This window comes from Pseudomonas sp. MG-9 (genome assembly GCF_018729515.1).
GTDB classification, from domain to species: Bacteria; Pseudomonadota; Gammaproteobacteria; order Pseudomonadales; family Pseudomonadaceae; genus Aquipseudomonas; species Aquipseudomonas serboccidentalis.
The window spans coordinates 166461-220649 of sequence record NZ_JAHHZH010000011.1; the positions used below are offsets into that span (position 1 = coordinate 166461).

At 60.4% G+C, this 54189-nt stretch carries 53 protein-coding genes and 1 pseudogene (1 of these 54 cut by a window edge); 24 read left to right on the top strand and 30 right to left on the bottom strand.

Annotation, left to right across the window (positions count from 1 at the left end):
- The 5 genes from KKQ10_RS25625 to KKQ10_RS25645 form a co-directional block, all read right to left on the bottom strand.
- Positions 1 to 630 carry the 5' portion of a polyamine ABC transporter substrate-binding protein gene (locus tag KKQ10_RS25625; RefSeq protein ID WP_215502684.1) on the bottom strand. 468 nt of this gene lie to the left of the window's left edge, so 630 of the gene's 1098 nt are visible here — the first part of the coding sequence; the start codon lies at positions 628 to 630; its stop codon lies beyond the left edge, outside the window.
- A gap of 198 nt (positions 631 to 828) precedes the next feature.
- The gene (locus tag KKQ10_RS25630) at positions 829 to 1704 is read right to left on the bottom strand and encodes an ABC transporter permease subunit (protein WP_127652574.1); all 876 of its coding nucleotides are present in this window, start codon (positions 1702 to 1704) and stop codon (positions 829 to 831) included.
- Positions 1701 to 2582, bottom strand: coding sequence for an ABC transporter permease subunit (locus KKQ10_RS25635; protein ID WP_371260449.1), 882 nt, complete (start codon positions 2580 to 2582; stop codon positions 1701 to 1703). The genes KKQ10_RS25630 and KKQ10_RS25635 overlap by 4 nt, the downstream gene beginning before the upstream one ends.
- A gap of 29 nt (positions 2583 to 2611) precedes the next feature.
- The gene (gene potA, locus KKQ10_RS25640; RefSeq protein WP_215502685.1) at positions 2612 to 3754 is read right to left on the bottom strand and encodes a polyamine ABC transporter ATP-binding protein; all 1143 of its coding nucleotides are present in this window, start codon (positions 3752 to 3754) and stop codon (positions 2612 to 2614) included.
- Between the two features lie 343 nt (positions 3755 to 4097).
- Entirely contained in the window at positions 4098 to 4859 is a 762-nt protein-coding gene (locus KKQ10_RS25645; protein ID WP_215502686.1) for a gamma-glutamyl-gamma-aminobutyrate hydrolase family protein, read from the bottom strand.
- Positions 4860 to 5141: 282 nt separating this feature from the next.
- Here KKQ10_RS25645 and KKQ10_RS25650 point away from each other — a divergent pair, with 282 nt between their 5' ends.
- The 4 genes from KKQ10_RS25650 (at position 5142) to KKQ10_RS25665 (ending at position 10419) form a co-directional block, all read left to right on the top strand.
- Entirely contained in the window at positions 5142 to 6518 is a 1377-nt protein-coding gene (locus KKQ10_RS25650; RefSeq protein ID WP_127652578.1) for a glutamine synthetase family protein, read from the top strand.
- A gap of 177 nt (positions 6519 to 6695) precedes the next feature.
- Entirely contained in the window at positions 6696 to 8186 is a 1491-nt protein-coding gene (locus tag KKQ10_RS25655) for an aldehyde dehydrogenase (protein ID WP_215502687.1), read from the top strand.
- A gap of 52 nt (positions 8187 to 8238) precedes the next feature.
- Positions 8239 to 9522 (top strand): NAD(P)/FAD-dependent oxidoreductase, encoded by a 1284-nt coding sequence (locus KKQ10_RS25660; RefSeq protein WP_215502688.1) that lies wholly within the window; start codon positions 8239 to 8241, stop codon positions 9520 to 9522.
- Positions 9523 to 9870: 348 nt separating this feature from the next.
- Positions 9871 to 10419 carry a cupin domain-containing protein gene (locus KKQ10_RS25665; RefSeq protein WP_042558757.1) on the top strand — a complete coding sequence of 183 codons (549 nt, stop codon included), beginning with the start codon at positions 9871 to 9873 and terminating at the stop codon, positions 10417 to 10419.
- A 116-nt stretch (positions 10420 to 10535) separates the two neighbouring features.
- Here the strand turns inward: KKQ10_RS25665 and KKQ10_RS25670 are convergent, their stop codons facing one another.
- Positions 10536 to 10787: a hypothetical protein gene (locus KKQ10_RS25670; protein WP_215502689.1), complete on the bottom strand. Its 252-nt coding sequence runs from the start codon at positions 10785 to 10787 to the stop codon at positions 10536 to 10538.
- A gap of 212 nt (positions 10788 to 10999) precedes the next feature.
- On the opposite strand from KKQ10_RS25670, the pseudogene KKQ10_RS25675 reads away from it, so the two are divergent.
- A pseudogene (locus tag KKQ10_RS25675) lies at positions 11000 to 11397 on the top strand (cupin domain-containing protein); the annotation flags it as partial.
- Positions 11398 to 12057: 660 nt separating this feature from the next.
- Here KKQ10_RS25675 and KKQ10_RS25680 read toward each other — a convergent pair.
- The 3 genes from KKQ10_RS25680 to KKQ10_RS25690 form a co-directional block, all read right to left on the bottom strand.
- Positions 12058 to 12801: a DUF4225 domain-containing protein gene (locus KKQ10_RS25680; protein WP_215502690.1), complete on the bottom strand. Its 744-nt coding sequence runs from the start codon at positions 12799 to 12801 to the stop codon at positions 12058 to 12060.
- Positions 12794 to 13294 carry an Hcp family type VI secretion system effector gene (locus KKQ10_RS25685; RefSeq protein ID WP_127652584.1) on the bottom strand — a complete coding sequence of 167 codons (501 nt, stop codon included), beginning with the start codon at positions 13292 to 13294 and terminating at the stop codon, positions 12794 to 12796. The genes KKQ10_RS25680 and KKQ10_RS25685 overlap by 8 nt, the downstream gene beginning before the upstream one ends.
- Before the next feature lie 217 nt (positions 13295 to 13511).
- The gene (locus KKQ10_RS25690) at positions 13512 to 13799 is read right to left on the bottom strand and encodes a fructose-bisphosphate aldolase (RefSeq protein ID WP_215502691.1); all 288 of its coding nucleotides are present in this window, start codon (positions 13797 to 13799) and stop codon (positions 13512 to 13514) included.
- A gap of 599 nt (positions 13800 to 14398) precedes the next feature.
- Here KKQ10_RS25690 and KKQ10_RS25695 point away from each other — a divergent pair.
- The 4 genes from KKQ10_RS25695 to KKQ10_RS25710 all read left to right on the top strand — a co-directional run bounded on the left by KKQ10_RS25695 (position 14399) and on the right by KKQ10_RS25710 (position 16989).
- Entirely contained in the window at positions 14399 to 14812 is a 414-nt protein-coding gene (locus KKQ10_RS25695) for a hypothetical protein (RefSeq protein WP_215502692.1), read from the top strand.
- A gap of 201 nt (positions 14813 to 15013) precedes the next feature.
- The gene (locus tag KKQ10_RS25700) at positions 15014 to 15394 is read left to right on the top strand and encodes a hypothetical protein (protein WP_215502693.1); all 381 of its coding nucleotides are present in this window, start codon (positions 15014 to 15016) and stop codon (positions 15392 to 15394) included.
- Between the two features lie 14 nt (positions 15395 to 15408).
- Entirely contained in the window at positions 15409 to 15831 is a 423-nt protein-coding gene (locus tag KKQ10_RS25705; RefSeq protein WP_215502694.1) for an HD domain-containing protein, read from the top strand.
- A 138-nt stretch (positions 15832 to 15969) separates the two neighbouring features.
- Complete coding sequence (locus KKQ10_RS25710) at positions 15970 to 16989, top strand: AbrB family transcriptional regulator (protein WP_215502695.1); 1020 nt, start codon at positions 15970 to 15972, stop codon at positions 16987 to 16989.
- A gap of 498 nt (positions 16990 to 17487) precedes the next feature.
- Here the strand turns inward: KKQ10_RS25710 and KKQ10_RS25715 are convergent, their stop codons facing one another.
- The 3 genes from KKQ10_RS25715 to KKQ10_RS25725 are packed head-to-tail and all read right to left on the bottom strand — an operon-like array spanning position 17488 to position 21173.
- On the bottom strand, positions 17488 to 18513 hold the full coding sequence (locus tag KKQ10_RS25715) for a DUF2955 domain-containing protein (protein WP_215502696.1): 1026 nt from the start codon (positions 18511 to 18513) through the stop codon (positions 17488 to 17490).
- Complete coding sequence (locus tag KKQ10_RS25720) at positions 18503 to 19627, bottom strand: HlyD family secretion protein (RefSeq protein ID WP_215502697.1); 1125 nt, start codon at positions 19625 to 19627, stop codon at positions 18503 to 18505. The genes KKQ10_RS25715 and KKQ10_RS25720 overlap by 11 nt, the downstream gene beginning before the upstream one ends.
- Positions 19620 to 21173 carry an efflux transporter outer membrane subunit gene (locus KKQ10_RS25725; RefSeq protein WP_252191755.1) on the bottom strand — a complete coding sequence of 518 codons (1554 nt, stop codon included), beginning with the start codon at positions 21171 to 21173 and terminating at the stop codon, positions 19620 to 19622. The genes KKQ10_RS25720 and KKQ10_RS25725 overlap by 8 nt, the downstream gene beginning before the upstream one ends.
- 131 nt (positions 21174 to 21304) lie before the next feature.
- Here KKQ10_RS25725 and KKQ10_RS25730 point away from each other — a divergent pair, with 131 nt between their 5' ends.
- Complete coding sequence (locus KKQ10_RS25730; RefSeq protein WP_215502698.1) at positions 21305 to 21823, top strand: transporter suffix domain-containing protein; 519 nt, start codon at positions 21305 to 21307, stop codon at positions 21821 to 21823.
- A gap of 110 nt (positions 21824 to 21933) precedes the next feature.
- Here the strand turns inward: KKQ10_RS25730 and KKQ10_RS25735 are convergent, their stop codons facing one another.
- Both KKQ10_RS25735 and KKQ10_RS28500 read right to left on the bottom strand, forming a co-directional pair.
- Positions 21934 to 22506 (bottom strand): hypothetical protein, encoded by a 573-nt coding sequence (locus tag KKQ10_RS25735; protein ID WP_127652594.1) that lies wholly within the window; start codon positions 22504 to 22506, stop codon positions 21934 to 21936.
- A gap of 38 nt (positions 22507 to 22544) precedes the next feature.
- Positions 22545 to 23009, bottom strand: a complete 465-nt coding sequence (locus KKQ10_RS28500; protein WP_252191756.1) for a hypothetical protein — start codon at positions 23007 to 23009, stop codon at positions 22545 to 22547.
- Between the two features lie 56 nt (positions 23010 to 23065).
- Between KKQ10_RS28500 and KKQ10_RS25745 the strand changes: the two genes are divergently transcribed.
- Both KKQ10_RS25745 and KKQ10_RS25750 read left to right on the top strand, forming a co-directional pair.
- Positions 23066 to 23308, top strand: a complete 243-nt coding sequence (locus KKQ10_RS25745) for a hypothetical protein (protein WP_215502699.1) — start codon at positions 23066 to 23068, stop codon at positions 23306 to 23308.
- 163 nt (positions 23309 to 23471) lie between these two features.
- Entirely contained in the window at positions 23472 to 24257 is a 786-nt protein-coding gene (locus KKQ10_RS25750; protein WP_215502700.1) for a DeoR/GlpR family DNA-binding transcription regulator, read from the top strand.
- A 168-nt stretch (positions 24258 to 24425) separates the two neighbouring features.
- Here the strand turns inward: KKQ10_RS25750 and KKQ10_RS25755 are convergent, their stop codons facing one another.
- The 8 genes from KKQ10_RS25755 to KKQ10_RS25790 form a co-directional block, all read right to left on the bottom strand.
- Positions 24426 to 25709: an NAD(P)/FAD-dependent oxidoreductase gene (locus KKQ10_RS25755; protein ID WP_215502701.1), complete on the bottom strand. Its 1284-nt coding sequence runs from the start codon at positions 25707 to 25709 to the stop codon at positions 24426 to 24428.
- A gap of 150 nt (positions 25710 to 25859) precedes the next feature.
- Positions 25860 to 27224 (bottom strand): glutamine synthetase family protein, encoded by a 1365-nt coding sequence (locus KKQ10_RS25760; RefSeq protein WP_215502702.1) that lies wholly within the window; start codon positions 27222 to 27224, stop codon positions 25860 to 25862.
- A 486-nt stretch (positions 27225 to 27710) separates the two neighbouring features.
- A complete protein-coding gene (chrA, locus tag KKQ10_RS25765) occupies positions 27711 to 29054 on the bottom strand; it encodes a chromate efflux transporter (protein ID WP_215502703.1) in 1344 nt (447 codons plus the stop codon).
- Between the two features lie 239 nt (positions 29055 to 29293).
- The gene (moaE, locus tag KKQ10_RS25770) at positions 29294 to 29755 is read right to left on the bottom strand and encodes a molybdopterin synthase catalytic subunit MoaE (protein WP_127652662.1); all 462 of its coding nucleotides are present in this window, start codon (positions 29753 to 29755) and stop codon (positions 29294 to 29296) included.
- A 2-nt stretch (positions 29756 to 29757) separates the two neighbouring features.
- Positions 29758 to 30009 (bottom strand): MoaD/ThiS family protein, encoded by a 252-nt coding sequence (locus KKQ10_RS25775; RefSeq protein ID WP_127652663.1) that lies wholly within the window; start codon positions 30007 to 30009, stop codon positions 29758 to 29760.
- Complete coding sequence (gene moaC, locus KKQ10_RS25780) at positions 30006 to 30491, bottom strand: cyclic pyranopterin monophosphate synthase MoaC (RefSeq protein WP_127652664.1); 486 nt, start codon at positions 30489 to 30491, stop codon at positions 30006 to 30008. The genes KKQ10_RS25775 and moaC overlap by 4 nt, the downstream gene beginning before the upstream one ends.
- Positions 30488 to 31330: a formate dehydrogenase accessory sulfurtransferase FdhD gene (fdhD, locus tag KKQ10_RS25785; RefSeq protein ID WP_127652665.1), complete on the bottom strand. Its 843-nt coding sequence runs from the start codon at positions 31328 to 31330 to the stop codon at positions 30488 to 30490. The genes moaC and fdhD overlap by 4 nt, the downstream gene beginning before the upstream one ends.
- A gap of 223 nt (positions 31331 to 31553) precedes the next feature.
- Positions 31554 to 32453: a LysR family transcriptional regulator gene (locus KKQ10_RS25790; RefSeq protein ID WP_127652666.1), complete on the bottom strand. Its 900-nt coding sequence runs from the start codon at positions 32451 to 32453 to the stop codon at positions 31554 to 31556.
- Positions 32454 to 32738: 285 nt separating this feature from the next.
- Here KKQ10_RS25790 and moaB point away from each other — a divergent pair, with 285 nt between their 5' ends.
- Together moaB and KKQ10_RS25800 are read left to right on the top strand one after the other, a co-directional pair.
- The gene (gene moaB / locus KKQ10_RS25795) at positions 32739 to 33278 is read left to right on the top strand and encodes a molybdenum cofactor biosynthesis protein B (RefSeq protein WP_025111335.1); all 540 of its coding nucleotides are present in this window, start codon (positions 32739 to 32741) and stop codon (positions 33276 to 33278) included.
- A complete protein-coding gene (locus tag KKQ10_RS25800) occupies positions 33275 to 34480 on the top strand; it encodes a molybdopterin molybdotransferase MoeA (protein ID WP_127652667.1) in 1206 nt (401 codons plus the stop codon). The genes moaB and KKQ10_RS25800 overlap by 4 nt, the downstream gene beginning before the upstream one ends.
- A gap of 319 nt (positions 34481 to 34799) precedes the next feature.
- Here the strand turns inward: KKQ10_RS25800 and KKQ10_RS25805 are convergent, their stop codons facing one another.
- Entirely contained in the window at positions 34800 to 35699 is a 900-nt protein-coding gene (locus KKQ10_RS25805; protein WP_215502704.1) for a bestrophin family protein, read from the bottom strand.
- A gap of 35 nt (positions 35700 to 35734) precedes the next feature.
- Entirely contained in the window at positions 35735 to 36733 is a 999-nt protein-coding gene (moaA, locus tag KKQ10_RS25810) for a GTP 3',8-cyclase MoaA (RefSeq protein ID WP_127651524.1), read from the bottom strand.
- A 357-nt stretch (positions 36734 to 37090) separates the two neighbouring features.
- Between moaA and KKQ10_RS25815 the strand changes: the two genes are divergently transcribed.
- The 4 genes from KKQ10_RS25815 (at position 37091) to KKQ10_RS25830 (ending at position 42114) form a co-directional block, all read left to right on the top strand.
- The gene (locus KKQ10_RS25815; RefSeq protein WP_102359126.1) at positions 37091 to 39415 is read left to right on the top strand and encodes an FdhF/YdeP family oxidoreductase; all 2325 of its coding nucleotides are present in this window, start codon (positions 37091 to 37093) and stop codon (positions 39413 to 39415) included.
- A gap of 107 nt (positions 39416 to 39522) precedes the next feature.
- Positions 39523 to 40938, top strand: coding sequence for a cytochrome ubiquinol oxidase subunit I (locus KKQ10_RS25820; protein ID WP_127651529.1), 1416 nt, complete (start codon positions 39523 to 39525; stop codon positions 40936 to 40938).
- A 17-nt stretch (positions 40939 to 40955) separates the two neighbouring features.
- Complete coding sequence (cydB, locus tag KKQ10_RS25825) at positions 40956 to 41972, top strand: cytochrome d ubiquinol oxidase subunit II (RefSeq protein ID WP_127651523.1); 1017 nt, start codon at positions 40956 to 40958, stop codon at positions 41970 to 41972.
- Entirely contained in the window at positions 41959 to 42114 is a 156-nt protein-coding gene (locus tag KKQ10_RS25830; protein ID WP_127651522.1) for a DUF2474 family protein, read from the top strand. Before cydB ends, KKQ10_RS25830 begins: the two co-directional genes overlap by 14 nt.
- A gap of 187 nt (positions 42115 to 42301) precedes the next feature.
- On the opposite strand, the gene KKQ10_RS25835 is transcribed toward KKQ10_RS25830, so the two are convergent.
- Positions 42302 to 43153, bottom strand: a complete 852-nt coding sequence (locus KKQ10_RS25835) for a CAP domain-containing protein (RefSeq protein WP_127651521.1) — start codon at positions 43151 to 43153, stop codon at positions 42302 to 42304.
- A 199-nt stretch (positions 43154 to 43352) separates the two neighbouring features.
- On the opposite strand from KKQ10_RS25835, the gene KKQ10_RS25840 reads away from it, so the two are divergent.
- On the top strand, positions 43353 to 43973 hold the full coding sequence (locus KKQ10_RS25840) for a cell wall hydrolase (RefSeq protein ID WP_127651520.1): 621 nt from the start codon (positions 43353 to 43355) through the stop codon (positions 43971 to 43973).
- Here KKQ10_RS25840 and KKQ10_RS25845 read toward each other — a convergent pair.
- A complete protein-coding gene (locus tag KKQ10_RS25845; RefSeq protein ID WP_127651519.1) occupies positions 43970 to 44857 on the bottom strand; it encodes a LysR family transcriptional regulator in 888 nt (295 codons plus the stop codon). The two genes, KKQ10_RS25840 and KKQ10_RS25845, sit on opposite strands and share 4 nt — an antisense overlap.
- Before the next feature lie 103 nt (positions 44858 to 44960).
- On the opposite strand from KKQ10_RS25845, the gene KKQ10_RS25850 reads away from it, so the two are divergent.
- Positions 44961 to 46361, top strand: coding sequence for an MFS transporter (locus KKQ10_RS25850; RefSeq protein ID WP_215502705.1), 1401 nt, complete (start codon positions 44961 to 44963; stop codon positions 46359 to 46361).
- Between the two features lie 99 nt (positions 46362 to 46460).
- On the opposite strand, the gene KKQ10_RS25855 is transcribed toward KKQ10_RS25850, so the two are convergent.
- Positions 46461 to 47174 (bottom strand): murein L,D-transpeptidase catalytic domain family protein, encoded by a 714-nt coding sequence (locus KKQ10_RS25855; protein ID WP_215502706.1) that lies wholly within the window; start codon positions 47172 to 47174, stop codon positions 46461 to 46463.
- Positions 47175 to 47324: 150 nt separating this feature from the next.
- On the opposite strand from KKQ10_RS25855, the gene KKQ10_RS25860 reads away from it, so the two are divergent.
- The 3 genes from KKQ10_RS25860 (at position 47325) to KKQ10_RS25870 (ending at position 51627) form a co-directional block, all read left to right on the top strand.
- On the top strand, positions 47325 to 48941 hold the full coding sequence (locus tag KKQ10_RS25860; RefSeq protein WP_215502707.1) for a L,D-transpeptidase family protein: 1617 nt from the start codon (positions 47325 to 47327) through the stop codon (positions 48939 to 48941).
- Positions 48942 to 49038: 97 nt separating this feature from the next.
- Positions 49039 to 49947, top strand: a complete 909-nt coding sequence (gene glsB / locus KKQ10_RS25865; RefSeq protein ID WP_027611723.1) for a glutaminase B — start codon at positions 49039 to 49041, stop codon at positions 49945 to 49947.
- Positions 49948 to 50124: 177 nt separating this feature from the next.
- Positions 50125 to 51627, top strand: a complete 1503-nt coding sequence (locus KKQ10_RS25870) for an aldehyde dehydrogenase family protein (protein WP_215502708.1) — start codon at positions 50125 to 50127, stop codon at positions 51625 to 51627.
- A 143-nt stretch (positions 51628 to 51770) separates the two neighbouring features.
- Here KKQ10_RS25870 and KKQ10_RS25875 read toward each other — a convergent pair whose 3' ends face one another.
- The gene (locus KKQ10_RS25875; RefSeq protein ID WP_215502709.1) at positions 51771 to 52430 is read right to left on the bottom strand and encodes a carbonic anhydrase; all 660 of its coding nucleotides are present in this window, start codon (positions 52428 to 52430) and stop codon (positions 51771 to 51773) included.
- A gap of 62 nt (positions 52431 to 52492) precedes the next feature.
- On the bottom strand, positions 52493 to 52960 hold the full coding sequence (gene cynS, locus KKQ10_RS25880) for a cyanase (RefSeq protein WP_215502710.1): 468 nt from the start codon (positions 52958 to 52960) through the stop codon (positions 52493 to 52495).
- Between the two features lie 120 nt (positions 52961 to 53080).
- Here cynS and cynR point away from each other — a divergent pair, with 120 nt between their 5' ends.
- Positions 53081 to 53956, top strand: coding sequence for a transcriptional regulator CynR (gene cynR, locus KKQ10_RS25885; RefSeq protein ID WP_215502711.1), 876 nt, complete (start codon positions 53081 to 53083; stop codon positions 53954 to 53956).
- A 137-nt stretch (positions 53957 to 54093) separates the two neighbouring features.
- Here cynR and KKQ10_RS25890 read toward each other — a convergent pair.
- Positions 54094 to 54189: integrase core domain-containing protein (locus tag KKQ10_RS25890; protein ID WP_139315762.1), on the bottom strand; the 96-nt coding region annotated here is incomplete at its 5' end.

Genomic DNA, 54189 nt, shown 5'->3' on the forward strand with positions numbered 1-54189 from the left:
CATGAACAGTGCTTCAGCTTCGAGGATGTGCGCCTTGTCCTTGTCGTTCACCGGATAGCCCAGGTAGTGCAGGGCGGCCGGGATCATTTCGGTCGGCGAGTCGAGGAAGCTGATGCCGCAGGCTTTCAGTTTTTCTGCGTTTTCCGGCTTGAACAGCAGGTCCCAGGAATTGGTCGGGGCATTGGCGCCGAGCACTTCCTTGACCTTGGCCGGGTTATAGCCGATGCCGATCGAGCCCCACATGTACGGGAACGCGTGAGCGTTGTCCGGGTCACTGGCGGAGGCGTTTTTCAACAGCACCGGGTTGAGATTTTTCCAGTTCGACAGCTTCGATTTGTCCAGCGGCTGATAGACCCCGGCCTTGATCTGTTTGGCCAGGAAGCTGTTGGACGGCACGACAATGTCATACCCGGATTTGCCCGCCAGCAAACGCGCCTCAAGGGTTTCGTTGCTGTCGAAGACGTCGTAGGTCACCTGGATGCCGGTCTCGTCTTCGAACTTCTTGACGGTGTCCGGCGCGATGTAATCGGACCAGTTGTAAACACGCAGCACCTTGTCGTTGGCCTGGACGCCCGTGGCGATTGCGCCCATTAAGGACAGTGTCAGCAGAGTCCTGCCAAACATTTTCATCGGTGAAACTCCATTTTTTTATTCAAAAACACAACACAAAACCTGATCGACTGGCACAACTCATGTAGGAGCTGTCGAGTGAAACGAGGCTGCGATCTTTTGATCTTGCTTCTAAAGATCAAAATCAAAAGATCGCAGCGTGCCGCAGCTCCTACAGGTGGACATAGCCCCCTTGCCACAGATTTTGTATGTCTACATTCAGGCCGTGGCGGCGCGTTGCGGCTGCTGCCACGATTCATTCGCCGTCTGATCCATTGCTTCCTGAATCGCACGCTTGCGGTTGGCTTCTGCCTTGCGGCCGAAGTACCAGACCAGGAAGGTCACCAGCGACACCGCCAGCAGAATCAGGCTCGCCACGGCGTTGATCTCAGGCTTCACGCCCAGACGTACCGCCGAGAACACTTCCATCGGCAGCGTCGTCGAACCCGGGCCGGAAACGAAACTCGCCAGCACCAGATCGTCCAGCGACAGGGCGAACGACATCATGCCGCCCGCTGCCAGCGACGGCGCGATCATTGGAATGGTGATCAGGAAAAACACCTTGAACGGCTTGGCCCCCAGATCCATCGCGGCTTCTTCGATCGACAGGTCCAGTTCACGCAGGCGGGCGGAGACTACCACCGCCACATAAGCGGCACAAAACGTGGTGTGGGCGATCCAGATGGTGACGATGCCACGTTCCTGCGGCCAGCCGATCAGCTGCGCCATTGCCACGAACAACAGCAACAGCGACAGACCGGTGATCACTTCCGGCATCACCAGCGGCGCGGTGACCAGACCACCGAACAGCGTACGACCCTTGAAGCGTGTGACGCGGGTCAGCACGAAGGCGGCGAGGGTGCCCAGCGCAACGGCGGCAATCGCGGTGTAGCAGGCGATTTCCAGCGAGCGCACCACCGAGCCCATCAGTTGCGTGTTGTCGAGCAGGCCGACGTACCACTTCACCGACCAGCCGCCCCACACCGTCACCAGTTTCGAGGCGTTGAACGAGTAGATCACCAGAATCAGCATCGGCAGATAAATGAACATCAGGCCGAAGATCAACATGAACTTGGAAAAACCGAAGCGTTTCATCCCCGTGCCTCCATCTCTTTGGCCTGGCTGCGGTTGAACAGCAGAATCGGCACAATCAGGATCAACAGCATCACCACCGCCAGCGCAGACGCCACCGGCCAGTCGCGGTTATTGAAGAACTCTTGCCACAGCACGCGACCGATCATCAGCGTCTCCGGGCCACCCAGCAGTTCCGGAATCACGAACTCACCGACCACCGGAATGAACACCAGCATGCAGCCTGCGATGATGCCGTTCTTGGCCAGCGGCACGGTGATTTTCCAGAAGTTGTTGAAGTTGCTCGAGCCCAGGTCCGACGCGGCTTCCAGCAGGCTGCCATCGTGTTTGACAAGGTTGGCGTACAGCGGCAACACCATGAACGGCAGATAGGCATACACGACACCTATATAGACCGCGGTGTTGGTGTTGAGGATCTCGATCGGGTGATCGGTCAGCCCCGTCCACATCAGAAACGCATTGAGCAGACCGTTGTTGCTGAGGATGCCCATCCACGCGTAAACGCGGATCAGGATCGCGGTCCAGGTCGGCATCATGATCAACAGCAGCAGGACGTTTTGCGCTTCCTTGCTCGCTTTGGTAATCGCATACGCCATCGGGAAACCGATCACCAGGCACATCATCGTGCTCAGCGCCGCGACCTTCAGCGAACCGAGGTAGGCCGACAGGTACAACTCGTCTTCGCCGAGCATGGTGTAGTTGCCGATGTTCAGCATCAGCTGGAATTTCTGTTCGGCGTAGGTGTAGATCTCCGAGTACGGCGGGATCGACAGCGCGGCTTCCGAGAAGCTGATCTTCATCACCAGAAAGAACGGCAGCATGAAGAACAGGAACAGCCAGATGAAGGGGATGCCGATGACGAATTTTCGCCCGCTGGGCACCAGGCGCAGGAATTGCTGATTGAGGGTTCTCATGAGCGCAGTACCACGCCGCTGTCGTCTTCCCACCACACGTAGACCTTGTCGTCCCAGGTCGGACGCGCGCCACGGCGTTCGGCGTTGGCCATGAACGACTGGACGATCTTGCCGCCGGGCAATTCGACGTAGAACACCGAGTGGCCGCCGAGGTAGGCGATGTCATGCACCTTGCCTTCGGACCAGTTGTAGCGGGTCTCTGGCTTGATCGTGCTGACGAGCATTTTTTCCGGGCGGATCGCGTAGGTGATCGACTTGTCCTGCACCGAGGTGCTGACGCCGTGGCCGACGTAGATCTTCTGCTGCAAGTCCGGGCTGTGGATGATCGCGTGACCTTCAAGGTCTTCCACCACGGTGCCGTCGAAGGCGTTCACGTTGCCGATGAATTCGCAGACCATGCGGCTGACCGGCGCTTCATAGATGTCGACCGGGCTGCCGATCTGGGCGATCCAGCCCAGGTGCATGATCGCGATGCGCTCGGCCATGGTCATGGCCTCTTCCTGGTCGTGGGTCACCATCACGCAGGTCACACCGACGCGCTCGATGATTTGCACCAGCTCGAGCTGCATTTGCGAACGCAGCTTTTTATCCAGCGCACCCATCGGCTCGTCGAGCAGCAACAGTTTCGGACGTTTCGCCAGGGAGCGGGCGAGGGCCACGCGCTGACGCTGGCCGCCGGACAACTGATGGGGTTTGCGTCTGGCGTATTGGGTCATGTGCACCAGGCGCAGCATCTCTTCGACGCGGGCGTCGATTTCGCTGGTCGGCAAACGATCCTGCTTCAAGCCGAAGGCAATGTTCTGCGCCACCGTCATGTGCGGGAACAGCGCGTAGGACTGGAACATCATGTTGATCGGCCGCTCGTAAGGCGGCATGTCGGTGATGTCCACACCGTCGAGCAGAATCCGCCCTTCAGTCGGGCGCTCGAAACCGGCGAGCATGCGCAGCAGGGTCGATTTGCCCGAGCCGGAGCCGCCCAGCAGCGCGAAGATTTCGCCCTGATGGATCTCCAGGGACACATCGTCCACAGCGGTGGTTTCGTCGAACTTCTTGGTGACACGGTCGACTTTCACCAGAACCTTTTTCGGTTGCTGGTGGCCTTCTAGTGCCTTCCTGTAAGTGCTGGAGGCGTTTGCCATGTGAAACTCCCAACAGGTTTCGTTCGCCTGGCCAATGTGGCCGGGCTTAAGTGGATTGCAAGCCAGGGAAACTGTCCTCGCCACACATGGCCCCTGTAGGCGCTGCCGAAGGCTGCGATCTTTTGATCTTGATCCTGAAAATCAAAAGATCGCAGCCTTCGGCAGCTCCTACTGGGGATCGCATTTGCAGCGGGTTGCCCTGACCTGGTCGGCGCCGCCGTCCTGGCTGCCTGGGTCGTACTTGTTGTTATTACGGTTTGTTGTTTTCACGGATGACGGATGCGCACACGCGCAACCGCCGACCCCGTGGGGGCAGTAAACAGTGATGAAATCCTGGGGTGTGTCAGCGCTTGTTGCGTCGCGCCGCCCGTTGCCGGCAAGCCTCACCGAACCCCTGGAAAATCCTCAGGTAGTTCGGGTTGTCCAGCACTTGCCATTCCGGGTGCCATTGCACGCCGAGGGCAAAGGTCGGGCTGTGCTCGACCGAGATCGCCTCGATCAGGCCATCCGGCGCCACGGCTTCGGCGCGCAGGCCGGGGGCGAGGCGGTCGATGCCCTGACTGTGGATCGAGTTGACCTGGAACTCACCCGGCAACCCCAGCGTTTCGAACACACCGCCACCGAGCACAGTGACCGCATGGGCCGGTGCGTACTGCACGGCCACGTCCGGGCTGTCGGCTTCTCGGTGATCGAGCATGCCCGGCAACTCGTGCACTTTCTGGTGCAGGCTGCCGCCGAAGGCCACGTTCATTTCCTGGAAGCCACGGCAGATGCCGAGTACCGGAACGCCCGCCGCAATGGCTGCACGCAATAGAGGAAGGGTGGTGGCGTCCCGCGCCGGATCGTGATCCGTGCCGGGGGCGCTGGCCGGGCCTTGATAGTGGAAGGGTTCCACGTTCGAGGGCGAACCGGTCAGCAGCAGACCGTCGAGTTGACCGAGCAGGTCTTCGATTTCAGTCAGGTTGCCAAGGGAAGGAATGACCACCGGCAACCCCAGCGCCGCAACGCTGACAGCGCGAACGTACTTGTCGCCGCTGATGTGGTAGGGGTGCAGGCCAATCTGTTTGACGCACGCAGTAACGCCGATCAATGGCTTGAATGCCATTTTTATTCACCTCGAAGTTTGACACTTGAACGAGCTTTTCCGGAGCTTAGCCTCGTTGATTTTAATTAACAACTGCCATGTAAAAAATTCTAAACGCCGTTCATCATATCTTCATGATTCCAGGCCTTGTGGCGCCTGCGTTGGCACGTAAGTGTTAAAAAAAGCCCGAAAAATAAACGCTGAACGGCCAGGTGTTCGCTATTGACTTCACTTTGCCTTTCGGATTGACTGGCTCGGCGAAACAGCGGTGAACATAATAATTAACAGCTAAATAGGTGCATCATGTCGGTCCCTCTGCGTGCCGTTCAACTCAACGAAGCAAACGCATTCCTTAAGAAACATCCTGAGGTTTTGTACGTCGACCTTCTGATTGCGGATATGAACGGTGTGGTGCGCGGCAAGCGCATCGAACGCACCAGTCTTCATAAGGTTTACGAGAAAGGCATCAACCTGCCGGCCTCGCTTTTCGCCCTCGACATCAATGGCTCTACGGTGGAAAGCACCGGCCTGGGTCTGGACATCGGCGACGCCGACCGCATCTGCTACCCGATCCCGGGCACCCTGAGCATCGAGCCGTGGCAGAAGCGCCCAACCGCACAGTTGCTGATGACCATGCACGAGATCGAGGGCGAGCCGTTCTTCGCCGACCCGCGTGAAGTGCTGGCCAACGTGGTGCGCAAGTTCGACGAACTGGGCCTGACCATCTGCGCCGCGTTCGAGCTGGAGTTCTACCTGATCGATCAGGACAACGTGAACGGCCGTCCGCAGTCGCCGCGTTCGCCGGTGTCCGGCAAGCGTCCGGTGTCGACTCAGGTGTACCTGATCGACGACCTCGACGAATACGTCGACTGCCTGCAAGACATCCTCGAAGGCGCGAAAGAGCAGGGCATCCCGGCTGACGCCATCGTCAAGGAAAGCGCCCCGGCGCAGTTCGAAGTCAACCTGCATCACGTCTCCGACCCGATCAAGGCGTGCGACTACGCAGTGCTGCTCAAGCGTCTGGTGAAGAACATCGCCTACGACCATGAGATGGATACCACCTTCATGGCCAAGCCGTACCCGGGCCAGGCGGGCAACGGTCTGCACGTGCACATTTCGATCCTGGACAAAGAAGGCAACAACATCTTCGCCAGCGAGGATCCCGAGCAGAACGCCGCGCTGCGACACGCGATCGGCGGTGTGCTGGAGACCCTGCCTGCGCAAATGGCCTTCCTCTGCCCGAACGTCAACTCGTACCGCCGTTTCGGCGCGCAGTTCTACGTACCGAACTCGCCGAGCTGGGGCATCGATAACCGCACCGTTGCGGTACGTGTGCCGACTGGTTCTGCCGACGCCGTGCGCATCGAGCACCGTGTCGCCGGTGCCGACGCCAACCCGTACCTGCTGATGGCTTCGGTGCTGGCCGGTATTCACCACGGCCTGACCAACCAGATCGAGCCGGGCGCGCCCGTTGAAGGCAACAGCTACGAGCAAAACGAGCAGAGCCTGCCGAACAACCTGCGCGACGCATTGCGCGAGCTCGACGACAGCGAAGTCATGGCCCGCTACATCGACCCGCTGTACATCGACGTGTTCGTCGCGTGCAAGGAAAGCGAGCTGGCCGAGTTCGAAAACTCGATCTCCGACCTTGAGTACAACTGGTATCTGCATACGGTCTAAAAGGCCACCGCACACCCTGTAGGAACTGCCGAAGGCTGCGATCTTTTGACTTTGTTTTTTTGCAAATCAAGGTCAAAAGATCGCAGCCTGCGGCAGCTCCTACAGGGGATCGGGTTACCAGATTTTGATTGACGGGTATTCGCTCGTCACCCAATTCCCCCTTGTCGAGCCCCAACCATGACCATCACCCGCAACGACTGGGAACAACGCTTCCAGTCCCTGAGCATCGAATCCCGCGCCTTTATCAACGGTGAATACCGCCCGGCGATCAGCGGCGCCACCTTTGAATGCCTGAGCCCCGTCGACGGCCGTTTCCTCGCCTCCGTGGCCAGCACCGATGAAGCCGACGCCAACCTCGCCGTCGAAGTCGCACGTGCAACCTTCAACTCCGGCGTGTGGGCCAACAAGGCCCCGGCCGAGCGCAAGCGCATCCTGATTCGCTTCGCCGATCTGATCCTGCAGCACCAGGAAGAACTGGCGCTGCTGGAAACCCTCGACATGGGCAAACCGATCAGCGACTCGATGAGCATCGACATCCCGGCGACCGCCAACGCGATCCGCTGGAGCGCCGAAGCCATCGACAAGATCTACGACGAAGTCGCCGCCACCCCGCACGACCAACTCGGCCTGGTAACCCGCGAGCCGTCCGGTGTGGTCGCGGCGATCGTGCCGTGGAACTTCCCGTTGATCATGGCCAGCTGGAAATTCGCCCCAGCGCTGGCGGCGGGTAACTCGTTCATCCTCAAGCCTTCGGAAAAGTCGCCGCTGACCGCGATCCGCATCGCGCAGCTGGCGCTGGACGCGGGCATTCCAAAAGGCGTGTTCAACGTTCTGCCGGGCTTCGGTCACACCGTCGGCAAGGCGTTGGCGCTGCACATGGACGTCGACGTGCTGGCCTTCACCGGCTCCACGGCGATTGCCAAGCAACTGATGATTTATGCCGGCCAGAGCAACATGAAACGCGTCTGGCTCGAAGCCGGTGGCAAGAGCCCGAACGTGGTGTTTGCCGACGCCCCGGACTTGCGCGCGGCAGCCCAGGCAGCAGCCGGCGCCATTGCCTTCAACCAGGGCGAAGTGTGCACCGCCGGTTCGCGTCTGCTGGTGGAGCGTTCGATCCGCGAGCAATTCATTCCGCTGCTGGTGGAAGCGCTGCAAGCGTGGAAACCGGGGCATGCCCTCGACCCGGCGACCACCGTCGGCGCCGTGGTCGATCAGCGTCAACTGGACAACGTGCTGCGTTACATCAGCATCGGCCGCGAGCAGGGCGCCGAGCTGATTGCCGGCGGCCAGCGCACCCTTGAAGAAACCGGTGGCCTCTATGTGCAACCGGCGATCTTCGACGGCGTGACCAATGCGATGACCATCGCCCGCGAAGAAATCTTCGGCCCGGTGCTGTCGCTGATCACCTTCGACACCGTTGAGGAAGCGCTGCAGATCGCCAACGACAGCATCTTCGGCCTCGCTGCCGGTGTCTGGACCAGCAACCTGAGCAAGGCGCACACCTTCGCCCGTGGCCTGCGGGCCGGCAGCGTGTGGGTCAACCAGTACGACGGCGGCGACATGACCGCCCCGTTCGGTGGCTTCAAGCAGTCGGGTAACGGTCGCGACAAATCGCTGCATGCGTTCGACAAGTACACCGAGCTGAAAGCGACCTGGATCAAGCTCTAACTCTTATACAACGGTGGTCGCCCTGAATCGGCGACCCTCGGAGAACAATAAAATGAAACAGCAACACGTCAACAGCTACTACGCCGCCACCCGCAACGAAGTCATCGACTTCCCGGTGCTTGAAGAATCGGTCGAATGCGATGTCTGCATCATCGGCGCCGGCTACACCGGTCTGTCCTCGGCGCTTTTCCTGAGCGAAGCCGGCTACAAAGTGACGGTGCTCGAAGCGGCGAAAGTCGGCTACGGCGCCAGCGGCCGCAATGGCGGGCAATTGGTCAACTCCTACAGCCGCGACGTCGATGTGATCGAGGAGCGCTATGGCGACAAGACCGCAGAAATCCTCGGCAGCATGATCTTCGAAGGCGCCGACATCATTCGTTCGCGCATCAAGGAATACGACATCAAATGCGACTACCGCCCGGGCGGCATCTTCGCAGCGATGAACAAGAAACAACTCAATGGCCTGGCCGAGCAGAAGCGCAGTTGGGAACGTTACGGCAACAAAAATCTGAAGATGCTCGATGCTGCTGACATCCGTCGTGAAGTCGGCTCCGACGCCTACGTTGGCGGCATGCTGGACATGCAGGGCGGTCACGTTCACCCGCTGAACCTGGCGCTCGGTGAGGCCGCGGCCATCGTGAGCCTGGGCGGCAAGATCTACGAGCAATCGGCGGCCGTGGAAATCAAATACGGCGAGCCCAACGTCGTGCGGACCGCCAAAGGCCAGGTGCGCGCCAAGTACCTGCTGATCGCCGGCAACGCCTACCTGCCGCAAGGTCTGGACAACCGCGTGACCGCGAAAAGCATGCCGTGCGGCTCACAGATCTGCGTCACCGAACCGCTGACCGAGAAGCAGGCGCGCAGCCTGATCACCAACAACTACTGCGTCGAAGACTGCAACTACCTGCTCGACTACTACCGCCTGACGGCCGACAACCGTTTGCTGTACGGCGGCGGCGTGGTCTACGGTGCGCGGGAGCCGGACGACATCGAGCAACTGATCCGCCCGAAGATCCTCAAGACCTTCCCGCAGCTCAAGGACGTGAAAATCGACTACCGCTGGACCGGCAACTTCCTGCTGACCATGTCGCGCATGCCGCAATTTGGCCGCATCGAGAAAAACGCCTACTACATGCAGGGCTACAGCGGCCACGGCGTCACCTGCTCGCACCTGGCCGGCAAACTGATCTCGGAAATGATCCGCGGCGACGCCGAACGCTTCGATGCCTTCGCCTCGCTACCGCACATGCCCATGATCGGCGGCCGCACCTTCTCCGCCCCATTGACCGCCCTCGGCGCCGTCTACTACTCACTGCGCGACCGTTTCGGCATCTAGTTACCTCCCCGGCGGCGGCTCCCAGGACCCCGCCGGTTTTTTACCTGCCTGAAACACCACAGATCAAATTGTAGGAGTGAGCCTGCTCGCGAAGGCGGTCTTTCAGTCAAAAAACATGTTGAATGTGCCACCGAATCGCGAGCAGGCTCACTCCTACAGGTCCGTATTATCAAGGCTAGAAGGACTTTTATCCCACCGCCCATCGAACCTGCTGAGCAACACCACCAAACGTGATTTAATAGCCGCCTTTCACGGTTCCGGGACACGGGAGCAACGTGATCCGCGCCCTCGGCGCGTCACCCGCCACCCACCCCCATCGCCCTTAAGTCGTTCTCACATAAGGCAGTCATGGATACGGGTTCTCGACTCAAACTAGTACGCGAAAGCTACAAACTCTCCCAGCGCGAGCTGGCCCGGCGTAGCGGCGTGACCAATGCCACCATCTCCCTGATCGAACAGAATCGTGTCAGCCCCTCCGTCAGCTCCCTGAAAAAGTTGCTTGAAGGCATCCCGATGTCCCTGGCCGACTTCTTCACCTTCGACCAGCCCCCGCGTGAACACCAATACGTGTTCCGCGCCAACGAACAACCCGACCTCGGCCGCCACGGCCTGCGCCTGCTGCTGATCGGCGCCTCCGTCCCAAGCCGCCAGATGCGCCTGCTGCGCGAGCAATACGCGCCAGGCGCGAGCTCCGGGGAAGAGCCGATTGTTCACTCGGAAGGTGAAGAGTGTGGGTTGGTGACGCGCGGCACCGTGGAGTTGACGGTGGATGGGTCGGTGAGTGTGTTGAATGCGGGGGATGGGTATTACTTTCCTACGACGTTGCCGCATAAGTTCCGGAACATTGGGGCGGATGAGGCTGAGATTATTAGTGCGAATACGCCGGCGAATTTTTGACAAGTTGCTGGCTTGGCCTGTAAATGATCGAGTGGCACTAATAAAAAGAACCGTGTGAGTCCGGTTCTTTTAACTAGTGGTTAAGGTTATATCTTGAATTTGATGCTGTCTGTATTTTAGACAGTCTCTGAAGTTGCTTCGTATTTTTCTCGATTTTTTTCGAGCTCCTCAGGTGATATGAATGTTCCAGTTGATGGTTGATAATGCCATCCGACCTTGACGTCATCAGAGCACTGTACAGACTTCTCATTGTTTGTTTGACTTACCATGGCATCTGCTCCACGTTTAACGCCCACAAAAACAATCTGGTGGAAGTCCTTTTCTGAAAAGTAGCGTGGAAAACGGTAGTATGCGTATTGAGTGGTCATGTCGAATTTTCCTATATTCAAGAAGGTTTTTGGTTTCTTGATTGTGTGGATTTGAGTATGGATTTACACCTGTCAGAGTTGACAGTTTGTTAGGCTGAAAAGCGCTAACATATATCGCAAAATGCTCAGCGGCTTGCCTTTGAGGAGACAGGGTGACGTTTTTCTAACGCCCATCCTCCTCCTGCACCCTTGACGATAAATAAGCCGATAGCCTTGAAGGCATCCCGATGTCCCTGGCCGACTTCTTCACCTTCGACCAGCCCCCGCGCGAACACCAATACGTGTTCCGCGCCAACGAACAGCCCGACCTCGGCCGCCACGGCCTGCGCCTGCTGCTGATCGGCGCCTCTGTCCCAAGCCGCCAGATGCGCTTGCTGCGCGAGCAATACGCGCCAGGCGCGAGCTCCGGTGAAGAGCCGATTGTGCATGCGGAAGGCGAGGAGTGCGGGCTTGTTACGCGGGGGGCTGTTGAGTTGACCGTGGATGGGTCGGTGAGTGTTTTGAATGCCGGGGATGGGTATTAATTTCCTACGACGTTGCCGCATAAGTTTAGGGATATTGGGGCAGATGAGGCTGAGATTGTTAGTGCGATACGCCTGCTAACTTCTGATTGATGCTTTAGGTAAAAAACATACGCTGTAAGTAAATCCGACGCCTTGTTGAAGGTCGTCGTATTTTTTTTGAGTCGAGGAAAGGTTTGTAGGTTTGATGGTTTTCATTTGTAGGAGAACTCTGAATTAATGCGTGATGATGCAAGGTTTATGGCATTATGAATTTTCGGGCATGTTTACATTGGTTTTGATGTTCGTGCGCTTCTTTCTTGGTTGATCAAGACTTTGCTTTTTCGAACTCAATTAATTGGTTTTTAATGGTTTAATACGGGTGGTGTCGTGAAGTTGAGCATTCGATTTCTGTGTCAGGTTGTCCTTCTGTTCTTTTTAACTATCGCATTTAGTTTTATTTTTACGTTGGTTCTAATTAATTTTTTGAGTCAGATTTTACCGCTGGAAGGACTGGTCAGGAAATTTACTGAGGGCTTCATGCTTCTGGTTTATCTGTATGTAAATTTCTTCTACTGCTTTCCCGATCAGGTATCTGAGTTGCGAGGTCGGTATGCCGGGTCTAGACGCTATCCTGCCTGGGTAAGGCATTTCATCGCTGGCAGTTGCGCACTTATATTTGAAGAGGTCGCTTATTACTTTATTAGCGATACTTGGAGCTTGTCAGAAGTACTGTATAGGTTGCTGAGTTTTTCGGTGTTCTTCGCTTTTTACGGATATTTTATGTCCGGGAAAGAATTTAAAGGTGGGCGGTGATTTTTGTTGTTGGTTTGTTGGGTGACTTCGTTGTCGATGTTTCTAATAGTGATGCCGTCAATCAAGGCCTCAAATGCGAGCGATATTTTTCCCATTCTCTTACAGGCCCGCTCATAATTCATAGGGTCTCGAATGAATAGCTCCACTGAGTCGGGTTTTCGAACTGGTTGAAGTATGCTGAATATAGAGAGTCCTATGTCAACACCATAATAGGTAATATTTCCACGGGAAGAGTCACCCGCTAAGAATTGATAGAGTTTGCGGGTTGGACCAACTACTGCTGGGTTTTCAGGGCCGTAGTAAATGTTTGCTAGTCCTTCATAGATATTGTTAGCTCCATGTAATGAATAGGCGGTGCCGGCCACTGCGTTTTTTGGTGTTCTGGAAGCGAAATGTACTGAGGCGATTTGGATTTGCATCATCCCCGCGGCAACACCTACACCGTTTTGAGCATAGAACGATACTTTGTTCAATAAGTCAGAGTGTTCCTCCCTGAGCTCCTGCAGCCCTTGTTTGGCACTCATAAAACCTTCATCCACCGCCCGAATAACCTCATTCGCATAAGACGAAACGATCCCGCTAAATCGAAGTTGGCTGAAGCTGTCATACAACTGAGTCGCGCCGATCTGGCACCCGAATGCGACCAGATCGGAAGCAGCCCGGGTGACGTCGTTGATGTCACACGAATCCTCATTCATCGTTATTTCCCCAACTGCTGAAGCCGCTTGTGCCCGCCTGAATATGGGTCCAACTGATTTCGCGGTAAGTGAATGACACCAGTTCCTGTGGTTGAGCGTCGTTCAAATGGATGGCGTGAGGAACCTGGAGGTTGATGTGGGCGATTTTTGCGCCGCTTATGTGGATTTTGAAGTATTTGTCTTGCGTGCCAGCGGGGGAGGTTCGGTAGAAAAAGATGGTGCAGTCCAGCACTTCGCGTTCGTGAAGTGCGGCGGAGAGGAGGGGGGAGGATTTGTCGATGTTCTTGGTGATCATGATCGGCAAGTGCTTGCCACGGTCGGCCGTAACGCCGCCGTCATTACCGGTAGTCATATTGTGCGAATAGGAAAGGACCATGATTTCATCGAGATGGCCCAACTGGCATTTGTTGCCGATTGAATTGATATCGGAGCAGCCGGCCGAGATAAGCCCTTGACGATTTCCGGTAATGCTCATGTAGCTGTGGTTGGCCATGGAAGCTCTGCTTTATTGACTGGAAAACTCTTGTTTGAAGAGTAACCGTCAACTAAAGCCAGAACGGTGGCGCGCTGGTTCGCTGTTGGTGATGTTCGGACGCGTCTTACAAGGGGCGCGGAAGTCAGGAGGTGATTATTCCCAAGTGCCAACGACGTTATCGCTGGTTGGATGACCGGGCGTTTATGAAGTTGGCACTTTGGCAATGTGTTGGTTATCAGGCTGGTGCGTCGAAACCCCGCTGTTCAATCACCCGAAACACATCACTCACGTCCTGCACCATGATCCTGGCGATGTTGGTCACGGTATTGATGTCATGTTCAGCGTAGTCGGGGAGGCGGGTGCAGGCGATGAGGTCGAGGTATTTGAGGACGGCGTTGAGGCGTTCGGCGAGGCAGGCGTGGAGTTCGCGCAATGGGGCATCGGCGTCGATCAGGAGGACAGGGTGGTCGGTGGCGGGGTGGGACATGTGGGCGTAGTGGTGGAGCGTATTCTTTTCGGTCATTTCGATGTTCCTTTCGTTGGAAAGAATGACCACCGTTTTGCTGCGAAACAAATGGGTGGCGGCTGTGAGCGGGTTCGCAGACCGGAGAAAAGAACCAAAAGTCCGGCAGACCCGAAGATCTCCCGCACACAGTCGCCATAAAACTTAATGCCGGCGGATTCTGCCAGAATTGTCGTTTGACGGTGTTGGTTCGTTCTCTTCAGGGCTGCGAAACCCATCGCTGACTGCGGTCAGCGACAGCCCCACTCTAGTCAGCCATTTCAGCCACCACAACCGACCTGTAGGACGCAAAACCAACCCTGTGGCGAGGGAGCTTGCTCCCGCGCGGCGACGCAGTCGGCGTAATCCGGCGCATGCGCGGAACCTGAAGAAAAGGACTGGCCGGTTTTGGGTCTGCTTCGCAGCCCAGCGGGAGCAAGCTCCCTCGCCACAGGTGGTGTTTTCCTACGAGTTTTTCAGACTCAAAAATCTGCGCGGATCTCATTTGCCTGTTTGAACTTTCCTAAAAAGCGATGTCAATTTGATGGCGTGTCGCGACGCTCATTGAGAACGGATCAAGCAGTGCCAGGCTGTTTCCTGGCAACCCAGGGAAGTGTGAGATGAAACTGATTCTTGCGATGTTGTTGATGTTCAGCGGTTACACGTTTGCCAGTTGTTCCAGCATCAGTGACAGCGATCAACGCAACTATTGCCAGGCCACGCAGGAAGGCAGTACCTGCTCCTCGATCCGGGATAGTGATTTGCGTGCGTCCTGTGAAGCCGAGAAGGGCAGTACCTGTTCGAGCATTCACGACAGCGACCAGCGCGCTTACTGCGAGGCTAAAAAGGGCAGCACTTGTTCCAGCATTCATGATTCGGATTTGCGCGCAATGTGTGAGGCTGAGAAAGGCAGTACCTGCTCCAGCATCCATGACAGCGATCAGCGTGCATTTTGTGAGGCGAAGAAGGGCAGCACGTGTTCGAGCATCCATGATTCGGACCTGCGCAATCAGTGTGAAGCGATGAAGCGCTGATTGATCCGCGTACCTCCATACGTAAAAAGGGACACCCAACGGTGTCCCTTTTTTGTGGGCGACAGAAACGTGATTCCCGGACTGCCCAGTCAAACGTTTCACTTGTCACAACCCGGTTCATCGTCAAAGGTTCCCCCCACTGGCACCAAGTCGTAGACTGCGAAACAAGTTGTAACGCCTCACTCACGGACGGAACCGCGCATGATCGAAATCGGCAGCCGCAACAACGCCCCCACGCCGCAGCATCCCACTCAAGACATCTATATCTTCAGCATCGACCAGGCCCGACCGGCGACGCCGTTCTGCTTCGAGCAATCGATTGGCGGCGGGCATGCCAATCAGGGCGGGGCACGGTGGTTGGCGCTGGATGAGCTGGATGCCTGGCCTGGCGAGTGGCGTGAACATCTGAAGAAAGCCGATTGTGCGTGGGTCGCGCAAGTGATCGATACGCATCCGGGGACGGATCAGGCGACATTGGTGTCCATGATTCTTGAGCAACATTCCCAGCCAGTGGGGCGCTTTAAAACAATCGGCAACTGGCTTAAGCGCAACATCCACGTCGGCGGCCGTTACGGCTTCTAACCCGAGGAATCCCCATGACCCAGACACTCGAACGCGCCATCGCCCTCGCTGCCACGGCCCATGCCGGGCAGGTGGACAAGGGCGGCGCGCCGTACATTCTGCATCCGCTGAAAGTCATGCTGCGCATGAGCACGCTGCAGGAACGCATCGTCGCCGTGCTGCACGATGTGGTCGAGGATTGCGGCATCAGCCTCGATGATTTGCGCAAGGAAGGCTTCAGCGAGGAGGTGCTGACGGCGCTTGAATCGGTGACCAAAGTGCCGGGCGAGTCCTACGAGGATTTCGTCGAGCGCGCGGCGCAGAACCCGATTGGCCGGGTGGTGAAACTGGCGGATCTGGAAGAGAACAGTGACCTGTCGCGGATTGCCTCGCCGAGTTGGGAGGATCTGGAACGGGTCGAGAAGTATCGGCGGGCAATCGGGCGTTTGCGCGCGTAAGAACGAATACACCCCTGTAGGAGCTGCCGAAGGCTGCGATCTTTTGATCTTGATCTGCAAAAAATCAAAAGATCGCAGCCTGCGGCAGCTCCTACAGGGATTGAGGGTGGGTCAGTTGAATAGCCAGGAAGGCGAAATATGAAATCGATTCTGTGTTTGTTGATCGCTGCCGCCGTTGGTGCTGCGTTGCAGGTCAGCGGTGTTCCTCACGGCTTGTTGCTGGGGGCGATTCTCGTCACCGCGCTGGTCACCACGCGCACCGGTTTCGCCCCCGCAACCCCTTATGGCTTGGGCTACATTCAGGTGACGCTGGGCATCGCCACCGGGCTGATGTTCGAAGCGTGGGACAGTGCGACGGCCTCGGCCATGCTGCCAAGCCTCGGCGTCCTGCTGATATGCCTGACCGTACAGATCGCACTCGCCGGATGGTGGCTGACACGCGGCGCCGGCTGGAACCGCACCGATGCGCTGTTGGCGGTGTACCCCGGTGCATTGGCGGCGGTGTTCGATTTGCTGGAATCGCATCAGGCTTCAAGCAAGGTGATCATCGTGCATTTGATGCGGCTGCTGTTGATCACGGTGCTGGTGAGTTTGCTGATTCCTGGAACGGCACCGGTTGCCGTGGCCGAGGCCGATCCGTTGTCCACGGGCATGGCGCTGACCGTGCTGTCGGTGATCGGTTTGAGCGTGTTGGTCGGGCGTTTATTGCTCGCCGTTGGCGTGCCGGCACCGTTCATGCTGACGGCAATCATCATCACTGCCGTGTTCGTGAAATCAGGATGGCTGCACGGCTTTCACATGCCGAACTGGAGTTTGAGCCTGGCGGCGCTGATTCTGGGTGTGCGGATTGGCTCCCGTTTTCAAGGGCTCGGCCTCGCGGAACTGGGACGTCATGGCCGCACGGCATTGGTGTCGGTGGGTTTGATGATTCTGGTCGCGGCGGTTTTCGCGTTGGCGGCGGGACGGTTGCTGGGCAGCGATGCGCTGTCGTTGTGGCTCGCGTACATGCCAGGAGCAATCGAAACCATCGCTATTGTGGCGTTCGCCGGCGGGCTGAACGTGGTGTTTATCCTGACTCACCATCTGGCACGAATGGTGGTGCTGCATTTTGCGCCGGCGTTGTTGGTGCAGGTGCGGCGTATTAGAGAGGAAGTCTGAAAAGCTTTTTGGCGTTTAGCAAAATGCCCATTTTTAAAATGGGCATTGGCTAAATATGCATTGATGGTTACTTCAACCACTTGTACAAACGATAGCCACCATAGCCCGCCACTGCGATTGCAGCCGCTGGCCAAGCTGCTGCGGTGGCGACTGCCACCACTCCTGCAGCCATTCCACCTCCACCTGCAGCAACTGCGCCACCTCCGAGAGTGGCTAAGGCAGAAGTCGTTGCAGCGGCGCCGCTTAAGCCAGCCGCGTTAGCGACCGCGACCGCTCCGCCATAAACCATCGAAGCGTTGGCTATACCTGCTGCTGCACCAGTTGCAATGGCGGAGCCTGCTACTGTTTTGTCACCAATTTCCATTTGATTACCCCTACTGGATATGTGCCATGGCAACTATAAGCCATCACTTTGGCATCATTCCAGATCTTTTTAAGGTTGGATCCAAGGCGAAAAAGTTATTGCGCCAGATTGGATGACAACTCGAAGCCCGGTTATCAGGTCACACCCTGACGGTGTTCCCGGTGCGCGACGAGCAAGTGCATCATCACCCCGCTATAAAGCGTCACCAGAATGAACAACCCCATGCGCACCGCAAATGCGCTGTAGACATCCTTGCCCGCCGCGCTGTCTTCCACCGATTGGCCGAGCAGGATGATCATGGTGATCAGGGTGTTGAGCCAGAACCCCGGCGTGAGTTGCGTCGGGTGCATCCGATAGAGTTTGCGCGCCACCAACAGCCCGAACAGCAGCATCCACAGAAAGAACATCCACAGGTGTACGAACAGGCTCAACGCACACCAGAACAGCACCGCCAGCAGTCCGCCGAGCAAGGTCGAGCCGAGCAGTTCGCGCCCGGCATGGTGGGTGCGGGTGGTGGTGCTTTGCTGGCCGAGGCTGACGGCTTTGAGGATGATCGGCAGGTAGCTGGCGGGGTCTATCAGCACCAGCAGGAAGGTCGGCAGCACGATCAATGTTGCGCGCAACGCTACGCGGGGCACGTCTTCGGCGGGCAGGGCGGGGGCGGGTGGTGGCGCGGGACTGTTGGCCGGTTCCGGGAACAGGATGTGGCTCAGGCCGACGATGACGACGGCCAGTAACAGGCCTTTGACCAGTGCGCCGATCACCGCCATCGCCAGCTCGAATGAGGCGAAGCCGGCGGCAGAGATCATGGTCATGCCGATCACCAGGAACGTCATGATCAGCACGTTGCCGCCGCGCAAACCGTAGGTGAACACCAGAAACAGCCCAACACCGATCAGCAGCACGCCGCACACCGGGTAATACCGCAGCAACGGCACCAGCAACAGTCCGAGACTGGTGGTAAACGCGGCGACCAAAGTCAGTACCAGCGCCATTTTGACTGGCAACGGCCGGGGCATGCTGGCGAGCAGCAACACCGCGAGCACCGGCGACAGAAACGATAGTGGCAAGGCGAAACCGTAACTGGCAGCGGTGCACAGCGCCGTGCCGAACGCCAGGCGCAAGGCTCGTTGCGCCGGCACGCTGCGCTCAGTAGGCATACGACAGCCAGCTCATTAACCAGACAAACACCCGCCCGAGTGGGTTGAGCAGATTGCCCTCGGTGGGGAAGGCCATGACTTCCGCCTGCCCACCGGCGCGGATCGCGCGACTGTCGATCAGACGCTTTTTCGCCTCGTCGCTGAACTCGATGATCACCGGAAAACGTTGCGCCGGGCGCAGCCAGTCGCGGCTGTTCTGAATGCTTGGCAAGGTGCCGGGCGCAGGCGTCTGGCCGACGCTCACGCCATAGCCGACGCTGCGCACGCGACCGTCGAGGACTTCGCCGGGCAGCGCGTCGAGGACGATCGCCACCGGGGTGCCGGGTTGCACGCGGCCGAGGTTGTTCTCGGTGAGGTCGGCGCTGACCCACACGTCCTGGATCGTGATCAGTGTCATCACCGGACTGCCGGCAGCCGCGAACTGGCCGACGTCGGTGCGCAGGTCGGTGATCAGTCCCGCCGAGCGCGCGCCGATGCGGGTGTTGGCCAGATCGAGTTCAGCCTTGGCCAGCGTGGCGGCGGCGCTGAGCAGTTTGGCGTTGGTGTCGGTGTTGCCGCCTTCCTGTTCCTGGGCACGCAGCACTTCGGCCCGGGCGGCGGCGACCTTGCTGACCGCCGCTGTATGGTTGGCCCGGGACACTTCAAGAAGTCGTACGGACACCGTGCCCGGATCTTCTTTGTACAAGCCTTCAAGCCGGCGATTGTCCTGGCGCGCCTTGAGTTCATCGGCTTGGGCTGCACGCAGCGACGCCTGGGCCGAAGCGATGCCTGCGGTGCTGGCGCCAACAGTGCGACGGGTGTTTTCCAGATCGGCCCGGGCGCGGTCGACGGCAATCTGCAGCGGCTGCGGATCGAGTTCAAACAGGATGTCGCCAGCCTTCACGTCCTGGTTGTTACGCACGTTGACCTTGATCACCCGGCCCGCGACTTCCGCCGCCACCGGAATCACGAATGCGCCGACCCGCGCCTGCTGGGTGTAGGGCGTGTAGCGGTCGGCCAGCAGGTACCAGGCCAGGCTCAGCACGAGCAACAGCAGCACCCAACGGATGCCTTTTTTCGCCGGGTCGGGTTGAGCCGGTACGGGGGCGGGCGCTGGAGGCGCGGCGTCAGTCATGGGTGCTTACCTGCGGTGGAAGGGGATACGCCGCTTGGGCGGGCGGTGCGTTCAACAAATCGCCCCAGTCGGTGCGCTGCTGCATCTGTTGTCGGGTGGGGGCGTCGATCAGCGGCGCGCTGTTTTGCCAGCCGCCACCGAGGGCTTTGTACAGGGCGATCAGGTTGCTCACCGCGTCGCTGCGGCTGACCAGATAATTGTCTTGCAGCTCCAGCAGCGCACGCTGGGCGTCGAGCACCCGCTGAAAGTCCGAATAACCTTCACGGTATTGCGTGTTGGCCAGCACCAGCGAGCGCCGCGCCGCCCCTTCGGCCTCGCGCAAAATACGCTCGCGCTGCAGCGCTTTGCTCAGGCCGCTGGCGGCATCGTCGGCTTCGCGGGCGGCCTGACGCACCTTGTCGCGATAGGCTTCGATCAGTTGCTGCAGGCGCGCGTCCTGCACTCGGATGTTGTTGCGGATACGCCCGTAATCGAAGAGGTTCCAGCGCAGGCTCGGGCCGCCGATCAGGTCGAGGCTGCGCGGGGTGGCGCTGAGGGTGTCGGTGGACCAGACGATGCTGCCGAGCAAGGTCAGCGACGGGTACAGATCGGTTTCGGCAACCCCGACCAACGCCGATTGCGCAGCGACGTTCAGTTCTGCCGCCCGCACATCGGGGCGGCGCAGCAGCAGGTTGGCCGGGACGTCTTGCAACACCGCGCGATCGACCAGCGGAATCAACCCCGCTCGCTCAGCCAGCAGCGCCGCGCCCCCGGGCGGCTGACCGACCTGTACTGCCAGCGCGTTACGGGTGCGCAGCAACTGATCTTCGAACGCCGGAATGCTGCTCAGCGTGCCCAGGTATTGGGTTTTGGCCTGTTGCAGATCGAGTTCGGCGGTCTGGCCGCTGTTGAACAGTTTTTCGGTGATCTCGAAATTGCGTTTCTGCTGGGCGGCGTTTTCCCGGGCGACTCGCAGCCGTGCTTCGGTGGTGCGCAGCAGAAAATAGGTGTCGGCGACTTGCGCGCGCAGCAACACCAGTGCGTCTTCATAGTTGGCCTGAGCGGCGAAGTAACTGGCATCGGACGATTCGATGGCACGGCTGAAACGGCCCCAGAAATCCAGCTCCCAGCCGACATCGAACGCCGCGCTGTGTTGCCAGAATTGACGGTTCTGCGGGTTGTTGCCACCGGACTGATGACGGTCGATGTAGAGGCTGTCGACGCCCGCCTGCTGCACTTGCGGATAGCGGCCGCTTTCAGCGATACCCAGTTGCGCGCGGGCTTCGAGCACCCGCAGCCCGGTGATTTTCAGGCTGCTGTTGTGCGCATCGGCTTCGGCGATCAGGCGGTCGAGCACCGGGTCGGCGAACACCTGCCACCACTGGCGCAGATCGGGCTGGCTGGCGCGCTCGCTGGCCTGCTCCAGCGCGGTGCTGTTCCATTGCTTGCTCCAGGCTTCGCCCGGCGGCTGGAAATCCGGCCCCAGGCGTACGCAACCGCTCAAACTCAAGGCGCCCAGCAACAACCAGTGGCCGGGCCGCGTCAGCAGGGCGGTGGTTGCAGGCATTGCGCGTGTCCCGGGTCGCAAATATCACTGGAGCATAGACGGCAGTTCACAGGTTGATCGGGCGAATCTGCTGCTACGCTTTTCAAGCGCTCCTCAACCGACCCGCGCCCTCGATCAAAAGGTACGAAACCATGGACACCTCACAGGATTCGGTTGTACCGACTCCCCCTGCCACCTGGCGCTTCAAGGCCGGTGTGGTGATCATCTGCCTGATGCTCGGCTCGTGGCTGATGGTGCCAATCGCCGCCAGCCTCGATGTACCCGGCTCGAAAGTCGCGGCGCTGACCGGGGTGCTGTTTATCAGCAACAAGGTGCTATTGCTGCTGGTGATCGCGGTGATGGGCAAGGCCGGCTTTGCCGAACTCAAGCGCAAGATCGGCAGCTATGTGTCGGGAATCATTCCGACGCCGGTTGATCAGGTCGGGCCGATGCGACACCGGATCGGTGTGGTGATGTTCTGGCTGCCGCTGCTGACGGCGTTCCTGGAACCGTATTTCGATAACTTCTGGCCGGGAGTGCGCCCCAATCTGTGGCAGATGCAACTGCTCGGTGACCTGATGTTCATCGGCAGTTTCTTCGTGCTCGGCGGCAACTTCTGGGACAAGGCGCATGCGTTGTTTGTGCGCACGGCGAAGGTGATTTCCGAGTAAGCGCATACGATGCCATATGATCCCTCAGAGGTTTGGAGCGGGATGAGAAATATCGGCGGGCGATTGGGTGCTTGCGTGAAACAAAGCCCCAGTCGCTGTGGCGAGGGCAGTCAAACTCCCGGAAGCGCGTTGAGCGGTGGGGTGATTTGCACCTGTCCGGTGGCGATGTCGACGGCGATCTGAAAAGCGCCCCCAGCATCGGGCTTGATAGCCTTTCCTGAGCGCGCTTCGGTGTTGAACATGATGATTTTGTAGCGTTCATCAACTGCCTTGGCACGCAGTTTTCTTAGAGCGGCATTCTTCTTCCCAGTGAAATACGAAGGGGCCACATTGAAAGCTTCTCCTGCGAGGTTAGCATTCGCGGAGAACGCCTGAATGTCAAAGCCGTTCCGGTCTTCGTTTCCGAACTCGACTATGTATTCATTGAAAGGGAAATGCTCGCCCTTGAGTAGCGCTGCGATGCCATGAAGAATCACCAGATCAGACATGATTCGGTTGGCCGCCTCGAACAACGATACTTCGGGGTAGGGGCCGTGGCCCAGTCGATCGCGCTTCAATGCAAGCATGAGAGGGATTCCGTTTTTGCCTACGATCGACTGGCCGATACTCACCAGTTCTTGATTGAACCACTGCGTAATCGAATCAATATTTTCTAAGTTCAAGTTTCTAACGGGCTGTTGCATGACGGCCTCTATGGTTATGAAATGTTCAGGCGTTGCAGTCAGTCCCAGTCAACTTTCACTCCGTCAATCTCGCGAAAGCTGTCCAAAACATTGATGAACGCAGCCCTGGCAAACGTGACTGACGGGATGCTGTGAAACCAGTCAACTTCGGGGTTTTCACTGGTAATGCGGTCTTTTAGCAAGCCAAAACGCTGCCAATGAATGACGGTTTCATCCGAGAACTGTTCGGTTACGATCACACTGCAGCTCAGGTCCAGATCGTCGGAGCACACCAGCAATGGCAGCAACGTTGTCCAGCCGGGGGCAGTTGAGTAGGCACGGTCCCAAATCAACTCGTTTTCCTGATCGGAATAAAGTCCTGAGTGCGCTGCTACCAGATGCAATTCGGCCTGCGGGTTGTGGTGTGGCAACCAGACTTCAAGCGGCAGCTCATCAATGGCAAAAGTCGGGTAATGCCCCGCGCTGTACTTCGATTTGTGTTGGGTGATGGTCAGACGATTCATGACACTTGAACCATTTTTACGTAGATTCGCTAGCGTTATACGGAAAGTGCCATGTTTTGGCCATTATGCGCGCGAGGCGCCTTTTTTGTCCGTGGCAGGAAGCGTTCCTGCCACTGAGATCATCCGGCAAAGAGCTGGCGCTTTTCTGGGGCGAACTCTCGTATCGCGACCTGGTGCGGTTGCGTCAGCAACTGGCGGCTTCAGTTCTGGCCGATCAAGCATGGCCCAGGGCAATCGCAAAAGACACGACGATCATGCACGCAAACGCAAAATTGAGATTCATCAGCTGTTCATCCTGAGCCTTTTTAAAGTGAGGCCATTCTGAACACGCGCAATGCAAAGAAAAAATTCGGCTTGTTGATTCCAATGATCGAAACAATTGATACCCGCCGGTTTGTGTTTGCGTGTGGCTTTCGCTAGTCTCGGCAAAACCTGCAACTACAAGCACAAACAGGCAAAACCATGCACGATCATTCGGTCACCGAGCTGCCGTCCCTGCGCCGGCAGAAAATCCTCCTGATCCTCGAACGCGACGGCAAAGTCATGGCGTCGGAGTTGAGCCAGCACTTCGCCGTGTCCGAAGACACCATCCGCCGCGACCTCGCTGAACTGGACCATGCGGGTCTGGTGCAGCGCGTGCACGGCGGGGCGTTGCCGCGTCCCAAGGACACCGGCAAGGATTACTTCACCCGCCTGGAGGAGACCGATGAGGTGAAGGTGCGCCTGGCGCAACGGGCGGCGCAAGAGGTCGAGGATGGGCAGATTGTGCTGTTCGATTCCGGCTCGACCACGTTGCAGGTGGCGCGCTCGTTGCGCGCGGATATCCAGATTACGGCGGTGACCGCCGCGCCGATGACGGCCATTGCCTTGTCCGAGTACAAGGGCGTGAAGGTGATTTTGGCCGGTGGGCAACTGAACCCTCGCACGATGTCGGCCGGCGGGCATGAAGCGGTGCGCATGCTGGCCGGGATCAAGGCGGATCTGGCGTTTACCGGCGTCTGCGCGATTCACCCGGAGGTGGGTATCACCTCGCTGCATTTCGATGAAGTGCCAGTCAAGCAGGCCCTGCTCGACAGTGCGGCGCGGGTGATTGCGGTGACCACGGCGGACAAGCTGGGGGCGGTGGAGCCGTTTGTGGTGGCTGCGTGTACGCGCCTGCATACGCTGATAACCGAACGGCATGTGGCGTCGGGCAGTGTCGAGGATTATCGGCGGTTGGGGATTGTGGTGCAGCAGTTGCCTGACTGATTGTTGTATTGCGGCTGAGGGCCTCATCGCGAGCAGGCTCACTCCTACAATGGATCTTCAGTGAACCGATGACCCGGTAGGAGCTGCCGAAGGCTGCGATCTTTTGATTTTTAGAAACAAGATCAAAAGATCGCAGCCTTCGGCAGCTCCTACAGGGAGGCGGGTGTGTTAGCGCAAGCGCTCAAGCATCTGGTAATACCACATCCCCGCCGCCAGCAACGGATTGCCCAGCAAATCCCCCATCGGCACGCGAATGTGTTGGCACCCGGCAAAGGTGTCGAACTGTTCCAGCTGCCCGGTGATCGCCCGGCTCATGATTTCGCCCATGATGTGCGTCGTCGCGATGCCGTGGCCCGAATAGCCCTGGCAATACCAGACGTTGTCCGAGAGCTTGCCCAGTTGCGGGATGCGGTTGATCACGATGCCCATCGCGCAGCTCCACTGGTAATCGATCTGCACCCCTTTGAGCGCCGGGAACGTCTGCTCGATGCACGGGCGCAGCTCGGCGGCGATGTCTCGCGAGTCCTTGCCGCTGTAGTTGGCACCGCCGCCGAACAGCAGACGACCGTCGGCCGTGAGGCGGTAGTAATCGAGGACGAAACGGCAGTCGTACACCGCCAGGTCTTCGGGGTTGATCTGCCGCGCCAGATCACCCAGCGGCGCGGTGGTGACGATGCCGCCCATGGCCGGGAAAATCTTGCCCTTGAGCTGGCCCGGTTCGAGCTTGTGATAGACGTCGCCAGCGAGCATCACTTGATTGGCATCGATCTGGCCATGGGCGGTTCTGACGCCCGGGGTCTGGCCGTGAATGATCTCCAGCACTTCGCTGTTCTCGAAGATCAGCGCGCCAAGGCTTTGCGCCGCCCGCGCTTCGCCGATGCACAGGTTGAGCGGGTGCAGGTGCATGTTGCGGGTGTTCTTGATTGCGCCGTGGTAGAGGTCGCTTTGCAGCAGGTCGCGCACCTGGCTGCGGTCGAGCAGACTGACCTCATCGGCCATCCCACGGCGCACGGCTTCCTGGTAATCCTGGCGTAGACCTTCCATGTGGCCCGGCTTGTAGGCGGCGTGCAGATGGCCGTGCTTGAGGTCGCACTGGATGCCATATTTCTCGACCCGCTGCTGAATGATTTCATGCCCGCGCCAGCGCAGGTGCCAGATGAAATCGTCGACGTCATCGCCCAGTTTCGGGCGCATCTGTTTGCGCATCGCGCCGTCGCCGGAGAGGCTGCCGGTGACTTGGCCGCCATTGCGTCCGGTGGCGCCCCAGCCGATCTTGTGGCTCTCGACGATGGCGACTTTCAGGCCTTTTTCGGCCAGTTCCACAGCGGTGGCGACGCCAGTGAAACCGCCGCCTATGATCACCACATCAACCTGGTGCCGGCCTTGCAGGGGCGGGTAGTCGGTGTCCTGATTGAGGGTGGCGGTGTAGTAGGAATTGCAGCGTTGGGTCATGTCAGTGTCCACACAAAATTCGAATTCGGTACGCGATCCCCTGTAGGAGTGAGCCTGCTCGCGATAGCGGTGTGTCAGTCAAATCAGTGTTAACTGACAGATCGTTATCGCGAGCAGGCTCACTCCTACAGGGGGATCAGTGGTGAGTCTTCAGGCTTCGGTCAAATACCAGCGCCAATCCTGCTCACCCACCTCGGCCATGAACTGCCGATATTCGGCGCGCTTCACCGCCAGATACACCCCGAGAAATTCCTGCCCCAAGGCATCCCATGCCCACGCAGAATTCTCCAGCGCCTGCAACGACGTCAGCCAATCGGTCGGCAGCAATTGCTTGGCTTGCGCATAGCCGTTGCCCTCGACCGGTGCGCCCGGATCGAGGTTTTCGCGAATGCCACGATGGATCCCGGCGAGGATCGCTGCCGCCGCCAGATACGGGTTGGCGTCGGCGCCGCAGATGCGGTGTTCGATGTGCCGGGTGTTGGCCGGGCCGCCGGGCACGCGCAGGCTGACGGTGCGGTTGTCGATACCCCAGGTCGGCGCCAATGGCGCGTAGCTGTTGGCCTGGAACCGGCGGTAGGAGTTGGCGTTGGGGCAGAACAGCAGCAGCGAATCGAGCAGGGAGGCGAGCATGCCGCCAATTGCGGTGCGCAGCAGCGGGGTGCCGGCCGGGTCCTCGGAGGCGAACAGGTTGCGCCCCTCTCCGTCGGCAAGGCTGACGTGCATGTGCATGCCGGTGCCGGCCAGATCATCGAACGGCTTGGCCATGAACGTCGCCTGCATGCCGTGCTTGTGCGCCACGGCTTTGACCAGGCGTTTGTAGCGCACCGCCTGATCCATCGCCTGCAGCGCGTCGCCGTGTTCGAGGGTGATTTCCACCTGGCCCGGGGCGTATTCCGAGATCGCCGTGCGCGCCGGAATGCCGTGCAGCTTGCAGGCGCTGTAGAGGTCGGCGAGGAACGGTTCGATCTGCTCCAGTTCACGCAAACCGTAGACCTGGGTGTGTCGCGGTCGACCACCGTCGGCGTCCAGCGCCGGTTGCGGACGGCCGTTGTGATCGCGTTTGGCGTCGAGCAGATAGAACTCCAGCTCGCAGGCCATGACCGGGTGATAACCCTCGGCTTTGAGGCTGTCGATCACCTTGATCAGCAGGTGACGCGGGTCGGCGATGCTCGCCGGCAGGCCCTCGGTCGGGTGCATGCTGACCTGCACCGCGGCGGTCGGAATCTGCCGCCATGGCAGGCGCACCAGACTGCCTTCGAGCGGGTATGCGCGGCAGTCGATGTCACCGACGTCCCAGACCAGACCGGAGTTCTCCACGTCCTCACCCTGTACGGTCAGGCCGAGGATGGTGCTGGGCAACGGCCGACCGCTTTCATATACAGCGAGCAGTTCTTCGCGGTGCAACAGCTTGCCGCGCGGCACGCCGTTGGCGTCGAGGATGAACAGCTCGATCATGTCGATATCGGGGTTCTGTTCAAGGAACTGACGTGCGTCTTCGATGGCTGCGAATTTCATAATCAATCACTCACGATGGCGCCGCACAGGCGCGCAGACTCGGGCCGGACGCATGGAGGGCGTCCCGGCAGGGATATCAAAAAAAGAAAAAATATTCCGCTAATGCCCGGCAGCCGGAAGTGACACTGAACCTGTGGTGAGGGGATAAATCCCCTCGCCACAGGTCATGTGTCAGCAATGAAACTGGTGGGCATCAGGAATTAAAGGGAGATATCCGGCGGGCGTGCGGAGTGACGCAGCTTGGAACGGCGCAGGGCCATGGGGAGATTGACGATGCGATTCATGCGCAGCCCCTGTGACAGAGGGCGCACACAGCGGAGACGTTCAACATTTTTGCTTGTTGTGGTGACGTACTCATAACGCGTGTTTCCGTTGGCGGAAAACGTCGGTGGTGGGGCAGGCCCGCCGACCGGTGTGCCCGGATAGTAAGGGGCAATCCTTTGGTGTGTAAACCGATGATTGCGCCCCTGTACCATTGATCGACGCTCAGCGCAGCAGGTGAAAGCCCAGCCCGGCAAGCGCGCAAACGATCAACACTTCAATCACCCCGCGTTTGAAAATGAACAGCGCGAGCGCGGCCAGCAGCGCCAGCCCGATCGAAAACAGATCCGGGTGCCCGGCAAAACCGCTCGGCCAGAACACGTGATAAGCGAAGAAACACGCCAGGTTGAGAATCACCCCGACCACTGCAGCGGTGATGGCAGTCAGCGGTGCGGTGAACTTCAGTTCGTTGTGGGTCGACTCCACCAGCGGCCCGCCGGCGAGGATGAACAGAAACGAGGGCAGGAAGGTGAACCAGGTCACCAGCGTCGCCGCCAGTGCGCCGGCGGCGAACGCATATTCCGCACCGAACGCCGGTTGCACGTAACCGCCGATGAAACCGACAAACGCCACCACCATGATCAGCGGCCCGGGTGTGGTTTCGCCCAGCGCGAGGCCGTCGATCATCTGCGTCGGCGTCAGCCAGGCGTAATGCCCGACGGCGCCCTGATAGACATACGGCAACACCGCGTAAGCGCCGCCAAAGGTCAGCAGCGCGGCCTTGGTGAAGAACCAGCCCATTTGCGTGAACGTGCCGTCCCAGCCGAACAGCGTGGTCAGCAGCGCCATCGGCAAACACCACAGCGCTGCACCGACCAACAGCAAGCGCCACAGCTTCGGCAGGCTGAAACGCGCATGTTCGGGTGTCGGCGTGTCGTCATCGATCAACGCTGGACCGAAGGATTTGGCGCTGCTGCGCTGGCCGCCATTGTCGAAGCGTTGCGGCGCCAGTCGCCCGCCGACATAACCGAGCAACGCCGCACCGAGCACGATCAGCGGGAACGGCAGGTTGAAGGCAAAAATCGCCACGAATGACGCCCCGGCGATGGCCCACAGCCAACTGTTTTTCAACGCCCGCGAGCCGATGCGATGGGCTGCGTGCAACACAATCGCGGTCACCGCCGGTTTGATCCCGTAGAAGACGCCGGCCACCACCGGCACATCGCCGAACGCGATGTACACCCACGACAGGGCAATCAGGATGAACAGCGACGGCAGCACGAACAGCGCCCCGGCAATCACCCCGCCCCAGGTGCGATGCAACAACCAGCCAATGTAGGTCGCCAGTTGCTGGGCCTCGGGGCCGGGCAGCAACATGCAGTAGTTGAGCGCATGCAGGAACCGCCGCTCGGAGATCCAGCGCCGACGTTCGACCAGTTCCTGATGCATGATCGCGATCTGCCCGGCCGGGCCGCCGAAACCGATGCAGCCGAGCTTGAGCCAGAAGCGCCAGGCCTGGCGCAGCGTGACGGGATCGGGGCGGGGCAGGTTGTTGGGCGCTGTGCTCAAACGAGACTCCGGAATTTAATCCTGGCGGAGTTGCTATCTAATCAGAATTTCAACCCTCACCCCAGCCCTCTCCCAGAGGGAGAGGGGGCCGACCGAGGTGTCTGGCGTTATCCATCGACCTGAAGATTGAGTCGATTATGGATTCAGAGCCAATCTTTCGATTCGGTGAATTTCTTCAATATCCCCCAATCAGTCCCCTCTCCCTCCGGGAGAGGGTTAGGGTGAGGGGCTCTTGATCTTCAGGCATGCGCCAGGCTCCAGCGCAGCGCCGCATCCTGATCACTCTTGCGCGCCTCGACCCAGTGTGCGCCTTGCGGCGTGCTCTCACGCTTCCAGAACGGCGCACGGGTCTTGAGCACATCCATGATGAAGGCGCAGGCTTCGAACGCCATGTGTCGGTGCTTGCTGCTGACGCCGACGAACACGATCGGCTCGCTGACAGACAGTGCACCGACCCGATGCACAATCTCCACCCCCAGCAGCGGCCAACGCTCGCGGGCCTCTCGGGCGATCTGTTCGAGAGCCTTTTCGGTCATGCCCGGATAGTGTTCGAGGAACAGCTCATTCACGCTTTGGCGGATGTTCAGATCGCGCACGTAGCCGATGAAATTCACCACTGCGCCGACCCGTGGATTACGCGCATGCAAGTCGGCGGTCAACTGGCCGACATCGAAACTTTTATGCTGGACTCGTACCGTCATGCTCAGCCCCCGGTGACCGGTGGAAAAAACGCGATCTCGTCGAAGTCTTCGATGGCTGCGCTCGGTTGGCACAGCTCCTGATTCAACGCACACATCAGGTTGCCGGCGCCGAGCACTTCGCGCCATTCCTCACCACGGGCCATGAGCATCAGCCGCACGTCCTCGATGCTGGTCAGGTCGTTGCTCAGGGGGATTTTTTCGCCGCCCAGATTGAGGCGATCACGGTAGCTGGCGAAGTAGTTGATCAGGATCATTGCGCGTCCTCCCATTGAAAGTGTCCGGAGCGTCCGCCCTGTTTACTGAGCAGGCGGATGTCGCCGATGACCATCGCCCGGTCCACCGCTTTGCACATGTCGTAAATGGTCAGCGCCGCGACGCTGGCGGCGGTCAGCGCTTCGAGTTCGACCCCGGTCTGGCCGGTGAGGCGGCAGGTGCTGGTGATCTGCACGCGGTCCGGTTCGCAGGCCTTGAGTTCGACGTGAATCGAGCTGAGCAGCAGCGCGTGGCACAGCGGGATCAGCTCGTGGGTGCGCTTGGCCGCTTGAATCCCGGCGATCCGCGCCACGGCGAAGACATCGCCCTTGGGGTGGCCGTTGGCCTGGATCATCTGCAGCGTTTCCGGGCGCATCTGCACCCAGGCTTGCGCGCTGGCTTCGCGGCGGGTCGGCGCCTTGTCGCTGACGTCGACCATGTTGGCGCGGCCCTGATCGTCGAGGTGGGTGAGGGTGTTGCTCATGGCGAAAGCTCCTGGATCGGGCTGTAGATTCGGGGGGCGTTGCGGTGCGGGACGTGGATCAGATTGAGCCTGTGCTTGAGCGCCCAGCGCACGGTCAACGCCGTCGGGGCGGACAGGCTGACGAGGGTGCCGAGGCGGGCGCGCACCGCTTTGTGGATCAGTTCCAGGCTGCAACGGCTGGTGACCACCACGAAGCCCTGGCGCGCATCGACTTCGGCGAGGTGCAGCGCGCCGATCAGCTTGTCGAGGGCGTTGTGGCGGCCGATGTCTTCACGGCACAGCAGCGCTTTACCGTTGGCATCGAAGTACAGCGCAGCGTGCAGGGCGCCGCTGCTGCGGGCCAGTTGCTGGGCCTGTTCGATGCGTTGGCGGATACCGTCGAAATGCGCAGCCGGCGGCAGTGCGCAGGGTTGCAGGATGTCCAGTTGCGGCAACGCCTGCTCCAGCGCTTCGACACCACAGATGCCGCAGCCGCTGGTGCCGGCCATCTGCCGACGATGATCCTTCAGCGCCCAGAAGGCGCGACTGGAAATCTGCACGTCAGCCTGGCAGGCCTGATCGAAATGGCTCAGGCGGATGTCGTAGATCTCGTCGACACTGTCGATGATCGCGTTGCTCAGGCTGAAGCCCCGGATGAAGTCTTCGAGGTTGCCGGGCGAGACCATCATCACTGCCTGGCTCAGGCCATTGAAGGTGATCGCCAGGGCGATTTCCGCGGCCAGGGCGGCGTGCGAGAGCGGGGCGTGCGGCAGGTATTCGCGAAACGCCACTTGTGACGGTTGCGGCGCGGGGGCGTTGGCATCGCCCGGTTCGGCAGTTGGATCAACTTGGCACAGCATCTTGAAAGTCCCGAAGCGCTGAAGTGAGTTCAGGCTACGGGGGAGTTAAAAGTGCGTCCAATCGCTTGTTCTGATCTGGTGATTGGGTTGGTCGATCACCGATTTCAAAGGTCCGCGATTGCATGTTCTGGCCTCATCGCGAGCAGGCTCACTCCTACAGGAGAACGCATTCCAAATGTAGGAGTGAGCCTGCTCGCGATGGCGTCCTTACAGCCAACATCACCTATTCGGCAGGAGCCTCAACCCCGAACAACTTGCGCGCCTCGGCAAAACACTTCTCGGCAATCGCCGAACGCGGCTCGGTCTTGCGCATCACCAGCCCCAGCGGCGCGAGCACGCTGGCATCCGGCAACTGCATGAACGACAAATGTTCGATCGGCTGTTCCAGCCCGCTGTCCAGCGGCATGATCGAGCAGCAGAAACCCTGGTGAATCGCCTGCAACAGCTGATAGGTCGAATCGCTCTCCAGAATCGGCTGCGGATTGAGCCCGCGACTGCGGAAACTCAAGTCGATGGATTTGCGGTAATGCATGCCAGTGGTGATCATCCCCAGCGGCAGTTCGGCGGCGTCTTCCCAGCTCATTTCCGAGCCTTCGAAATGGAAGTGACGGTTGTCGTAAAGCAGCCCGACGCGGGTTTCGCCGATCTCGAAAAACTCGAAGTAGTTCGGGTTGACGTGGTCCAGATAGCACACGCCCAGATCGAGCTGGTTGTTGCCCAACCCCTCGATGATCTCGTTGGAACTGAGCGACGACAGACTGAATTTCAGCTCGGGGTAAGTCGCGGACAAACCCTGAATGTAATTGACCGGGTTGAAGCTGCTCAACGGCACCAACCCCAGGCGCAGGCTACCCACCAGTTGCCCGCGGCACGCCGCCGCTTCGGCGAACAAGCCGTCATGGGCAGCCAACAGTGTGCGGGCCCAGGCCAGCACCCGTTCGCCGGCCTGAGTGAAACCTTCAAAGCGCTGGCCGCGATTGACCAGCACCAGGTCCAGCTCATCTTCCAGGTTGCGCAGACGCATCGACAGGGTTGGCTGGGTGATATGGCAGCGTGCGGCGGCTTGGCCGAAGTGTCGGGTTTCATCCAGTGCGATCAGGAACTTGAGTTGTTTGATGTCCACTATGGCACCTGCTCGTTGAGAAATTGGAATGAGTATTGACGCAGATGCGCGCAGCGCACGAAAAACGCGAGGCGCGACAATCTCATTTGACTGTCCATTCGTCCAATCGGAAGTATTGAAAAGCCTATCGATCAGCTCTATCGCCCATGATTTCAAAGGCTTTGGTCGAGGTCAACGGCACCGATAGAGCCGGTCGATAATGTGGTTGGTTAGAGTGATTAGACAGTATTCATAAGTGGCACTTAGGCTGCTGGGCAATGTGATTAACTACTGCCGGAGAGTCCCATGAGCGCGAAAGCGGATGCCCTGTTTGTCCCCCTGAACATTGCTGTGCTGACGGTCAGCGATACCCGCGATTACGCCAGCGATACCTCGGGCCAGTTGCTGGTCAGTCGTCTGCTGGAGGCCGGTCATACCCTGAGTGAGCGCAATCTGCTCAAGGATGATCTGTACAAGATTCGCGCCCAGGTTGCGCACTGGATTGCCGACGACAATATTCAGGTGGTACTGATCACCGGCGGCACCGGGTTCACCGGCCGCGACAGCACACCGGAAGCAGTGGCTTGCCTGCTCGACAAGCAGATCGATGGTTTCGGTGAGTTGTTCCGCGCCATTTCGATTCTCGACATCGGCACGTCCACCGTGCAAAGCCGAGCGCTGGCCGGGTTGTCCAACGGCACGCTGGTGTGCTGCCTGCCGGGTTCGACCGGTGCTTGCCGCACCGCGTGGGAAGGCATTCTCGCCGAGCAACTGGATAACCGTCATCGCCCGTGCAACTTCGTGCCACACCTCAAGGCAGTGCAAGCCTGTGGGCCACGCGGATGAGCAAGGCACCGTTGATGCCGGTCGAGGATGCCCTCGACCAATTGCTGGGCATGGCCAATGAGCAACGTCTGGCTGACAGCGAACTGTTACCGCTCGACGATGCGCGCGGACGGGTGTTGGCCAGCGATCTGGTGGCGACGCTCGACCTGCCGCCATGGCCGAACAGTGCCATGGACGGTTACGCGCTCAATCTCGCTGACTTGCATCGCCAGCCGCTGAAGGTATCGCAAAAGGTCTACGCCGGGCTGGCGCCGGACGCATTGCTGCCTGGCACCTGCGCGCGGATTTTTACGGGCGCACCGCTGCCGCCCGGCGCCACCAGTGTTGAGATGCAGGAAAACGTCGAAGTGCTGGAGGACGGCCGCGTGGGCTTTTTGCAGCCGCTGAAGGCAGGGCAGAACATTCGCGCACAAGGCCAGGAAAATCGCGTTGGCGATATCCTGCTGCGCGCCGGCAAACGCCTTGGGCCATTCGAACTGGCAGTCGCTGCCGGGCAAGGGCTGGCGCAGTTGCACGTGGTGCGTCGCCCACGCGTGGCGCTGTTGTCGACTGGTGATGAACTGGTCGAACCGGGCCAGCCGCTGCGCCCCGGCAGCATCTACAACAGCAACCGTGTGTTGCTCGGTCACTGGTTGCGTGAGCTGGGCTGCGAGGTGATCGACGCCGGGATTCTCCCGGATCGCCCGGCGCAGACGCGGCTCAAGCTTGAACAACTGCAAGTGGCGGCCGACTTGATCCTGACCACCGGCGGCGTGTCTGCCGGCGATGCCGATTGCCTCGGGCAGGTGCTGCGCGAGGACGGCAAACCGCTGCTGTGGAAGCTCGCGATCAAGCCTGGCAAACCGTTGACCGTGGGCCATTTCGGCACGGTGCCGGTGATCGGCCTGCCGGGCAATCCGACCTCGGCACTGGTGACCTTCGGCCTGCTGGCGCGGCCATATCTGCTGCGCATCCAGGGCGTGGAAGACGTCATGCCGCTGAGCTTCGCGGTGAGCGCCGGGTTCGACTGGAGCAAGGCTGGCAGCCGCCGCGAATACCTGCGGGTGCGGCTGGAGGCGGGGAGTGCGGTGCTGTACCCGAATCAAAGCTCCGGCGTCCTGCTCGGTGCAACCTGGGCCGATGGCCTGGTGGAAGTACCGGAAAACAGCACCCACCGCATCGGCGACGCACTGCGCTTCATTCCCTTCAGCGAACTTTTCTGACCCCAACACCAATCAAACCTGTGGGAGCGAGCCTGCTCGCGAAGGCGGTGACGCAGTCAATATATGCGTTGGCTGGTTAACCGCTATCGCGAGCAGGCTCACTCCTACAGGGGGATCGGAGTCAGCTCAGCACATAGTCCATCGGCAGCAGCATCGGCGTCAGGTCTCCCACAGTTGGATTTGTGGTGCTCAACCATTTTGTGGATGTACTTCAGACCTGTAGGAGTGAACCTGCTCGCGATAGCGGTCGATCAGTCAACGCAGAGGCTGACTGTGCCACCGTCATCGCGAGCAGGCTCACTCCTACAGGGGATCGGGGTCAGCTCAGCACATAGTCCACCGGCAGCAGCATCGGCGGCAGGTCGGTCACGCCCAGTTCGCTGAGGATGTCGCGCTCGATGGTGCGCACCAGCGAGTCGGTCGCCAGGTCGTTTTCGTCGCGGCCGAATGGGTCTTCCAGTTCATCGGCAATCGCATCCAGACCAAAGAACGTGTAGCTGACAATCGCCGTGAACAACGGCGTCAGCCAGCCCAGCGGCTCGGCCATGGCGAAGGGCAGCAGGATGCAGAACAGGTAGATCGTGCGGTGCAGCAGCAAGGTGTAGGGGAAGGGCAGCGGGGTGTTCTTGATCCGTTCGCACACCGCTTGCGCCTGAGTCAGGCTGGTCAGGTGATTGGCCAGGAGCATGTAGCGCCACTCGGTCAGTTCGCCGCTCTGGTGCAGGTCGGAACACTGCTGACCGACCTGCTGCAAAATCCGCCCGCTGTAGTCCGGGGTCTGCTCGTCCGGTTTCGGCGTGATCCACGCGCTGCTGGCCGCCGCTTCGCTTTCCCGGCGCAACCGCGCATTCAGCGCATGGGCAAACCCGCAGAGATTGAGCAGCAACGGCTGGCGCTGCACCGATTCGCGGATGACATGGGTTTCGCGGATCACCGAACGAATGTGTACGAGCACATCCCCCCAGGCTTTGCGCGCTTCGTACCAGCGGTCGTAGCAGGCGTTGTTGCGAAAATTCATGAAGATCGACAGCGACAGCCCGAGCAGGGTGAACGGCGTGGCGTTGACCTTGGTGAAGTTGCTCGGATGGAGCATTTCAATCAGGACGATGGCCGAGGCCAGCAGGGTGACCATCAGGGTGCGCAGGGCGATGCGTTTGGCAATCGAACCCTTGAGGGTGAAGAGGATGGCGAATTGGTTGACCTTGGGTCTGATGATCATGCTGGGCGATCCCGGTTACGCAGGGTGAGGGCGGCTCAGCCGCCGGTCATGTTCATGAAGCGCACGACCTGGACGTCGTCGTTCACTTCGAAATTGTGCCGATACGGCTTGAGTTTCATCGCCTCGATAATGGCTTTCTCCAGCCGCTGCGGTTGCCCCGGATGAGCGCGCAGCACGGCTTTGAGATCCACCGAATGCTCGTTACCCAGACACAGTAGCAGGCGACCTTCGACGGTCAGCCGCACGCGGTTGCAGGTGCCGCAGAAATTGTGGCTGTGCGGCGAGATAAAGCCCAGGCGAATGTCCGGCGCCTCGGCCACGCGCCAGTAGCGCGACGGGCCTTGGGTCGACTCGGCGGAGTCGATCAGGGTGTAGCGCTCGGCGATTTTCTCGCGTACCTGGGCACTGGAGAAAAACGACTCCGCCCGGCTGTGTTCGCTGATGATCCCCAACGGCATTTCCTCGATGAAGGAGATGTCGAGCTGGCGGTCGATGGCGAAGCTCACCAGATCGTTGATCTCCTGATCGTTGCGCCCCTGCATCACCACGACGTTGAGTTTAGTTCGGGTGAAACCGGCCTTGCGCGCGGCATCGATGCCGCTGATCACCTGCGCCAGATCACCGGTGCGGGTCATTTGCCTGAAGCGCTCGGGGTCGAGGCTGTCGAGGCTGATATTCAGGCGTTTGACCCCGGCGTCGAACAGCGGCGCCGCGAGTTTGCCCAATTGCGAGCCATTGGTGGTCATGCACAGTTCGCGCAGGCCGGGCAGGGCGGCGATCTGCTCGCACAGCTTGACCACGCCCGGGCGAATCAACGGCTCGCCGCCAGTCAGGCGAATTTTGCGGGTGCCCAGTGCCACGAAGCTCTGCGCCAGTTGATAGATCTCTTCCAGCGTCAGTACCTGTTGGCGCGGCAGAAACTGCATGTCTTCAGCCATGCAATAGACGCAGCGGAAGTCGCAGCGGTCGGTGACCGACATGCGCAGATAGTCGACGCGGCGGTTGTAACCATCGATCAAGACACGCTCTGACATGACAGCCTCGCAGGAGTGAGAAATCCGCATTAACGGAACAAGTTGGCGCAGGTTATGGGCAACTTCAGAGGGCGTCCAATCACTGTTAATGAACGGCTGATTGATGGCGTCGATGATGAATTGTTTTTCATTGAAAGTTTCCGCTTTAGTTTCGCAAGGCCCCGTAAATAAAGGGTTTTTAGCCGTGATAGACGCTTTCGATAGTGTGGTCATAAATAGCGATTAGACAATATTTTGTATCGGTTCATATCCTTGCTCCGGCAACTGAAACGACCGCTTTATTGCTGTGCAAAATCGGCCGTCGCTGTTTAACCAAGATCAGGTTCACGCCTGTGTGCATCGTCATGGAGATGTCCCATGTCACAAGTCGACCGTTACAAACCTTACAAGGGTGCCGCTGCAGGTTGGGGGGCTGTCATCAGCCTGACCAAAAGCTGGCTGGGCAGTGAAAACGCCCTGAAAAACATCCGCGCCATGCTCAAGACCAACCAGAACGGCGGTTTTGACTGCCCGGGCTGTGCGTGGGGTGAAGCCCCCGGCGCGAGCATGCTCAAGTTCTGCGAGAACGGCGCCAAAGCGGTGAACTGGGAGGCCACCGGGCGCCTGGTCGATCCGGCGTTCTTTAACAAGTACACGGTGTCGAGCCTGGCTGAACAGAGCGATTACTGGCTGGAATATCAGGGCCGCCTGACTCATCCGATGCGTTACGACGCGCGGATCGACCGCTATGTGGAAACCACCTGGGAAGAGGCGTTCGCGCTGATTGCCGAACACCTCAAGGGCCTGAAATCGCCGCACGAGGCCGAGTTCTACACCTCGGGCCGGGCCAGCAACGAAGCGGCGTTTCTCTACCAGTTGTTCGTCCGCGCCTTTGGCACCAACAATTTCCCCGACTGCTCGAACATGTGCCACGAAGCCAGTGCGGTGAGCATGGGCGAGACCCTCGGCGTTGGTAAAGGCACCGTGGTCTACGAGGACCTGCACCACGCCGACGCGATTTTCGTCATCGGCCAGAACCCCGGCACCAACCACCCGCGCATGCTCGAACCGCTGCGTGAAGCGGTGAAACGCGGCGCGCAAGTGGTGTGCATCAACCCGTTGAAGGAGCGTGGCCTGGAACGTTTCCAGAACCCGCAGAACCCGATCGAGATGCTCAGCAACGGCTGGGAAGCGACCAACACCGCGTACTTCCGTCCGGCGCTGGGTGGCGACATGGCGATGATTCGCGGCATGGCCAAGTTCCTCTTGCAGTGGGAGCGTGAAGCCCAGGCCAGCGGCGGCGAACCGGTGTTTGACCACGCATTCATTGCCGAGCACACCTCGGGTCTGGACAGCTATCTGGCGGAAGTCGATGCGACTTCGTGGGAGCACATCCTCGAACAGTCCGGCGTGCCGCTGCACGACATCGAACTGGCGGCGCGCATGTATGGCCGCGCCAAGAGCGTGATCATGTGCTGGGCCATGGGCCTGACCCAACACGTGCACTCGGTGCCGACCCTGCAGGAAGTCATCAACCTGCAACTGTTGCGCGGCAACGTTGGTCGTCCGGGTGCCGGTCTGTCGCCGGTGCGCGGTCACAGCAACGTGCAGGGCGACCGCACCATGGGCATCAACGAACTGGCGCCCAAGGAGCTGATGGACGCACTGGAAAACCGCTTCAACTTCAAAGTGCCGCGCATGCACGGCCACAACACCGTCATGGCGATCGGTGCCATGGAGCGTGGCGAGGCCAAGGTGTTCATCGGTCTGGGCGGCAACTTTGCCCAAGCCACACCGGACACCCCGCGCACCCACGAAGCGATGCGCAAACTCGACCTGACCGTGCACATCTCGACCAAGCTCAACCGCAGCCATCTGGTGACCGGGCGTGACGCGTTGATCCTGCCGTGCCTCGGTCGCACCGACATCGACATCCAGGCCGAAGGCCCGCAAGGCGTGACGGTGGAAGACACCTTCAGCATGGTGCACTTGTCGTTCGGTCAACTGAAACCGAAGTCGGCGCACTTGAAGTCCGAGCCGGCGATCATTGCCGGGATTGCCGCCGCCACGTTGGGCAAACATCCAATCGACTGGGAGTGGGTCGTGGGCGACTACGGGCGCATCCGCAACCTGATCGGCGACGTGATTCCGGGTTTCGAGAACTTCAACGAGAAGCTGTTGACCCCGGGTGGCTTCCACCTTGGCAACGACGCCTCGGACCGGGTCTGGAACACCGAATCCGGCAAAGCCCAGTTCACCCCGTGCGTGCTGCCGGAACACCTGATCAGCGAAGGCGTGCGCAACCTGCCGGTCAAGCCGCATCTGATCCTGCAGACCATGCGTTCGCACGATCAGTACAACACCACGCTGTACGGCCTCGACGACCGTTATCGCGGGGTCTACGGCATGCGCGACGTGATCTTCGCCAACGAACAGGACATCCAGCGGCTCGGTTTCGAACCGGGGCAGAAGGTCGATCTGGTGGCGCTGTGGAATGACGACCGTGAGCGTCGGGTCAGCGGTTTCACCCTGATCGCCTACGACATTCCGCCCGGTCAGGCGGCTGCTTACTACCCGGAAACCAATCCGCTGGTGCCGCTGGAAAGCTACGGCGACCGGACCTACACGCCGACCTCGAAATTCGTCGCGATTCGCCTCGAAGCGGCCAAGGTCAGCAACCTGATCCCGTCGTCGGTGGCCTGACCCGCTACTCATAAAAAACCATAGCAATTTGACTGGCTGCAGGCGTTCACGCCTGGCGGTGGCCCGGCGACGTGCTGCCGCTTTTCAGCCTGGATGAGGACATCATCATGCTCAACATGGAGGCACTGGACCTGGCGCGAATTCAATTCGCGTTCACGGTTTCGTTCCACATTATCTTCCCGGCGATCACCATCGGTCTGGCGAGTTTCCTTGCGGTACTCGAAGGCTTGTGGCTGAAAACCCATGACGACACTTACCGTGATCTTTACCACTTCTGGTCGAAGATCTTTGCCGTCAACTTCGGCATGGGCGTGGTCTCGGGGCTGGTCATGGCGTACCAGTTCGGTACCAACTGGAGTGGGTTTTCCGACTTCGCCGGGAGCATCACCGGGCCGTTGCTGACCTATGAGGTGCTGACTGCATTCTTCCTTGAGGCCGGTTTCCTCGGGGTCATGCTGTTCGGCTGGAACCGCGTCGGTCGTGGTTTGCACTTCTTCGCCACGGTGATGGTCGCCATCGGCACGTTGATTTCGACCTTCTGGATTCTCGCTTCCAACAGTTGGATGCAGACCCCGCAGGGCTTCGAAATCGTCGACGGTCGGGTGATGCCGCTGGACTGGCTGGCAATCGTGTTCAACCCTTCGTTCCCGTTCCGGCTGGCGCACATGGCGATTGCCGCGTTCGTTGCGACGTCGTTCTTCGTCGGTGCGTCGGCGGCCTGGCACTTGCTGCGCGGCAACAACACGGCGCCGGTGCGCAAGATGTTTTCCATGGCGTTGTGGATGGCGCTGATCGTTGCGCCGATTCAGGCAGTGGTCGGTGACGCCCACGGCTTGAACACCCTGGAGCATCAACCGGCAAAAATCGCCGCCATCGAAGGTCACTGGGAAAACGCCGACAACGGCCCGACGCCGCTGGTGCTGTTCGGCATCCCCGACATGCAGGCGGAGAAGACCAGGTACGCGCTGGAAATCCCGTACCTGGGCAGCCTGATCCTGACCCACAGCCTCGACAAACAGATCCCGGCGCTCAAGAGCTTCCCGAAAGAGGATCGGCCGAATTCGACCATCATCTTCTGGAGCTTCCGCGTGATGGCCGGGCTGGGCATGTTGATGATCCTCGTCGGTCTGCTGGGCCTCGCCCTGCGTCGTGGTGGCAAGCTCTATCAGCATCGTGGCTTCCAGCGTCTGGTATTGCTGATGGGGCCGAGTGGGTTGATCGCGCTGCTGGCCGGATGGATCACTACCGAAGTCGGGCGTCAGCCGTGGGTGGTGTACGGCCTGATGCGTACCCATGACGCGGCGTCCCACCACTCGGTGGCGCAGATGAGCACCTCGTTGCTGCTGTTCGTGGTGATCTACTGCTCGGTGTTCACCGTGGGCATCGGCTACATGATGAAACTGGTACGCAAAGGTCCGCAGCCGCATCACGAACATCCGCCTGCGGATGAACATTTGCAGACACCGCGCCGGCCTCTTTCGGCAGCGACCGATCACCTTGAATCCGCGACCCGGATCCACTGATAAAGGAGCATTGAATCATGGGTATTCAAGGTATCGATCTTTCGTTGATCTGGGGTGTGATCATTGCCTTCGGGGTGATGATGTACGTGATCATGGACGGTTTCGATCTGGGGCTGGGGATCCTGTTTCCGCTGATCCCCGATGAGCAGGAGCGCGACGTGATGATGAACACCGTCGCCCCGGTCTGGGACGGCAACGAAACCTGGCTGGTGCTCGGTGGCGCGGCGTTGTATGGCGCTTTTCCGCTGGCGTATGGAGTGATTCTGGAGGCGTTGTACCTGCCGCTGATCCTGATGCTCTGCGGGCTGATTTTCCGTGGCGTGGCGTTCGAGTTTCGCTTCAAGTCGTCGCCGCAGAAACGCCATTGGTGGGACAAGGCGTTCATCGGCGGCTCGCTGCTGGCGACGTTCTCCCAAGGCGTGGTGATCGGCGCGTACGTGTCGGGCATTCCCGTGGTGGATCGGCAGTTTGCCGGTGGCGGCCTGGACTGGCTGGCGCCGTTCCCGCTGGTGTGCGGCGTCGGTCTGGTGGTGGCGTATGCGCTGCTGGGCAGTACCTGGTTGCTGGTCAAGACCGAAGGCATGCTCGAATCGCGGATGCGCCTGTTCACCCGACCATTGGCCTGGTTGCTGCTGGCGATGGTGGTGGTGATTGGCGTGTGGACCTTGCAACTGCACCCGGAACTGGCCACGCGCTGGTCGAGCCATGGGCACTTGCTGGTGTTTGGCGGGTTGGTGGTGCTGGCGCTGCTGGCGTTGTTCGGATTGCTGCGCACCTTGCGTCAGCGCCACACCCACTGGCCGTTCGTGTTCACGTTGGTGTTGATGCTGCTGGGTTACATCGGCCTGGCGCTGAGCATCTGGCCGAACATCATCCCGCCGTCGGTGAGCCTGTGGGCGGCGGCGTCACCGCCATCGAGCCAGTTGTTCGCCCTGATCGGCGCACTGTTCATCCTGCCGGTGATCCTGATGTACACCTTCTGGAGCTACTACGTATTCCGCGGCAAAGTGAGGATTGGCGATGGCTACCATTGATTCGCGCGAGGCCAGATCCAGCCGCTGGTACAAGCGCCTGGGCTGGTTGTTGCTGATCTGGCTGGGCAGTGTGGTGTCACTCGCGGTGGTGGCGAGCCTGCTGAAACTGGCGATGTATGCAGCGGGAATGAGAACCCACTGACAATGAAAAAACCGGAGCCATGGCTCCGGTTTTTTTGTGGCGGTCGGAATTCTGGATGTACCACCAGACATTGTAGGAGTGAGCCTGCTCGCGATGGCGGTGGGTCAGTCGATGGCCATGTTGACTGGGCTGGCCTTATCGCGAGCAGGCTCACGCCTACAGGGGGTAGCGGTGCATGGGATAGGGGTTATTGCGCACCAAACATCGCGGTCCAGTAGATCCCGGCGCTGCTCTTTGGATCGGTCGCGTAGGCGGCGCCGAGTTCCTTGTATTGCGGGTTCATCAGGTTGGCGCAGTGGCCGGGGCTGGCGAGCCAGCCGTCGACGACTTTGCGTACGGTGTCTTGCCCGGCGGCGATGTTTTCGCCGACCTGTTGGCCGCTGTAGCCGGCCAGTTCGGCGCGGTCACCCGGGGTGCGGCCGTCGCGGTCCTTGTGGTCGAAGTAGTTGTTGTTGGCCATGTCCCGGCTGTGATCCTGGGAGATAGTGCCCAGGCTCGCATTCCAGGCCAACGGTGCGGCGGCGGCGAAGGCCTGGCCACCGCATTGGCGCGGCTGGGCGCGGGCGGCGTTGAGCTGCTCGAGCAACTTCTGGCCTTCGCTCTGCGCATCGCCCAGTTTCGCCGACAGCAACGGTCGCGCCAGCACAATGCGCCAGTCGCGATCGGTACGGCTGACGCCGACATCGACGAACTGTGGATCCAGCACCACCTGACAGAAACTCTCCTGTATCGCCTTCATCGCCGACGCCGCATCACGCGGGCCGTTGAGGGTGATCGCCTGCACGTTGACCATCGGGTAACTGGCGCTGGCCATGGCCTGTTGCAGATCGACTGCACCGGTGGCCGGCAGCCGCAGTCGTGGATCGGCCGACAGCGGTGGCAATTCGTTGGACGCCTGGCTGCCGCAGCGCTGTGGTTGGCTACGGTAGGCGTTGATCGACTCGATCAGTTGCGACTCGTCGGCAGCCATGGCCGAGGCAGTCACGGCCAGGCCCACGGACAGCGCGGCAAAACGCAAAACGGATGGCATGAAGCGCATGGAAATCTCCCTTGAGCGGAATGCGCCCATGATGCGCGAAATGGCCCGGGGGAATGCAATGTCTTTTTCTTCATCGAGCGGGTTTTTCTGCGGAACGATGCGCCGGTATTTGCCGTCTACACTCTCCAAAGGCCCCGGAAACCGGGCGTCTCCCCCACGAAACACCTTGCCCGGACCGGGCGCTGCCGGAAGAACTGACATGGGATTGAAATGGTTGGCTGGCTGTTTCGCAGTGACCCTGATGGCCGGTGGGGTGATGGCTACCGAACAGGCACCGATCAAGGCCAAGGCCGAAGAAAAGGCTCAGGTGCTGGAAGAAAAAGCCGCCGACAAAGTCAGCGCCGCGCCGGCGCCCAAATCCGAAGCGATCACCCCCACCGAAGTACAAGCGGTAGACCCGGCAGGCTCCGCGCCGCTGGATGATCCGATCACCTGCCTGGCGCGCAGTATCTACTGGGAAGCCAAGGGCCGTGATACGCCGGAAATGCAAGCGGTGGCCAATGTGGTGATGAACCGCCTGGGCCACGACGGCTTCCCCGGTACGGTGTGCGAAGTGGTCAAGCAGGGTTCGGAAACCAAAAGCTGCCAGTTTTCCTGGTGGTGCGATGGCAAGGCGGATCAGGTCAAGGAAGACGCCGAATACACCCTGGCTAAGGCGATTGCAGGCAAGGCGCTGAACCGCCAGCTGCCGGATCGTACCCATGGCGCGCTGTACTTCCATGATCGCAACGTGCATCCGAGTTGGGCCAGGGAATACAGAAAGACCGCCGAGGTCGGCAAATTCCTGTTCTACAAACCGGTCGGCGGTGATGCGCGTTAGACGCAGACTTCCCTGACACAGTTGCGCAACCAGCGATGCGCCGGGTCGGCGTCCATGCGCGGGTGCCAGAGCATCGACACGCTGATCGGCGGCATCCTGAAGGGCAGAGAGAAACTGTGCAGGCCCGTGCGCAGTTTGCTGGTGTGACGCTCCGGAACGGTGGCGATCAGGTCCGATTCGCGGACCAGCGTCAGGGCGGCAGAGAAGCCGCCGAACGAGGTGACGATATCCCGCGTCAGCCCCAACGCGAGCAACGCTTCGTCCACCGGACCGCTGCTGCGCCCACGACGTGAGATGAGAATGTGCTGGCCGCCGGCAAAGCGTTTGCTGCTGATCTTGCCCGCACTCAACGCATGCCCCTCACGGACCACGCCGATCCAGTGATCCTGAAACAGGATACGGCTGTGCAGCGCCGGGTCGGTGCTGTCGTCGACCACACCGGTCTCCAGATCCACCCGGCCTTCACGCAGCAGCGTGCTGTCCTTGTCGGCTTTCTGCACAAACCGCAGGCGCACGCCGGGCGCCTCTTCAGCGATGCGCGCGAGCAGTGCGGCGGCGAAGGTTTCAACGAAACCGTCGGTGTTGCGCAAGGTGAAGGTGCGCTGCAACTGGCCGGGGTCGAGTATTTCGGCGGGGCGCAACGCCGCCTCGGCTTCCTGCACCAGGCCACTGACCCGCTCGCGCAATTCCAGCGCCCGTGGTGTCGGTACCAGACCACGGCCCGCCCTTACCAGCAATGGATCGCCAGTGGTTTCGCGCAGCCGGGCCAGGGCGCGGCTCATGGCCGACGGGCTCAACCGCAGGCATTGCGCGGCGCGCGCGACGCTGCCTTCGCGCAACAACACGTCGAGGGTGATCAACAGGTTCAGATCCGGTGTGCTCATGACATGGCGTTCCATGCAGGTATCAAGTGCAAAGCATGCGTCTTGCGCCTTGCCTTGTCGAGACTCAGGCTATGCCGTCTGACCTTTGCACCAGGAGCGCCCGATGCCCGGATCCCCGTTGACCCCCCAAGCCCGCTGGGCGCTGACCAGTCTGGCGCTGTCGATGTTGATGCCGTCGCTGGACACCAGCATCGCCAACGCCGGGCTGCCGACACTGGCCACGGCATTCGGGGCGACGTTTCAACAGGTGCAGTGGATTGTGCTGGCGTACCTGCTGGCGGTCACCACGTTGATCGTCAGTGTCGGGCGTCTGGGCGACGGGATCGGTCGGCGGCGACTGTTACTGATCGGGATCGGCATTTTTACCAGCGCGTCTTTGTGCTGCGCGCTGGCCCCGGGATTGGGCTGGTTGATCGGCGCCCGGGCGGTGCAAGGCCTTGGTGCGGCGATCATGTTTGCGTTGACCGTGGCGCTGGTGGCAGATGCGGTGCCCAAGGCGCGAGCGGGCAGTGCGATGGGCTTGCTGGCGACGATGTCGGCCACCGGCACCAGCCTCGGGCCGTCGCTGGGTGGCCTGCTGATCGCGCAGGTCGGCTGGCCATCGATCTTTGTCCTCAACGTGCCGTTGGGTCTGCTCAATGCGTGGCTGGTTTATCGCTATCTGCCAGCCGATCGGCCGGCGAGGTCGGGCGTTGCGTTTGATTACCCCGGCACCGTGGTGCTGGTGTTGGCACTGGCAGCCTACGCGCTGGCGATGACACTCGACGGTTATACGTTGATGTTGTTGCTGGTCAGCCTGTGCGGAGCCGGGGTGTTTGTCGGGGTCGAGATGAAAGCCAGGGCGCCGCTGATTCGTTTGTCATTGTTCGCCGATGCGCGACTGAGCAGTAGCCTGGCGCTGACGTTCCTGGTGACGACGGTGATGATGACCACGCTGGTGGTCGGGCCGTTTTACCTGAGCCGGGGTTTGGGACTGGGCAGCACCGTGGTCGGCCTGGCGTTGTCGGTCGGGCCGCTGCTGGCGGCGTGCGGCGGTGTGCCGGCGGGGCGTCTGGTGGATCGCTTTGGCGCGCGGCGGGTGGTGCCCGGTGCGTTGCTCGGGTTGGCTGGCGGCTGCAGTTTGTTGGCGCTGTTGCCGACCCGTTTCGGGCTGCCGGCGTATCTGCTGCCGATGGCGGTGATCGCCAGCAGTTACGCGTTGTTCCAGGCGGCGAACAATACCGGGTTGATGAGTACGGTCAGTCAGGCTCAGCGCGGCGTGGTCTCGGCCCTGCTGGGGCTGGCGCGCAATCTGGGTTTGATCACTGGCGCGGCGGTGATGGGGGCGGTGTTTGCGTTCGCTACGGGGGACCCGACACAAGCCCCGGCCGAGGTTATCGGCAGCGGCTTGCACAGCACGTTCGGCGTTGCGGCGGCGCTGATGGTCATGGCCCTGTTCGTCAGCCGAACGCGGATCACCTGTGAGAGCGAGCCTGCTCGCGATGCCACAAACCCCGCGGACTGACACACCTCCGTGTAGGCGCTGCGGCACGCTGCGATCTTTTGATCTTGCTCTTAAAAGATCGTAGCGTGCCGCAGCGCCTACAAGGGATTGTGGTGTTCGTCAGCTGGCGTGGGTACTCAAGATGCTTGCCACCTGCTGTGGCTGGCAGTTGAGGTACGGCGAGGATTTCAGCCAGCGCTGGTCGGGGTACCAGGAGAACATGAACTGGCCGTCCTTGAGTTTATCGATCACCTGCCTGGCCACTTGCGGACGCACCGCCGGGCAACCCTGACTGCGCCCGATGCGGCCCTGACGCTTGCTCCACAACGGATTCACGTAATCGGCGGCGTGGATCACGATGGCGCGGTCGCGGGCCATGTCATTGAAGCCCGGCTCCAGACCGTCCATGCGCAGCGAATAACCGTGGGTGCCCTTGTAGCTTTCCTGGGTGCGGAACAGGCCGAGGCTGGACTGGTAACTGCCTTCGCGGTTGGAGAACTGGGTGGCGAAGTTTTCCCCGGAATTGGAGCCGTGGGCGACCAGGTCGCGCAGTACCAGTTTCTGTCTGCTCAGATCGAAGATCCACAGCCGGCGGGCGGTGGAGGGCTGCGAATAATCGATGATCGCCAGGTGCCGGGACGGTTTCGCGCCACTGTTGACCGCGCATTGCATGGCGTTCAAGGCACCTTTCAGCGCTTGGGGATTGAGTTCCGGCGCGGCCTGGGCGAGGCTGGTGAAGAGAACCGGCGATGGTTTGCCGGCGGCGAAAGCGGGGCTGCTCACGACGACGAGGGTCGCGGTAGACAGCAGAAGTCGGCGCAAAAACGTCAACATTTATAAAGTGTCCTCACTTGCTACTTATTTGGCACTTTGGCTCCTGACTCCCAGTCATACCCGACAGACCCCTGATTCGGGCCTGACTGTTCAGCGCACCTGATGTAAGGTTGACCATCATTGAGACGGCCACGGATTGGAGTAAAGCAGTTGTTCAAAAAGTACGCATCCTACTTGAGCATTTGTTTGCTCGCTGCGCCGTTTGTCGCTTGTGCCAATGAGCCGTTGCCGCCGTTGCAGACTCTGCCGACGCCGCCGGCGGAAATGCCGGTCGAACCGCAAAGTCCGCTGCAGGCGGTGCTGATCGGTTTGCCCCAGGCCTGCCCGGCGATTGCCGCGCACCTGAGCGGCCCGGCGCTGGCGCAACTGCAAGCGTTCTACCAGCAGCAGGACTGGCTGCCGGTGTGGGCCAGCGAGTCAGGGCGTTTGCCGGCCTTGCAGGGGCAATTGCAGCTGTTGGCCGATGATGGACTCAATCCCAAGCGCTACCCGGTGGCGGTCAATCCGCCGCAGGACGGCGAACTGTGCGCCGATATCGACATCACTCGCAATTACCTGCAAGCCCTGCAGGATCTGCATTACGGGCGCCTGTTGCAGTCGCATTTCGAGCCGCTGTGGCATGCCGACGACACCCCGCGTGACCGCCAGGCCGAATTGCTCGCCATCGCCGTGCCCGGTCTGCACGACATCAAGGCCGCGTTCGATCTGGCGCGTCCGCGTCTGGCGCAATACCAGAGCCTGCGTCATCTCTACGCAAGCCTACGGCAGCAAGCGTTGCCGCGCTGGCAGTCGGTCGGCAACGGCCCGTTGCTGCGCCCGGCCATGGAAGACAAACGCGTGCCGGAACTGGCGCAGCGCTTGTTCAACGAAGGCTACCTGACTCACGCCATCGGCACTCCTGGCAATGCCTATGAAGGCGTGCTGGTGGAGGCGGTAAAAAGCTTCCAGGTCAACCATTCGTTGCAGGCCGACGGGGTGGTCGGGCCGGGGACGATTGCCGAACTCAACATCAGTCCGCTGACGCGCCGCGAACAATTGCGCGTCAACCTCGAACGCTTCCGCTGGCTGGCGCAGGACATGGAGCCCGATGGCTTGCTGGTCAACGTTGCTGCCGCCGAGCTGACCCTGTATCAGGGCGGCAAGCCAGTCTGGCAGACCCGCACCCAGGTCGGCCGCGCCGAACGGCAGACTCCGCTGCTCAAATCCCGGGTCACGCGCCTGACCCTGAACCCGACCTGGACCGTGCCGCCGACCATCTGGAAGGAAGACAAACTACCGGCGATCCGCAAGGACCAGACCTTCCTCAGCCGCCAGAATCTGCAAGTGCTCGACGCCCATGGCCAGCCGTTGGCCGCGGCGGACATCGACTGGGACAACCCCGGCAACATCATGCTGCGCCAGGACGCCGGGCCGCGTAACCCGCTGGGGCAGATGGTCATTCGCTTCCCCAACCCGTTCGCGGTGTACCTGCATGACACGCCGAGCAAAGCCCTGTTCGACAAAGGCCCCCGCGCGTTCAGCTCCGGGTGTGTGCGGGTCGAGCATCCGATGCAACTGCGTGACCTGTTGCTGACCCCGGCGGAACGCGCGCGCACCGAAACCTTGCTCGCCACCGGCAGCACCCACGAATTCCGTCTGTCGGCGCCGGTGCCGATCCTGATGACCTACTGGACAGCGCAAGTCGGCAGTGACGGGCAGGTGCGTTATGCGCCGGACATCTACAGTCGCGACAGCGCGCTGCTGGCCGGGCTGGACGGGGCAAACTGATCGACCCCTGTAGGAGTTTTGTGTGATTCCGCAAGCGTGTGCAGCGTCTAGCCCAAGTGTCCCCGCAATCCCATGGGGCGAGACTTCGGAACCCGGCATGCAAGCGCTGTTGAACGAGATTCTTGACGCTGTCCGGCCCTTGATCGGGCAGGGCAAAGTGGCTGACTACATTCCCGCCCTCGGCACCGTGCCGGCCAATCAGCTGGGCATTGCGGTGTATGGCAATGACGGCGAAATGTATTGCGCCGGCGACGCCGAGACGCCGTTCTCGGTGCAGAGTATTTCCAAGGTGTTCAGCCTGGTGCAGGCCATCGAGCATTCCGGCGAGGCGATCTGGGAGCGTCTGGGTCACGAACCGTCCGGCCAGCCGTTCAACTCGCTGGTGCAGCTGGAGTTCGAACGCGGGCGCCCGCGCAACCCGTTCATCAACGCCGGGGCGCTGGTGATCTGCGACATCAACCAATCGCGTTTTGCCGCGCCGGCCTTGTCGATGCGTGACTTTGTGCGGCGCTTGTCGGGCAATCCGCAAGTGATCGTCGACGGCAAGGTCGCCGAGTCCGAATACCAGCATCGTGCCCGCAACGCGGCCATGGCGTACCTGATGCAATCGTTCGGCAACTTCCACAACGATGTCGAAGCGGTGCTGCGCAGTTACTTCAGCCACTGCGCGTTGCGCATGAACTGCATCGACCTGGCGCGAGCGTTCTGCTTCCTCGCCAACGACGGTTTCTGCAAACACAGCGGCGAACAGATCCTCACCCGACGCCAGACCCAACAGGTCAACTCGATCATGGCCACCAGCGGTCTGTACGACGAGGCCGGCAACTTTGCCTATCGTGTCGGTCTGCCGGGCAAGAGTGGAGTCGGTGGCGGTATCGTCGCGGTGGTGCCGGGGCAGTTCAGCGTGTGCGTGTGGTCGCCGGAACTCAACGCCGCCGGCAACTCGCTGGCGGGGATGGCGGCGCTGGAGATGTTGAGCTCGCGGATTGGCTGGTCGGTGTTCTAAAAAACACCGCGGTAACGGTAGGAGTGAGCCTGCTCGCGATAGCGGTGTGTCATTCAATATGGCTGCGCCTGACACACCTATCGCGAGCAGGCTCACTCCTACAAGGGGTTTGTGTTGCTTGGGGGAGGGCTATTCCTATACATTTTCCGGCCGCCCCTCCTATGGTGAATCCGCTTCATGTCTCTTGCGCTCGAACGTCTAGTCGCTGGCACGCCGATCCCTTTCGCCGGTAACCGCGTAACCGTGGTCAGCCCCGAACTGGCCGCGCGTTTTCAGCCCGGTGACCACCTGCTGGTCGAGCAGGTGAGCGGCGAGCTGTTGCTGATTCCGGTCGTCGATCAACAGGCCGCTGCGGTGGCGATCGAACGTGCAGCGGCGGCCTTCACCGCTCTGTCGTCGGTGTCCGACGAGGCCATCAGCCGCTTCTTCGATCTGTTCGCGCAACGCCTGGAAACCCCGGATTGCTGGGCCTTGATCGAAGCGGCGAACCTGGCCGACATCGAGCGCGCCAAGGCCCGTGGCCGCTCCACCACCCGATTGCTCGCCGATGAACGCATGCGCCGCGACATGATCGCCGGCCTGCGCGCCTGGCGAGATGCGCCGGCCACGCGCGGCAAGGTCATCAGCAGCGTCGAACACGACGGCTGGAAGGTCGAACAAGTGGTGTCGCCGTTGGGCATCGTGGCCTTCGTGTTTGAAGGGCGACCGAACGTCTTTGCCGACGCCGCCGGGGTATTGCGCACCGGCAACACTGCAGTGTTGCGCATCGGCAGTGACGCGTTAGGCACGGCGCAAGCGATCGTCTCTCACGCCTTGAACCCGGCGCTGGCCGATGCCGGTCTGCCGGCGGGTGCAGTGTCGCTGGTGGAAAGCGTCAATCACGCCGCCGGTTGGGCGATGTTCGCCGACCGGCGTTTGTCGCTGGCGGTGGCCCGGGGTTCGGGCCGTGCGGTCAGCCAGTTGGGCAGCATCGCTCAACAGGCTGGCACGGCGGTCAGCCTGCACGGCACCGGTGGTGCGTGGCTGATTGCTGATCGTGACGCCGACGCCACGCGCTTCGCCGCCGTGGTGCGCAACTCGCTGGATCGCAAAGTCTGCAACACACTGAATGTCTGCCTGATTCAACGCGATCGCGCCGCCGAACTAGTGCCGCTGTTCCTCGATGCCCTGCAACAGGCCGGCGCCGCACGCGGGCAGGGCTGCAAATTGCACATCGTCGAAGGCAGTGAAAGTTATCTGCCGGCTGAGTGGCAGCACGCGACGGTCGAGGTCTATCGCGCCGAGGGGTATCAGACCGAAGCCCTGGCCGAAGCGCTGGCGCAATCCCAGCTGGGTCGCGAGTGGGAATGGGAAGAAACCCCGGAAGTCAGCCTGATGATCGTCGACGATCTGGCTCAGGCGATTGCCCTGTTCAACCGCTACAGCCCGCAGTTCACGGTGTCGCTGATCAGCGAGGATGCTGCTGCGCAAGAGCGTTTTTACAACGCGGTGAACGCGCCGTTTGTGGGTAACGGGATTACCCGTTGGGTGGACGGTCAGTACGCGCTGAACAAGCCGGAGCTGGGGCTTTCGAACTGGGAGAGTGGGCGCCTGTTTGCGCGCAGTGCGATTCTGTCGGGGGATGGGGTGTTCACCGTTCGTAGCCGCATGACTCAGATCGACCTCACCGTAAAACGCTGATGTCTGAAACCATTAACCAGGACATCTGATGTGTGGCGAGAGGGCTTGCCCCCGTTGGGTCACGAAGCTGCCCCGGCTTTTTGGGGGCTGCTCGCAGCCCAACGGGGGCAAGCCCCCTCGCCACAGAGTTTGATAGTGTCTATTCAGGCAGCGTTGGCAGGTTTGGCAGTAATGGCGCAAGTCGCCGGCTGCTCGGCCAGCGGCACAAACGTGCGGCGATCCGCCGACAGCGCATCGATCGAGCCCGTCTCGATGTCATACACCCAGCCGTGCAGGTTCAACAGGCCTTTCTCCTGCGCCAGGCGCACGCTCGGGTGGGTCTGAATGTTCGCCAGTTGCGCGATCACATTCTCCCGTACCATTGAACTCAACCTGGCCGCGTCATTGGCATGCGGGCGCGCTTCGTTCACCACTTTCGCCGACTCGGCATGTTGCAGCCAGCCGCTGACGGCGGGCAGGTGATCCATGCATTTGCACTGGGCAATCGCGGTCATTGCACCGCAGTCGGAGTGGCCGCAGATCACGATGTCGGTCACCCCCAGCACTGCCACTGCGTATTCCACCGTCGCCGACACCCCGCCCGGGTGCGGGCTGTAGGACGGCACGATATTGCCCGCGTTGCGGATCACGAACAGCTCGCCGGGCTCTTGCTGGGTCAGCAATTCCGGCACCACGCGGCTGTCGGAACAGGTGATGAACAGGGTTCCGGGCTGCTGCGTAGTCGCCAGGTGTTTGAACAGTTCAGTGCGTTGCGGGAACGCTTCGTTCTGGAACTTCAGGAAACCGTCGATCAGGGCTTTCATGGGCATGTCCTCATTGAACAAGAGAGCGGTCGGCCCGCACGCGGAGCGCGGGCCGGGATGGATCAGAACGGACGCAGCGGCAGGAACTTGCCGTCGAGGGTGACCACGGCGCGGGAGCCGCCTTCCGGGTCTTCGACTTTCTTGATGTCGAGTTTGAAGTTGATGGCGCTGATGATGCCGTCACCGAACTGCTCATGTACCAAGGCTTTGAGGGTGGTGCCGTAGATCTGGATCATCTCGTGGAAGCGGTAGATGGTCGGGTCGGTCGGCACGCCGCTGAGGCTGCCGCGCAGCGGGATGATCTGCAGGGCGGCAATGGCGTCGGCGTCCAGTTCAAGTTTGTCGCCGACCACTTGCGCGGCGTCTTGCGGCAGCGGGTGCTGGCCGAGCAGGGCAGCAGTGACGTAGGCCAGGCTCAGGCCGGTGTCGTCGGCCAGATCCTGCCACGACAGGCCTTTGCGTGCCTTGATGTCGAGAATACGGGTGGTCAGGGCCAGGCTGGCATCGTTGTAGGCGTGGGACTGTTGCATGGTTGTCACTCCTTTCAAGGTGGGCTTGCTGTGTGGAAGCAATCTTCTGCCGATTGATCCATAGCGTCCAAGACCGATATACAATGCTTCGCATAAGCCCTGCCTATAGATGGTGAGTCCATGCTGTTGCGACATTTGCGTTATCTGCTGGCCGTGGCCGATCACGGCGGTTTCACCCGAGCGGCTGAGGCCTTGCACGTGTCGCAGCCGACCCTGTCGCAACAGATTCGCCAACTGGAGGAAACCCTGGGGGTGATCCTGTTCGACCGAACTTCGCGCACGGTCAAACCCACCGATGCCGGCGAGGCTTACATCGAATGCGCGCGGCGGGTACTGGTGGAGCTGGAGGCGGGCAAACGTGCGTTGCACGACGTGAAGGACCTGTCGCGCGGCACCTTGCGCCTGGCCATGACCCCGACGTTCATGGCCTATCTGGTCGGGCCATTGGTGCGTGATTACGCGGCGCGGTTTCCCGGGATTCACCTGCAGATTTTCGAGCTGTCGATGGACGACATCGAAGCGGGGCTGGCGGACGACTCGCTGGACATCGCCATCGCTTTTACCCCGGTACGCAACCCGGACATCGAGTGCATCCCGGCGTTTACCGAAACTCTGGGCATCATGGTCGGGCGTGAGCATCCGCTGTACGAAAGCACCGCGGTGCTGACCTCGGGAGACCTTGCGCAACTGGATTTCGCCTTGCTCGCGCCGGACTTCATCACGCGGCTATCGATCGATGAGTATTTCCGTCAGCAGGGGATTACCCCACAGGTGCGGATCGAGGTGAACTCGGTGAGTACATTGCTCGAAGTGGTGCGGCATTCGCCAATGGCGACGATGTTGCCTGAGGCGATTGCGACCGAGGATCGGGCGTTGCACAGGCTACGGGTCGAGAACGAAGCGCCGCAGCGTGGGGCGGCGTTGTTGCGACGCAAGAATAATTATCACAGTGCGGCGGCGCTGGCGTTTATGAATCTCGTCCTACAACGCCAATGATATCTCCCTGTAGGAGCTGCCGAAGGCTGCGATCTTTTGATCTTGTTTTTAAGATCAAGATCAAAAGATCGCAGCCTTCGGCAGCTCCTACGGTGAGTTTTAAGGGTGTCTAGTCCTGAAATAGGTTTACACCTGTTTCACCCTAACGCCCGATGCACCGCATCGGGCGTTTTGTATTTTAAAGAGAGGTGCGGCCGCTCCTGGTTGTAGATCGTGACGGCCTCTCGCACCAT

What these genes read in the sequence shown, in the direction of transcription:
- KKQ10_RS25630 (WP_127652574.1), bottom strand. Translation starts at nt 1,704, where the DNA reads ATGAAACGCTTCGGTTTTTCCAAGTTCATGTTGATCTTCGGCCTGATG.
- potA (WP_215502685.1), bottom strand. Translation starts at nt 3,754, where the DNA reads ATGGCAAACGCCTCCAGCACTTACAGGAAGGCACTAGAAGGCCACCAG.
- KKQ10_RS25645 (WP_215502686.1), bottom strand. Translation starts at nt 4,859, where the DNA reads ATGGCATTCAAGCCATTGATCGGCGTTACTGCGTGCGTCAAACAGATT.
- KKQ10_RS25650 (WP_127652578.1), top strand. Translation starts at nt 5,142, where the DNA reads ATGTCGGTCCCTCTGCGTGCCGTTCAACTCAACGAAGCAAACGCATTC.
- KKQ10_RS25655 (WP_215502687.1), top strand. Translation starts at nt 6,696, where the DNA reads ATGACCATCACCCGCAACGACTGGGAACAACGCTTCCAGTCCCTGAGC.
- KKQ10_RS25660 (WP_215502688.1), top strand. Translation starts at nt 8,239, where the DNA reads ATGAAACAGCAACACGTCAACAGCTACTACGCCGCCACCCGCAACGAA.
- KKQ10_RS25665 (WP_042558757.1), top strand. Translation starts at nt 9,871, where the DNA reads ATGGATACGGGTTCTCGACTCAAACTAGTACGCGAAAGCTACAAACTC.
- KKQ10_RS25670 (WP_215502689.1), bottom strand. Translation starts at nt 10,787, where the DNA reads ATGACCACTCAATACGCATACTACCGTTTTCCACGCTACTTTTCAGAA.
- KKQ10_RS25680 (WP_215502690.1), bottom strand. Translation starts at nt 12,801, where the DNA reads ATGAATGAGGATTCGTGTGACATCAACGACGTCACCCGGGCTGCTTCC.
- KKQ10_RS25685 (WP_127652584.1), bottom strand. Translation starts at nt 13,294, where the DNA reads ATGGCCAACCACAGCTACATGAGCATTACCGGAAATCGTCAAGGGCTT.
- KKQ10_RS25690 (WP_215502691.1), bottom strand. Translation starts at nt 13,799, where the DNA reads ATGACCGAAAAGAATACGCTCCACCACTACGCCCACATGTCCCACCCC.
- KKQ10_RS25695 (WP_215502692.1), top strand. Translation starts at nt 14,399, where the DNA reads ATGAAACTGATTCTTGCGATGTTGTTGATGTTCAGCGGTTACACGTTT.
- KKQ10_RS25700 (WP_215502693.1), top strand. Translation starts at nt 15,014, where the DNA reads ATGATCGAAATCGGCAGCCGCAACAACGCCCCCACGCCGCAGCATCCC.
- KKQ10_RS25705 (WP_215502694.1), top strand. Translation starts at nt 15,409, where the DNA reads ATGACCCAGACACTCGAACGCGCCATCGCCCTCGCTGCCACGGCCCAT.
- KKQ10_RS25710 (WP_215502695.1), top strand. Translation starts at nt 15,970, where the DNA reads ATGAAATCGATTCTGTGTTTGTTGATCGCTGCCGCCGTTGGTGCTGCG.
- KKQ10_RS25715 (WP_215502696.1), bottom strand. Translation starts at nt 18,513, where the DNA reads ATGCCTACTGAGCGCAGCGTGCCGGCGCAACGAGCCTTGCGCCTGGCG.
- KKQ10_RS25720 (WP_215502697.1), bottom strand. Translation starts at nt 19,627, where the DNA reads ATGACTGACGCCGCGCCTCCAGCGCCCGCCCCCGTACCGGCTCAACCC.
- KKQ10_RS25725 (WP_252191755.1), bottom strand. Translation starts at nt 21,173, where the DNA reads ATGCCTGCAACCACCGCCCTGCTGACGCGGCCCGGCCACTGGTTGTTG.
- KKQ10_RS25730 (WP_215502698.1), top strand. Translation starts at nt 21,305, where the DNA reads ATGGACACCTCACAGGATTCGGTTGTACCGACTCCCCCTGCCACCTGG.
- KKQ10_RS25735 (WP_127652594.1), bottom strand. Translation starts at nt 22,506, where the DNA reads ATGCAACAGCCCGTTAGAAACTTGAACTTAGAAAATATTGATTCGATT.
- KKQ10_RS28500 (WP_252191756.1), bottom strand. Translation starts at nt 23,009, where the DNA reads ATGAATCGTCTGACCATCACCCAACACAAATCGAAGTACAGCGCGGGG.
- KKQ10_RS25750 (WP_215502700.1), top strand. Translation starts at nt 23,472, where the DNA reads ATGCACGATCATTCGGTCACCGAGCTGCCGTCCCTGCGCCGGCAGAAA.
- KKQ10_RS25755 (WP_215502701.1), bottom strand. Translation starts at nt 25,709, where the DNA reads ATGACCCAACGCTGCAATTCCTACTACACCGCCACCCTCAATCAGGAC.
- KKQ10_RS25760 (WP_215502702.1), bottom strand. Translation starts at nt 27,224, where the DNA reads ATGAAATTCGCAGCCATCGAAGACGCACGTCAGTTCCTTGAACAGAAC.
- moaE (WP_127652662.1), bottom strand. Translation starts at nt 29,755, where the DNA reads ATGACGGTACGAGTCCAGCATAAAAGTTTCGATGTCGGCCAGTTGACC.
- KKQ10_RS25775 (WP_127652663.1), bottom strand. Translation starts at nt 30,009, where the DNA reads ATGATCCTGATCAACTACTTCGCCAGCTACCGTGATCGCCTCAATCTG.
- moaC (WP_127652664.1), bottom strand. Translation starts at nt 30,491, where the DNA reads ATGAGCAACACCCTCACCCACCTCGACGATCAGGGCCGCGCCAACATG.
- fdhD (WP_127652665.1), bottom strand. Translation starts at nt 31,330, where the DNA reads ATGCTGTGCCAAGTTGATCCAACTGCCGAACCGGGCGATGCCAACGCC.
- moaB (WP_025111335.1), top strand. Translation starts at nt 32,739, where the DNA reads ATGAGCGCGAAAGCGGATGCCCTGTTTGTCCCCCTGAACATTGCTGTG.
- KKQ10_RS25800 (WP_127652667.1), top strand. Translation starts at nt 33,275, where the DNA reads ATGAGCAAGGCACCGTTGATGCCGGTCGAGGATGCCCTCGACCAATTG.
- KKQ10_RS25805 (WP_215502704.1), bottom strand. Translation starts at nt 35,699, where the DNA reads ATGATCATCAGACCCAAGGTCAACCAATTCGCCATCCTCTTCACCCTC.
- moaA (WP_127651524.1), bottom strand. Translation starts at nt 36,733, where the DNA reads ATGTCAGAGCGTGTCTTGATCGATGGTTACAACCGCCGCGTCGACTAT.
- KKQ10_RS25815 (WP_102359126.1), top strand. Translation starts at nt 37,091, where the DNA reads ATGTCACAAGTCGACCGTTACAAACCTTACAAGGGTGCCGCTGCAGGT.
- KKQ10_RS25820 (WP_127651529.1), top strand. Translation starts at nt 39,523, where the DNA reads ATGCTCAACATGGAGGCACTGGACCTGGCGCGAATTCAATTCGCGTTC.
- cydB (WP_127651523.1), top strand. Translation starts at nt 40,956, where the DNA reads ATGGGTATTCAAGGTATCGATCTTTCGTTGATCTGGGGTGTGATCATT.
- KKQ10_RS25830 (WP_127651522.1), top strand. Translation starts at nt 41,959, where the DNA reads ATGGCTACCATTGATTCGCGCGAGGCCAGATCCAGCCGCTGGTACAAG.
- KKQ10_RS25835 (WP_127651521.1), bottom strand. Translation starts at nt 43,153, where the DNA reads ATGCGCTTCATGCCATCCGTTTTGCGTTTTGCCGCGCTGTCCGTGGGC.
- KKQ10_RS25840 (WP_127651520.1), top strand. Translation starts at nt 43,353, where the DNA reads ATGGGATTGAAATGGTTGGCTGGCTGTTTCGCAGTGACCCTGATGGCC.
- KKQ10_RS25845 (WP_127651519.1), bottom strand. Translation starts at nt 44,857, where the DNA reads ATGAGCACACCGGATCTGAACCTGTTGATCACCCTCGACGTGTTGTTG.
- KKQ10_RS25850 (WP_215502705.1), top strand. Translation starts at nt 44,961, where the DNA reads ATGCCCGGATCCCCGTTGACCCCCCAAGCCCGCTGGGCGCTGACCAGT.
- KKQ10_RS25855 (WP_215502706.1), bottom strand. Translation starts at nt 47,174, where the DNA reads ATGTTGACGTTTTTGCGCCGACTTCTGCTGTCTACCGCGACCCTCGTC.
- glsB (WP_027611723.1), top strand. Translation starts at nt 49,039, where the DNA reads ATGCAAGCGCTGTTGAACGAGATTCTTGACGCTGTCCGGCCCTTGATC.
- KKQ10_RS25870 (WP_215502708.1), top strand. Translation starts at nt 50,125, where the DNA reads ATGTCTCTTGCGCTCGAACGTCTAGTCGCTGGCACGCCGATCCCTTTC.
- KKQ10_RS25875 (WP_215502709.1), bottom strand. Translation starts at nt 52,430, where the DNA reads ATGAAAGCCCTGATCGACGGTTTCCTGAAGTTCCAGAACGAAGCGTTC.
- cynS (WP_215502710.1), bottom strand. Translation starts at nt 52,960, where the DNA reads ATGCAACAGTCCCACGCCTACAACGATGCCAGCCTGGCCCTGACCACC.
- cynR (WP_215502711.1), top strand. Translation starts at nt 53,081, where the DNA reads ATGCTGTTGCGACATTTGCGTTATCTGCTGGCCGTGGCCGATCACGGC.